Source organism: Muricoccus nepalensis, from assembly GCF_006438825.1.
In the GTDB taxonomy this organism is placed as follows: domain Bacteria; phylum Pseudomonadota; class Alphaproteobacteria; order Acetobacterales; family Acetobacteraceae; genus Roseomonas; species Roseomonas nepalensis.
The window spans coordinates 1-52,214 of the sequence record NZ_RCZP01000037.1; the positions used below are offsets into that span (position 1 = coordinate 1).

Genomic DNA, 52,214 nt, shown 5'->3' on the forward strand with positions numbered 1-52,214 from the left:
CGTCGGCGTCGCCGGGCGGATCGCGTCCGGCGCCGGCGCGGGCGGCAGGGGCAAGGGAAGCGCGGGCGCGGCCGCCGCCGGCGGCGGGGTCGGCGCCACCGGGCGGGCCGGCGCGGGCGTCGGGGTTGGCGCGGGCGCAGGCGTCGGCGCGGGCGTCGTCGCCGGCGTCGGCGGGGGCGGCGCCGCGGCCTGCGGCGGCGGTGTCGGCAGCGGCGGGCTCGGCGCCGGCGCGGCCGCTTGCTGGGGCGGCGTGGGCGCGGGGGTCGGCGCGGGGCTCGCCACCGGCGGGGGCGGCGGGGGCGCGAAGGGGATCGGCAGCGGCACCGGCACCGGCGGCGGCGCCGCGGCCGGCGCGGCGGCGGCCGGGTTGGGCGGGGGCGGCGGCGGCAGGGGCGTCGCCTCGGCCCGCGGCGGCGCGGGCGGCGTCGGCGCGGCGTCGGGGGTGGGCGCCGGCGGCGCGGGCGGCGCCGGCAGCGGGATCGGCTCCGGCGCCTCGGCGAGCTGCGGCACCTCGGGCACGACCACCTCGACGGGGATCGCCTCCTCCAGCGGCTCCGGGATCTTCCGGCCGGGCATCTCCGTCATCAGCAGCGCCGCCACCAGCGCGTGCAGCAGCACCGAGGCCGCCACCCAGTTCCGCAGGCGGCTCTCGGCGGTGCCGCCCTCCGCCCAGCCCGTCATGACCGTCGCCATGGGAGGTCCTATCGCGGCGCGGTGCCGGAGGGCGTGGCCGGGCGGCTCGTCGGGGCCGCGCCGGGGGCGGGCGCCGCGCCGCGCGCGGGCTGACCCGCCGGCTGCTCGGCCAGCAGCGCCACGCGCGAGAAGCCGGCCGAGGAGACGATGCCCATCACCTCCATGATCCGCCCGTAGGCGATGCTGCGGTCGCCGCGCACGAAGATGCGCCGCTCGGGCTGCCCCTGGGGCTGGTTCGCCATGATCGCCTGGAGCTGCGGCACGAGGTTCGCGGCCTCCACCTCCGTCTCCTGGAGGAAGATCTTGCCCTCCGGGTTCACCGTGACCGTCAGCGGCTCCTGCTCCTGGTTGAGGGCGGCCGCGTTCGTCTTGGGCAGGTCCACCGGCACGCCGACCGTCATCAGCGGCGCCGCCACCATGAAGATGATGAGCAGCACGAGCATCACGTCCACCATCGGCGTGACGTTGATCTCGGCCATCGGCCGGTGGCGGCGGCGCCCGCCGCGGCCCCCGCCCGTGTTCCCCCCGCCCGTGTTCATGGAGACGGCCATGGGATCAGACCTGTGCCGGCTGGCGGGGGCCGGAGGCCGGCGCCGCGGCCGGCGCCTCGTCCGCCTGGCGCGACAGGATCGCCCCGAACTCCGAGGAGAAGGCCTCGAGCCGCCCCGAGAAGCGCGAGAGGTCCACGTTGATCTTGTTGTAGGCGAGCACGGCCGGGATCGCGGCCACGAGGCCGATCGCCGTCGCGAAGAGCGCCTCCGCGATGCCCGGCGCCACGACCGCGAGGTTCGTGTTGTTCATGCCCGCGATGGCCGAGAAGGAGTTCATGATGCCCCAGACCGTCCCGAACAGCCCGATGAAGGGCCCGACCGACCCCACGGAGGCAAGGAAGGTCATCCACTTCTCGAGCCCGTCCATCTCGCGCCCGACGGCGACGTTCATGGCGCGCTCGGACCGCTCCTTCATGCCCGTCAGCGCCAGCACCCCGGTCGCGCCCGTCTCGGCGGAGCGCTGCCACTCCCGCATGCCCGCGCCGAAGACGGCGGCCATGGGGTGCGTCGGCCGCTCGCCGTCCGTGCGGTAGAGGTCCTCGAGGCTGCCGCCCGACCAGAACTTGTCCTCGAAGACGTCGGCCGCGCGGTTCACGCGGCGCATCGTGTTCCATTTCTCAAAGACGATCGCCCAGACCCAGACGCTGGCGATCAGCAGCCCGATCATGACGGACTTCACCACCCAGTCCGCCTGGAGGAACAGCCCCCAGAGCGAAAGGTCGTGCCCGGCCGCGGCCAGGTTCTGCGCAGTCACACCACCCACGGGCGGTCTCCTCATCCCCTCGCCCCAGACCGGGGCGCCAAACCTCAAACGCCCCCGGGGCGCCGACGGCCGCCTCCCCCCCGGGCACGGCCATCCCGCCCCCAGAAGGGCGGCAACCCCGCCCCCTCGGGGGCACCTCCCGGCGCCCCGAGGGGCGCCGCGCCGTCAAGCCCGCGGCGCGGGCCGCATCGCGGAGCGCCAGGGCTCCGGCAGGGCCACCGGCTTCAGCGCCTCCTGCGAGACGCAGACCAGCCCGACCTTCATCCGCGCCAGCACGCCCCCGTCCGCCCCCACCACGTCCTGCCCGACATCGACCGAGGCCGAGCCGGCCCGGAGGACCCGCGTCTCGACCACGATTTCGTCATCGAGGCGTGCGGGCCGCAAATACGCTACTTCGATGCGCCGCACCACAAGCAACGAACGGTGACGCTCCATCATAAGCTGATGCGGCAACCCAATGTCGCGCAACGATTCCGTCCGCGCCCGCTCGGCCCAGCGAAGGTAGTTGGCATGATAGGCCACGCCGCCCGCGTCGGTGTCCTCGAAATAGACGCGGAGGCGGTAGCGGTGGACGTCCATGGCCCGCGCCCTAGCGCCCTTCGCCCGCAACGACCAGGGGTTCCGGCCCCGCCGCCACGGCGCCCCCGGATTGCGGCCGGGGCGTGTCCCCGGCGCATCGCCCCGCCCCTCCGCAGGACGTGAACGCCCGCCGTCATTCCGCCTCAAAGAACAGCCGTGCGGGCCGTTATCCCCAAGAGGCCGGACGGGCCGGCCGCACGCGCTACGGGAGACGACGCATGTCCGCCATCAAGCAGGCCACCCTCGCTTTGGCCCTCCTCGCCGGCACCGCGCTGGGCGCCCAGGCCCAGACCAGCGGGGGGATGGGCAGCGGGACCGCCCCTTCCGGCACCCGGGCCGCCCCCGGCGCCACCGCCGCCCGCCCTGCCGCCCGGCCCGCGGCGCCCGCGGCCCCGCCCGCCCGCGCCGGCCACGACCCCGACAGCCTCGGCATGGGCGGCCGGACCGCCAACCCCGGCCTGGGCGGCGCCACGGGCATGAGCGGCACCACCGGCCGCGGCAACGCCATGCCGAGCAACTCGGACATTGGCACCGGCGCCGCCGGCCCCTCGGTCGCCGGCCGCTCCACCGCCCCCGGCAACTCCGCGCCCCAGACGCGCTGAGCCCCAGACGCGCTGAGCCCCACCGGCGCGCCGGCCCGGCCGGCCCCCCGGCCGGGCCGCGTCGCGCCTGGGATGGCGCGTCCTAAATGTCGGACTCGTCCAGCAGGTCGCCCTGCGCGGCCAGCGCGTTGCGGGGCGGCGTCATGCCGAGGTGCTTCCACCCCGGCAGCCCCAGCACCCGCCCGCGCTGCGTCCGCAGGATCAGCCCCTCCTGGATGAGGTAGGGCTCGATCACCTCCTCCAGCGTGTCCCGGCTCTCGGCCAGGGCCGCGGCCAGGGTCTCCACCCCCACCGGCCCGCCCCCGTGATGGTCGGCGAGGCGCCGCAGGTAGCGCCGGTCCATCGCGTCCAGCCCCAGCCGGTCCACCTCCAGCCGGTCGAGCGCCGAATCGGCCAGCGCCTTGTCCGCCGGCCGCCCCGCCACCGCCGCGAAGTCCCGGATGCGCCGCAGCAGCCGCCCCGCGATGCGCGGCGTGCCCCGCGCCCGCCGCGCGATCTCCCGCGCCCCGTCCGGCGTCAGCACGAAGCCGAGCTTCTGCGCCCCGCGCGCCACGATCAGCTCCAGCTCCTCCGGCGAGTAGAACTGCAGCCGCAGCGGGATGCCGAAGCGGTCGCGCAGCGGCGTCGCCAGCAGCCCCGCCCGCGTCGTCGCCCCCACCAGCGTGAAGGGCGGCAGATCGATCCGCACCGTCCGCGCCGCCGGCCCTTCGCCGATGATGAGGTCGAGCTGGAAGTCCTCCATCGCAGGGTAGAGCGTCTCCTCGATCGCCGGCTGCAGCCGGTGGATCTCGTCCACGAACAGCACGTCCCGCGGCTGCAGGTTCGTCAGGATCGCGGCCAGGTCACCCGCCCGCTGCAGCACGGGGCCGGAGGTCGCCCGGAACCCCACCCCCAGCTCCCGCGAGACGATCTGCGCGAGCGTCGTCTTGCCCAGCCCCGGCGGGCCGAACAGCAGCACGTGGTCCAGCGCGTCGCCCCGCGCGCGCGCCGCCTGCACGAAGACCGAGAGGTTCTCCCGCAGCGCCGGCTGCCCCGTGAAGTCGGACAGGGTCTGCGGCCGCAGCGTGGCCTCGGCCGCGTCCTCGTCCTGGCGGTTCCCCGCGGTGATGCGGTCCTGGTTCGAAGAGGCGCTCATCCCCGGAACATAGCGTGACCGCCCGCCGCTGTCGCCCCGCCGGATACGCCGCCAGGCGCACCGCCGGCGAGGCCTCGCCCCGCCGCCCGGCGCGCCCCGGCGGGACGCCGCTAGGCCGGGAGCTGGCGCGCGCTCCTCTCGCGCCCGCCGGTGGCGAACCAGCCGGCCCGGACCGGCATGCCGTCCAGGACCTGCCGGATCACGACGCCCGCCGCCACCGCCGCGAAGGGCGCGAGCAGCTCGAAGGTCACGGCCGGCAGCCCGAGCGGCCGCCACAGGGCGAGCAGCAGCTTCAGCACCATCCAGTGCGAGAGGAAGATCGTGAAGGCGTAGTCCCGCCCCCGGCGCGCGGCCCGCCGGTCGGCGGGCCAGAGATGAACGAGGGCGATCACCAGCCGCGCGAGAACGAGGTAGGTGGCCAGCGCTGCCCAGCTTCCCTCCCCGGCCTCCTCCGGGAACAGGGTGCAGAGGCCCACCAGGAGCACGGCCGCGCCCCCGAGCAGCGCCGCCTCCCGCCGGGAGCCCGGCCCGAAGCGGAAGAGGCTGTGCCACCCCATGCCGACGAGGAAGAAGAGCGGGATCGTGTTGCGGACGATCAGCGCCCCGCTCAGGTCGGTCCGGTAGTTCAGCACCGCGACCCCGATCGCGGCCGCGAGGGCGACGGGATGGGCGAGCCAGCGGCGCAGCGGCCCGAAGAGGACGAAGCAGATGAAGAGGTCGCGCAGGAAGTAGAGCGGCCCGTTCACCGGCGTCCCGTCCGCCGCGATCGTCATCTCGAGGAAGCGGTGCGCGTCGATGTTCCGCAGCAGCAGCCCAGGCACCGGCTGGGCGATCTCGTTGAGGGCGATGAAGGCAAGGCAGGGCAGCGTGTTCCAGAGCAGGAAGGGCACCACGAGGGAGCGCAGCTTCTTCTCGAGCACCGCCCGGTACGCGCCGCCGCCCTGCACGAAAAAGTAGCCGGAGAAGACGCTCAGCGTGGGCACGGCCATGCGCGTGACCGCGTTCACCGCGTGGGCGAGCAGGCCCGCCGCCTCCGCCTCGGGCAGGTTGTTGTAGAGCGAGAAGGAGTGATTGAAGACGACGCAGGTGATGAGCAGCAGGCGCCAGGCATCGATGCTGGCCGAAAGTCTCGTCGCAAGGGGCATCGCCGAAATCCGCCGGAGTTCGCTCCCTTCCCCCCGGCCGGACCGCCGGCGCCCCGCCGGCACGGGCCGCGCGGGCAAGTTCGAGCCGCCCTCATTCTCGTTGCAAAAACCTAACTAAAACTGTGCGGCCAGCGGTCCCGCCCCGCCTCAGCGCGGCGCCATCTCCTTCAGGCTCTCCCGGATCAGCGTGTTGAGGTCCGCCCCCTCTCCCAGCCGGTCGAGCACCCGCGTCACCACGCTCGCCGCCTCCGGCCGCCGCCAGCCGAGGTTCAGCAGCGCCGAGACCGCGTCCGCGGCCGGGCCCCGCTCGGGCACCGGCGCCGCGGGCACGGCGAAGGCGAGGTCGCCGGTCGGCATCCCCCCCACCTTCTCCCGCAGCTCGCTCAGCAGCCGGATCGCGAGCTTCGGCCCGACGCCCGGCGCCCGCGTCAGGCTCCCGCGGTCGCCGGCCAGGATCGCCCCCGCGAGGTCGCGCGGCGAGAGCGCCGAGAGCAGCCCGAGCGCCACCTTCGGCCCCACGCCCTGGATGCCCGTCAGCAGCCGGAACCAGTCGCGCTCCGCGGCATCGGCGAAGCCGTAGAGGGTGATCGCGTCCTCGCGCACCACCGTCTCGATCCAGAGCGTCCCCTTCGCGTCGGACGGCAGCGCCGCCACCGCGCGGGACGACGCCGCGACGAGATAGCCCACCCCGTTCACGTCGAGGATGCAGCCCCCCTCGTGCACGGAGTCGAGCCGCCCGGTCAGCTTGCCGATCATCGAAGCCCGCCGATCATGCCGGCGCATACCCCCGCGCGAGGGCGATCCGCGTCGACCGGTGGTTGGCGTGGCAGATCGCGATGGCCAGCGCGTCCGCCGCGTCCGCCCGCTTGATTACCGCCCCCGGCAGCAGCCGCCGCACCATGTCCTGCACCTGCACCTTGTCGGCGTGCCCCGTGCCCACAACGGCACGCTTGATCTCCATCGCCTGGTACTCGGCGACGATCACCCCCAGCAGCGCCGGCGCCAGCAGCACCACGCCCCGCGCCTGGCCGAGCTTCAGCGCAGCGCCCGGGTTCTTGTTGACATAGGTGTGCTCCACCGCCGCCTCGTCCGGCCGGTGCTCCTCGATGAGGAGCGAGAGCGCCCGGTGGATGATGCAGAGCCGCTCGGCCAGCGGCAGCTCCGCCTTCGTGCTCACCACCCCGTCGGCCAGGTGGCGCAGCCGCGACCCCGTGCTCTCCACCAGCCCCCAGCCCGTGTGCTGCAGGCCGGGATCGAGCCCGAGGATGCGGACCGAGCGGTTCAAGCCGTCAGCCGATCGAGCACGTCGTCCGGCACGTCGAAGTTCGCGTAGACCGACTGCACGTCGTCGTGGTCGTCGAGCGAATCCACCAGCTTCAGCACGCCGCGCGCGCTGTCCTCGTCGAGCGGCACGGTGGCGTTCGGCCGCCACTCCAGCTTCGCGCTCTCGGCCGGGCCCAGCGTCGCCTCCAGCGCGTCGCGCACGGCGAAGAGGTCCTCGACCGCGGTCCGGATCGCGTGCCCGTCCTCGTCGCTCTCCACATCCTGCGCGCCCGCCTCGATCGCGGCCTCGAGCACCGTGTCGGCGTCCCCCGCCGCGGGCGCGTAGCGCACCACCCCCTCGCGCTCGAACTGGAAGGCCACCGAGTTCGATTCGCCGAGCGCGCCGCCGTTCTTCGAGAACATCGAGCGCAGGTCGGACGCCGTGCGGTTGCGGTTGTCCGTCAGCGCCTCGACGATGATGGCGACGCCGTTCGGGCCGTACCCCTCGTAGCGCACCTCGTCGTAGTTCTCGGTGTCGGTGCCCTGGGCCACGCGCTTGATCGCGCGCTCCACCGTGTCGCGCGGCATGTTGGCCACCAGCGCCGCCTTCACCGCCGCGCGCAGGCGCGGGTTGTGCGCGGGGTCGGGCAGGCCCGACTTCGCGGAGACGGTGACCTCGCGGATCAGCTTGCCCCAGGCCTGGGCGCGCTTGGCGCTCTGCGCGGCCTTGCGGTGGGCGATGTTCTTGGCGTGGCTGTGGCCGGCCATCTCGGCGATCCTGTTCTCTCGCGGGCCCCTGGAAGGCGGCCCGGCACGGGGGTTGCAATCAATGGGAACCGTCTGGAAACCGCCCCGCCGGGACCCGGCCCGGGATCGCCCGGGAAGGCCCGCGCGGCGGGTCGGAAAGCCCCGATCATAGGGGCCGCCCGGCCCCGGCGCCACCCGCGCGCGGCGACTTCCGCGCGCCGCCCTTGCCCTTCCCGCGCCAGGCCTCACCATGGCGCCGCACCGGAGCCCCGCCATGGACGCCAACCCCGCCGCCAGCCCCTTCGACGTCGCCTCGCCCGAGGCGCTCGCCGCCCTCTACCCACCCCCGACCGAGCGCGCCGTGGCCAAGGTCGGCGACCGGCTGGAGGGGCGCAGCACCGCCTTCATCGCGAGCTCCCCCTTCTTCATCCTCTCCACCACCGGCCGGCACGGCCCCCACGCGACCCCGCGCGGCGACGCCCCGGGCTTCGCCACCCTCCTCGACGAGCGGACGCTGGCCCTGCCCGACCGCCGCGGCAACAACCGCCTCGACGCGCTGCGCGACGTGCTGGACGACCCCCGCGTCGCCCTCCTCTTCTTCGTGCCCGGCATCAACGAGACGCTCCGCGTCCACGGCACCGCCCGCATCACCACCGACCCGGCGCTGCGCGCGCGCCTGGCCATGGGCCGCGCCCTGCCGGCCACCGTCCTCCTCGTCGCCGTCACGGAGGTCTACATCCAGTGCCCCCGCGCGCTCCTGCGCGGCGGCCTCTGGTCCGGCACCCAGCGCCCGGACGCCGCGCCGACCGGCGGCGAGATGATCGCCGAGCACAGCCAGGGCCGCGTGGATCGTCGGGACTACGACGAGGTCGTGGCCCCCCGCTGCGCGGCCGAACTCTACTAGCTTGGACCCGCTCCGGATCAGCCACCGCCTGACCATCCCGGCCGAGGCCCTGGAGGAGAGCTTCATCGCCGCCTCCGGCCCGGGCGGGCAGAACGTCAACAAGGTCGCGACCGCCGTCCAGCTCCGCCTCGACACCGCCCGCGTGCCGGGGCTGACCGAGCCCGTCCTCGCCCGCCTCCGCGCGCTCGCCGGCCGCCGCATGACCGAGGAGGGCAGCCTCCTCCTCACCTCGCGGGAACACCGCACCCAGGACCGCAACCGCGAGGCCGCCCGCGCCCGCCTCGCCGCCCTCATCCGCGACGCCCTCGTCGTCCCCACCATCCGCCGCCCGACGCGCCCGACGAAGGGCAGCAAGGAAAGGCGCCTCGCGGCCAAGGGCGTGCGCGCGGGCATCAAGCAGAACCGCGGCCGCGTGCGGGAGGACTGACCCCCTTCACCCCCGCGTGAGGCGATGGCATGGAGAGATCTTCATGAAGAGAGGATCCCCATGACCGGCCACGGCCATGTCGACCACAGCGGCGAGAACAAGCGCGTCGCGCTGCTCATCGCCGTCCTCGCCCTCTGCCTCGCCCTCGCCGAGACCGGCGCCAAGAGCGCCCAGACCGAGGCGCTGTCCCGCAACGTCGAGGCCTCGAACCTCTGGGCCTTCTTCCAGGCCCGCACCATCCGCCAGACCACGCTCCGCACCGCCGCCGAGGCCGCCGCCATCGCGCCCCAGCCCGCCGAGGAGGACCGCCGGGCGGCGGCCGCCCGCCAGGTCGCCGCCTGGCAGGCCACCGCCCAGCGCTACGAGAGCGAGCCCTCCACCGGCGAGGGACGGCGCGAGCTGGCCGAGCGCGCCAAGGCCGCCGAGCGCACCCGCGACCGCTCCATGGCCGCCTACCACATGTACGAGTACGGCTCCGCCGCCTTCCAGGTCGCCATCGTCATCGCCTCCGCCAGCATCGTCACCGGCGTGCCGCTGCTGGCGCTGGGCGGCGCGATCCTCGGCGCCGTCGGCATCGCGCTCGCCGGCCTCGGCTTCCTCGCGCCCGAGCTGATCCACCTCTGACGCGACGGGCGGGGGAGGCGCACCCCCGCCCTCAGAACCCCGGCAGGACCGGCGAGAGCCGCCCGCCGACCCGCAGCGCCCCGATCCGCCGCGCCAGCCCCGTCGCGTCGTCGGTCTCGACCAGCACGCCGCAGAGCGTCGCCGGCCCCTCGGCGGGCGCGAGGCGCTCCGCCGGCACCTTCCGCCAGAAGCGGATCGAGGCCCCCGCCTTGGACATGCCGATCACGCTGTCGTAGTCGCCGCACATCCCGGCGTCCGAGATATAGGCCGTGCCGCCCTCCAGAACCTGGTGGTCGGCCGTCGGCACGTGGGTGTGCGTGCCCGCAATCAGGCTTGCCCGCCCGTCGAAGGAGTGCCCGAAGCCGAGCTTCTCGCTCGTCGCCTCCGCGTGGATGTCGACCACCACCGCCTGGACCGATCCCCCCGCCCCCATCGAGTGCCGCGCCAGCTCCGCCTGCGCCGCCCGGAAGGGGTCGTCCAGCGGCTCCATGAACAGCCGCCCCATCACCTGCACCACCAGCGCCCGGCGCCCGCCCGGCACCTCCACCACGGTCGCGCCCCGGCCCGGCGTGCCCGGCGGGTAGTTCATCGGCCGGATCAGCCGCGGCTCCCCCTCGATGTAGGGGATGATCTCCTTGCGGTCCCAGGCGTGGTTGCCCAGCGTCAGCACGTCCGCCCCCGCCGCCAGGAAGGCCCGGGCCATGTCGGGCGCGAGGCCGAAGCCGTGCGAGGCGTTCTCCGCGTTCAGCACCACGAGGTCCGCCGCCAGCTCCGCCCGCAGCCCCGGCAGCCGCTCCACCACGGCGTCCCGCCCGGACCGGCCCACCACGTCGCCCAGAAACAAGATCCTCAACCCACCATCCCCTCGCTCGCCCCTACCGGAAGCCCCTCACCGAAAGCGGAGAACGCCCGACTCGGTGGCCACGGCGTCCAGCGGGGCATCAAGTGGGCCCGCCGGCACCTCCTGCATCTCCTGGCAGGCGAAGGCCACCCCGAGCGTGCGGAGCCCCGGCAGCGCGGCCAGCGTGCGGTCGTAGTAGCCACCGCCATAGCCCAGCCGCCGCCCGGCGCGGTCGAAGGCCAGCAGCGGCACGATCACGAAGCCCGGCCGCGCCGCCGGCGCCGCCTCGGCGGGCTGGAGGGTGCCGAAGGGCCCCTTGTCCATCGCGTCCCCGAAGGCGAAGGCCCGGAAGTCGAGCGGCAGCCCGCGCTTGGGCGTACGGGGCAGGCAGAGGGGATGCCCCCGCCCGGCCAGGGCCCGCAGCAGCGGCCGCACGTCGATCTCGTGCCCCATCGGCCAGAACCCGGCCACCACCGCCCCCGCGGGCGGCGCCGCCTCGCGCAGCGCGTGGGCCGCCAGCGCCGGCCCCGCGCCCTCGGCGAGAGCCGAGGCGCGCCGCGCCTGCGCCTCCTCGCGCGCCACGATCTTGGCCGCGCGCAGCCGCGGGTCCTCGGCACTCATGCCGCCGGATGCCGTCTAAGGGGGGAGAGGTGCGGAGCCACCAGAACCGCTGGCGATTCGTCCTCCCAAGGCCTGCTAATGCAGGTGGGCACCAGGTACCCGGACCAGGGTCCGGACAGAGCCAGCTCCCGGAGGATGCTTATTGGCCCTGGGGATGATTTGCCTGGCGCGAAAGGCAGCCCCGCCCTCCCCATGTAGGACGGACCGCGCCCCCGCACCAGGGCAAGAGGGGGAATGCCGGCGCCTTCCGCGCGATTCACGCCGCGCTCCCCCGCCGCGCCTCAGCCCTTGCCGAGATCGGCCGCGATCCCCTCGATCCGCTCCGCCACCCGGGCCAGCCGCTCGGCCAGCTGCGGGTCCATCGCCGGGGCGGGCGCCGGCTCGGCCACATCGGCCGAAGAAGCACCGCCCGCGGAAGCCGCCGGCAAGGGCGCGACCGCGGTCACGGTGGGCGGCGAGGGCGGCGCCGGCGGCAGCCCGGCGCGGGCCTGGGCCACCTCCACCTTCAGGTCGTGCACCTCGTCGGCCAGCAGCAGGGCGGCCAGCAGCAGCAGACGCGGCTCGCCGTAGCTCCCGCCCATCGTCTTCACCGAGGCGACGCGGCGGTCCACCTCCGCCGCCAGCGCGATGAGATGCGCCTCCTGCCCGTCCTCGCAGGAGACCGGGTGGCTGTAGCCGCCGACGCGAACCGTGACCTGTCCCAAGACCTCAACCCTCCCCGGCGCCGCGCGGCGCGCCGGCAAGCGCGCCATGGCCCGCATCCCCGCCCTCGGCGCCGCGCCCGCCCGGCGCCGCCTCCTCGGGCTCCTCCTCGGCCAGGCCGAGATCGTCCAGCTCCACCACCTCGGCCCCGTCCGGCAGCGCGGCGCGGAGGCGTGCGATCGTCGCCTCCAGCCGGGCCGAGAGCGCGGCCACCTCCGCGGGCGGCACCCCCGCGGGCTCGGCCTCGGCCCGCAGGCGCGCGTCCCGCTCGCGCGCGACCTCCTGCGCCGCCGCCGCCAGCCGCTCCACCGCCGCCTCGAGCTTCCCGATCGCCCCTGCCAGGCCGTCAGACATGCCGCGCCACTCCTGCGTGCCCCTTCGCCCCCAGGGATCGTTCCGGGGACCCGTTCCGGGGATCGTTACGGCCCCATCCACCCCGCGGCGTACCAAGGGGAGCCCGGCCGTGCCAACCTTCCGCTGCAAACCCCGGCCGCCGCGCGGCTTCACACCCTGCAACCGTGATGGCTTTACGCATCGGTCCGCAAGAGGGTCAACCGTGACGCCCCCCGCGATTCGCTTCCGCTCGGCCGAGGACGCCGCCGCCGCCCTCGCCGCGGCGGAGGGTCTGGGGGCCGGCCTCCTCCTCCTCTCCGCCCCGGCCGCCGCCGCCTGGCCGGGGGCTGCCGTCGTCGCCGCCATGCTCGCCCGCGCCGCCGCCCGCCACCCCGGCACCCCCTTCCGCGCCGCGCTCGACTGCGGCAGCGCGCCCGGCCTCGCGCTCGACGCGCTCCGGCAGGGATGGCGACTGCTCGTGCTCGACGGCGCCCACCCCGCCTTCCCCGCCGTCCGGGCGGCGGCCGCCGAGGCGGGCGCGGACATCCTGCCCGCGGCCCCGCCCGCGCTCGACCTCGCCCGCCTCGACCTCCGGCGCGAGGCCGGCCGCGCCCTCCTCGCCCGCCACCTCCGGGGCGCCGCCGGCGAGGCCGGTCGCGTGACAGACACCGCGCCCTCGGTTAACTCCGGCGAGGACAAGAACCCACAACCCTGAAAAGGGAACCCTGAACCGGGGAAAGCGGAGGGAGCGACGCCGATGCAGCTGACGCCGAAGGTCCGGGACATCCTCTCCTGGTACGAGAGCGACAACCCCGGCACGAAGGGCAACCTCGCCCGCATCCTCATGCAGGGCCGCCTCGGCGGCACCGGGCGCATGGTCATCCTGCCCGTCGACCAGGGCTTCGAGCACGGCCCCGCCCGCTCCTTCGCCCCCAACCCCGCTGCCTACGACCCGCGCTACCACTTCGAGCTCGCGATCGAGGCCGGGCTGAACGCCTACGCCGCCCCGCTCGGCATGATCGAGGCCGGCGCCGCGAGTTTCGCGGGCGCCATCCCGACCATCCTGAAGGTGAACTCCTCCAACTCCCTCTCCGTCACCAAGGACCAGGCGGTGACGGGCTCGGTGTCGGACGCGCTCCGCCTTGGCTGCTCGGCCATCGGCTTCACCATCTACCCCGGCTCCGAGTACCAGTTCGAGATGATGGAGGAGCTGCGGGAGCTGGCGGAGGAGGCGAAGTCCGTCGGCCTCGCCGTCGTCGTCTGGAGCTACCCGCGCGGCCCGATGCTCGACAAGACCGGCGAGACCGCGCTCGACATCTGCGCCTACGCCGCGCACATGGCGGCCCTGATGGGCGCCCACATCATCAAGGTGAAGCCGCCGACCGAGGCCATCTTCCTCGACGCCGCCCGGAAGACCTACGAGAAGTCGCCCGTCCCCGACATCGCCGACCTCGCCGGCCGCATCCGCCACGTCGTCCAGGCCTGCTTCAACGGCCGCCGCCTCGTCGTCTTCTCGGGCGGCGAGGCTGGCACGGCGGAATCCATGACCGCCATGGCCCGTGGCATCCACCAGGGCGGCGGCAACGGCTCCATCATCGGCCGCAACACCTTCCAGCGCCCGAAGGCCGAGGCGCTGGCGCTGCTGTCCGACATCATCGAGACCTACAAGGCCGAGGCCTCGCAACACCCGGCCTGAGGGCGGCGGGCCCCGCGCCCGCCCCTTCCCGGCCCGAGCAGGAGACACCGGTTTGGCCGGAACGCCCCCACGGAACGCGCCGGCCGACGGTTGCCGCCTCTACCTCGTCACCCCGCCCCGCCTCGACCTCGCGGCCTTCCCCGACCTCCTCGCCCGCGCGCTCGACGCCGGGGACTGCGCCTGCCTGCAGCTCCGCCTGAAGGACGCGGGACGGGACGAGGTCTGCCGCGCGATCGACGCGCTCCGCCCCGTCGCCCAGTCCCGCGGCGTCGCCTTCCTCCTCAACGACGACGCGACGCTCGCCGCCGAGACCGGCTGTGACGGCGCCCATCTCGGCCAGGAGGACGGCGACCACGCCGCCGCCCGCGCCTTGCTCGGCGACGCGACGCTCGGCATCACCTGCCACGACAGCCGCCACCTCGCGATGCGCGCCGGCGAGATGGGCGCCGACTACGTCGCCTTCGGCGCCTTCTTCCCGACCTCCACGAAGGACGCGCAGCACCACGCCGGGACCGACCTGCTGGAGTGGTGGTCCTCGATCTTCGAGATCCCCTGCGTCGCCATTGGCGGCATCACCGCGGCGAACTGCGCCCCCCTCGTCGAGGCGGGCGCGGACTTCCTCGCCGTGGTCGGCGCTGTCTGGAACCACCCGGATGGCCCCGCGGAGGGCGTCCGCGCCATGAACGCGGCCATCGCCGCCGCGCCGCGGCCCGAGCGCTAGGGCGCCCGGCTCAGCGGGCCGGCATGCTCTGCGGGCGGGTGGACCCGGCCGGCGCGGTCGGCAGCGGCGCGGGAGCGGGCGCGCCGGGCGCTCCCTCCAGCACCGCGCCCCCGCCGGAATAGGCGCGGTCCGAGGAGGGCGTCGCCGGCCCCTGGTCGAGCGGCGGCCCGGGCGAGCGCCCGGTCGTGCTCACCCCGTCCGTCAGGTTCGCCCTCGCCGGCCTCTCTAAAGCGGGCAGGGCAACGAGCGCGAGCGCCGCCGCGAGGGGGAGGATCCGCATGGCTTGGCTCCGTATCGTTGCTGGTCCAGAAACGCGGGCCGCCCCGGCCCGGTTGCCGCACGGCCCCCACAGGCGAAACCTCCAGGGGCGAAACCCCCAAGGGCGAGCCCCCCGGAGAGACCCATGGACGAGCTGGCCTTCCTGACCGCCCTGCACCGCCCGGGCACGATCGTCGACGCCGGCGCGCACGAGGGGCTGCTAACCCTGCCGCTCGCCGCCCTGCCCGGCGCCCGGGTCATCGCCTTCGAGCCGCTGGCCGAGGCCCGCGCCGCCCTCGCCCGCGCCGCGGCCGGCCATCCCGGGATCACCCTCCGCCGCGAGGCAGTGGGCGACGCGCCCGGCACGCTGGAACTCTCCCTGCCCCTCCTCGACGGGGAGCCGCAGTGGCAATGGGCCAGCACCGCGAAGACCTACGCCGCCCACCGCTCCGACCGCGTCGCCGTCCGGCGCGAGAGCGTGCCCGTCGTCACCCTCGACAGCCTGGCGCTCGCGGACTGCACGGCCATCAAGATCGACGCCGAGGGCGCGGAGCTCGCCATCCTCCGCGGCGCCCGCGCGACCCTCGCCCGCTGCCGCCCGGTGCTCACCCTCGAGCTCGAGGAGCGCCACGCCGAGGGCTGCACCTGGTCCGTGCCCGCCTTCCTCGACGCGCTCGGCTACGAGACCGCCTTCGAGCACGGCGGCCGCTGGCAGCCCATGGCCGCGCTCGACCGCCCGACCATGCAGCGCGCCAGCCCCGACCCCTCCGTCTTCGAGGCGTCGGACCCCTACATCTTCAACTTCTACGCCTGGCCGGCGGAGCGCGCGGGGGAAGCCCGCGCGCTCCTGCCGAGGTAGCGAGCCCTAGCTCAGCCCTAGTTCAGCCCTGGGGCGCCGCCCCGGCCTCGCGCCCCGCCGCCTGGCCGCCGTCCAGCGCGCCGGAGGCGACCAGTTCGTGCGCCTCCGCCGCCTGGGCGTCGAGCGACTGCCGCAGCCCGGCCGCCAGCCCCAGCCGGTGCGCCAGCGCGTCGAGATAGGCGCGCTCCGCCGCCGTGTCCGGCTCCGCGACCAGGCGCGACGCCATGTAGATCTCGGCCTTCTGCGCGTCCGTCCGGGCCAGCGCCGCGATGGCCGCGGGGTCGGTCGGGGCGTCCATCGCCTGGAAGACGAAGCCCTTCGCCTCGGCGTCGAGGCCGAGCTTCTCCACCTCGCCGAAGATCCGGTCCCGCTCGTCGTTGTCCATGTGGCCGTCGGCCTTGGCCGCCGAGATCATCGCCTTGACGATGGAGAGCCCGAAGGGCTGGCCGTCGGCCGCCTCGACCTCCTCCTGCGCGAACTCCTTCGGGTCGGGCACGCGGCCCTGGGCGCCCACGGGCGCGCCCATCGGCGCCTTCCCCGCGCCGGCCCAGGGGCCGGAGGCCGGCGGCGCCGAGGGTGCCGTCGCGCCGCCCCGCGCCGCTTCCGGCACGCCCTGCGACTCCTGGAACTTCTGCCAGGCGCGGTAGGCCAGCGTGCCGAGCACGGCCATGCCGCCCATCTGCATCAGGCTGCCGCCGCCGCTCGGGCGCCGCCGCCCACCGAGCAGGGAGCCGAGCAGCCCGCCGGCCGCCGCCGTCCCCAGCCCGCCGCCGAGCATCCCGCCCAGCCCGCCGCCGAAGCCGCCACCGCCCATGCCGCCCGTGCCGGGGCTGCCGATGCCGCCGCCGAACAGCCCGCCGCCGCCCCGGTCGTCGTCCTGCGAGGGCGGCTGGACCGTGCCCGCGCGCCCGAGGCTGCCGATGCCGCCGCCGCCGAACAACCCGCCGCCGCCGCGGTCCTGGTCGCCCAAGCTGCCGATCGGCCCGCCGAAGATGCCGCCGCCGCCGCTGCTCCCGCCGCCGAGGCTGCCGATCCCGCCGCCCTTGCCGCCGAAGAGGCCGCCCAGCACGTCGCCCAGCGAGCCGCCGCCGCCGAGGCTGCCGATGCCGCCCCCGCCGCCGCTCCCGCTGCTTCCGCCGCCGAGGCTCCCGATCCCGCCCCCGCGCGAGCCGCCGCCGAGGAACCCTTCGAGCAACGAGCGTGTATCAACCATGTCAGCGTCCTCCGTTGGAACGCTCACAACGCAGCCCACCCGGAGTCGATGCGCCCGGCGGTCCGCCGGGGACCCTTCACGCGCCCGGATAGGGCCAGGCGCCGAGCCAGCGCACGCCGTCGAGCGAGGGCACCCCGGCCGCGAGCATCGCCAGCCGGTCGAAGCCCATCGCGATGCCCGAGACCGCCGGCATCCCCGCGTCCAGTGCCGCCAGGAAGTCCTCGTCCACGCCCCAGCCCTCGCCGTGCAGCGCCTCCCGCTCGGCGACGTCGCGGGCGAAGCGCGCGCGCTGCTCGGCGGCGTCGCGCAGCTCGTCGAAGGCGTTGCCCAGCTCCAGCCCGGCCGCGAAGACCTCGAAGCGGAGCGCGGCGCGCGGGTCGGCGGGGTCGCGCCGCGCGAGCGCCGCCTGGGGCGCCGGCCAATGGGTGAGGAAGCTCCCCCGCCCCCGGCCGAGGCAGGGCTCCACGTGCTCGAGCATGAGGTGGAAGAAGAGATCCTCCCAGCCCAGCCCCGCCGGCACCGCGAGCCCCGCCGCCCGCGCCGCCGCCGCCAGCGCCGCCCCGTCCCCCTCCGCCGTCGCGGGATCGACCGAGGCGAGCACGTCCACCCCCGCCCGCGCGAAGGCCTCGGCCACGCTCACCCGCTCGAAGGGCAGGGAGAGGTCGGTCTCCACCCCCGCATGCGCGACCCGCGGCGGCAGCACGGCGCGGAGGTAATCCTCCACCGCGTCCATCAGCCCCTCCATCCCCGCGCCCTCGAGATAGACCTCCAGCATCGTGAACTCCGGCGCGTGGCGCGGGGAGACCTCGCCGTTCCGCCAGACCCGCGCGATCTCGAAGACGCTCCCGGCGCCGCCCACCAGCAGCCGCTTGATCGCGAGCTCCGGCGAGGTGCGGAGCCAGAGGTCCCTCCCCTCCCCGCGCCCGAGATGCGGCTCGAAGCGGGAGCGGAAGGCGTGCAGGTGCACCTCCATCCCCGGCACGGGCACGAGGGCGGGGGTCTCCACCTCCATGCAGCCCCGCGCCTCCCAGAAGGCCCGCGTGTCGCGCATCAGCGCCGCGCGGCGCCGCAGCGCCGGCAGGCGCGCCCGCAGCGCCTCGGGATGCCAGGTTGGAAGCGGCTGGTGCGGCACCGCGGGGCCTCCGGAAGGGGGTGGGCTCGCCCGCTCCGTGACACATCGCCCCGGATGGGGCTACCAGCCCCGCCATGCCCGACGGCTCCCTCCCCCCCTCCCCCCCGGCCGGCGCCCCCGCCCGCCCGCTCCGCGACGCCGACGCCCTCGCCGCGGCCGGCCTCCTGCCCGCGGCCGGCCTGCCGGCGCTGCGCGCGGTCGCGGCCCGCTACGCCGTCTCCGTCACCCCCGCCATGGCCGCGCTGATCGACCCGGCCGACCCCGCGGACCCCATCGCCGCCCAGTACCTTCCCCACCCCGCCGAGCTGGAGGCGACCGCGCAGGAGCGGGAGGACCCCATCGCCGACGCCCCCCACACCCCCGTGAAGGGCGTCACCCACCGCTACCCCGACCGCGCGCTGCTCAAGCCCCTCCTGGCCTGCCCCGTCTACTGCCGCTTCTGCTTCCGGCGCGAACAGGTCGGCCCCGGCGGGGGCGTGCTGGACGAGGCGGAGCTGGAGGCGGCGCTCGACTGGTTCGCGGCCCACCCCGGCGTGCGCGAGGCCATCCTGACCGGCGGCGACCCCCTCATGCTCTCGCCCCGGCGCCTGCGGCACATCGTGGCCCGCCTCTCGGCCATGCCGCACATCGAGATCATCCGCCTCCACACCCGCGTCCCCGTCGCCGACCCCGCCCGCGTGACGGCGGCCATGGCGGAGGCGCTCGACACCGAGACCGCCCTCTTCCTCCTCCTCCACGCCAACCACGCCCGCGAGTTCACGCAGGACGCCCGCGCGGCCCTCCGCCGCCTCTCCCGCGCCGGCGTCGCGCTCCTCGGCCAGTCCGTGCTGCTGCGCGGCGTGAACGACAGCCCGGCCGCGATGGAGGCGCTCCTGCGCGCCATGCTCGCGAACCGCGTGAAGCCCTACTACCTCCACCAGCTCGACCGCGCCCCCGGCACCGCCCGCTTCGAGGTGCCGATCGCCGAGGGCCGCGCCCTCCTCGAGGGGCTCCGCGGCCGGGTCACGGGCCTCGCCTGGCCGACCTACGCGCTCGACCTGCCGGAGGGCCAGGGCAAGGCCCCGATCGGCCCCGACTTCGCCGAGCGGCGCGACGGCGGCTGGCAGGTCCGCGGCCCCCTCGGCGGCGACCACTTCCAGCCGGACGCCCCGCCCCCCGCCTGACCCCATCTTCCCCGGGCTGCCGCTTCCCTGGCGCCACGGCCGCGTGCAGACTTCCCCGAAACGAGCCGCCCCGCCAGGGGCCGCCCCCGGGAGGAACGCCCTTGCCCCTGATCACCCGCCGCGCCCTGGCGGCCCCCGCTCTCGCCACGCTCGCCGCCGGGGGCAGCGCCCGCGCCCAGGGCGCCTTCCCCTCCCGCCCCATCACCATGATCATCCCCTTCGCCCCCGGCGGCCCCACCGACATCGTCGGCCGCCTCCTGGCCGAGAGCATGTCGCGCGAGATCGGGCAGCCCGTCGTGGTGGAGAACACCACCGGCGCCGGCGGCACCCTCGGCGCCCAGCGCGTGGCCACCGCCCGGCCGGACGGCCACACCGTCCTGCTGCACCACATCGGCATGGGGGTGATCCCCACCATGTACCGCCGCCTGGCCTACGACCCCGTCGGCGGCTTCGAGCCGCTCGGCCTCGTGACGGAGGTGCCGATGACCCTCGTCGGCCGGAAGGACCTGCCGGCCGCGAACCTCGCCGACCTCGTGGCCCTCATGCGGTCGAGCGGGGACCGCTTCAACCTCGCCGACGCCGGCATCGGCTCCTCCTCCGCCCTCTGCGGCGCGCTGCTGGCCAACGCGATCGGCGCGAAGCCGACCGTCATCCCCTTCCGCGGCACGGGCCCGGCCATGCAGGAGATCCTCGGCGGCCGGGTGGACCTCCTCTGCGACCAGACGACGCAGACGACCGAGTACATCCGAGGCGGCGCCGTGAAGGTCTTCGCCACGCCGTCGCGCGCCCGCATCGCGACCCTGCCCGAGATCCCCACCACCGCCGAGGCCGGGCTGCCGGGCTTCGAGGTGACGGTCTGGCACGGCCTCTACGCCCCCCGCGGCACCCCGGCCCCGGTCCTCGCCCGCCTCACCGCCTCCCTCCAGGCCGCGCTCCGCGACCCGCGGGTGGTCCAGCGCTTCACCGAGATCGGCACCGCCCCCGTCCCGCAGGAGGACGCGACGCCCGAGGCCCACCGCCGCTTCTGGATGGCCGACATCGCCAAGTGGAAGCCGATCATCGAGGCGACGAACGGCTACGCGGACTGACGCGACAGGGCGCGCGGCGGCCCCCGTTCCCCCGCCGCCGCGCCCGGAGTCGTCCCCAGCGCCTCCCCCGTCCCGCACCGGTTCCTCACAGGGTTTTCCACAGGCTTGACACCGGAAAAACCCTTTACAAACAGGCCTCAACTACGCGGAGCAGAGGCCTACCCGCAGCTTTTTCCCGTAAATACGATCGCGTAACCGTGAGCCTCCTCCCGGCCCCTTCCGTCCCGCCGGGAGGACCCTGCCGCAACCCCCCGCCGGACCCCCGCCGGCGCCGGCACGGTTGCCAGGACCCCCGCCGCGCGTGTATGGCCCGCGCCCAATCCCGACTTCCCGCGCGCCCCCGGCGCGCTCCACCCAGCGCGCCGCCCGGCGCGCCCCACCGGCGCGCCCCGGCGCGCTCCACGCGACGCGCCCGACGGCGCGCCGGACGAACGAACAGGACGCCCCCCATGGCGAAGATGCAGGCCAACCAGATGCGCGCCGGCATGGTCATCGAGTTCGAGGGCCAGCGCTACACGATCCTGCGCCAGAACATCATGATCCCCGGCAAGGGGAACGCGATCATCCAGGTCGACATGCGCAACATCAAGACCGGCGCGAAGAAGGACCAGCGCTGGCGCACGGCCGACACGGTGGAGCGCCTGAACACCGAGGACAAGGAGTTCAACTACTCCTACGCCGACGGCGACAACATCGTGCTCATGGACCCTGAGACCTTCGAGCAGACGACCGTCCCCGCCGTCATCCTCGGCGACCGCCTGCCCTTCCTCGTCGAGAACATGACCGTCAACGTCCGCCTGATAGAGGGCGAGCCGGTGGCCATCGGCCTGCCCGATACCGTCGTGCTCGAGGTCGTCGAGGCCGATCCCGTCGTGAAGGGGCAGACCGCCTCCTCCTCCTACAAGCCCGCCGTGCTCTCGAACGGCGTGAAGGTCATGGTCCCTCCCTTCATCACCGCCGGCGAGAAGATCGTCGTCCGCACCGAGGACGCGACCTACCTGGAGCGGGCGAAGGGCTGAGCCACATGTCCGGCGCCCAGCCCTCCTCGCGACTCTCCCCCGCGATGACCGTGGTCATCAACGCCGCCCGCAAGGCCGGGCGGCGCCTGCTGCGCGACTTCGCGGAGGTGGAGAACCTGCAGGTCAGCGCGAAGGGGCCGGGCGACTTCGTCTCCCAGGCGGACCTCCGCGCCGAGGAGACGCTGCGGGACGAACTCCGCCGCGCCCGCCCCTCCTTCGCCTTCCTCATGGAGGAGAGCGGCGAGAGCGGCACGGAGGAGTGGGAGTGGCGCTGGGTGGTGGACCCGCTCGACGGCACCACCAACTTCCTCCACGGCATTCCCCAGTGGTGCATCTCGATCGGCATCGAGCACCGCCTCTCGCCCACCAGCACCGAGGTGGTCGCCGGCGTCATCTACAACCCCGCGACCGACGAGCTCTTCTGGGCCGAGAAGGGCCGCGGCGCCTTCCTCAACGACAAGCGCCTCCGCGTCTCCGGCCGGCGCGACCTGAACGCCGCCCTCTTCGCGACCGGCATCCCCTTCGCGAAGGTGCCGCACCGCGCGGAGTTCACCACGACGCTCGCCAGGCTCATGCCCCAGGTTGCCGGCATCCGCCGCTTCGGCTCGGCCGCGCTCGACCTCGCCTGGGTCGCCGCCGGCCGCTACGAGGGCTACTGGGAGCTCGGCCTCAACCGCTGGGACTGCGCGGCGGGGATCGTCATGGTCAAGGAGGCCGGCGGCTACGTCACCGGCCCCGGCGACGAGGACCCCTACGCCACCGGCAACGTCGTCGCCGGCAACCCCTTCCTGCACGGCAAGCTGCGGGAGGCCGTGGTCGAGGGCCTCTCCTACGTGGCCGGCCGCCGCGCGGGCGCTGAGCCGGGCCCGGCCTGAGCCGCCCCCGGCGTTCCGGAAATCCCGATTCCGCCGCTCTCGCCCCGCTTCCTTGCGCCGCGTATCTTTAATAAAGCATCCCCGCTGACCCGGATGTGACAGGGTGGCAATCCAGGACACACCACACCCCGGGCGGGCGTGGCGAGAAGGGGAGTACCGGATGAACACCTCCCCGCCGCCCCGCGCCGGCGAGTGGCCGCCCGAGCGGCCCGGCGAGGGCGCGCCGGCCGAGGGGCGCGAGGGCGACCCCCTGGCGCCCCCCGCCCCGCTCTCCATCGCCGCCGAGCCCGCCCCGCGCCCCCTCGCGGACAGCCTGCCGCCCGCGCTCGCGGCGGACGTGCAGGCCATCGGCCGCATCGAGGCGGTGCCCACCATCCTCGACGTCATCTGCCGGATGACGGGCATGCGCTTCGCCGCCGTCGCCCGCGTGACCGAGGAGCGCTGGGTCGCCTGCGAGACGCTCGACAAGGCCGGCCTCGGCCTCAAGCCCGGCGACGAGCTCGCGATCGCGACCACCTTCTGCCAGGGCATCGTCGAGACCGGCACGCCCGTGGTCTTCGGCAACGCCCCCGAGGACCCCGCCTACCGCGACCACCCCGTCCCCGCGCTGTATGGCTTCCAGAGCTACGTCTCGGTGCCCATCACGCTGCGCGACGGCCGCCGCTTCGGCACCCTCTGCGCCCTCGACCCGAGCCCGCGCCGCGTGGACGGCCCCGAGACGCTCGGCATGTTCCGCCTCTTCGCGGAGCTGATCGCGGCCCAGCTCGCCGCCGACGACGAGCTCCGCCGCGCGCGCGCCGAGCTGACGGAGCAGCGCGAGCTGGCCGTGCTGCGCGAGCAGTTCATCGCCGTCCTCGGCCACGACCTGCGCAACCCCGTCGCCTCCATCGCCTCCGGCGCGCGCCTCCTCGGCCGCTCCGTCACCGACGAGACCGGGCGCAAGGTCCTCGCCCTCATGCAGTCGAGCATCCTTCGCGTCGGCGGCCTCATCAACAACCTCATGGACTTCGCCCGCGCCCGCCTCGGCGAGGGGCTGGAGCTGGACCGGCGCGGCGCCGATCCCCTGGCGCCGGTCCTCGAGAGCACGATCGACGAGCTGCGCTCCATCCACCCCGGCCGCCAAATCGAGGCTCGCCTGGCCATCGACGAGCCCGTCCCGGCCGACGGCCCGCGCATCGCCCAGCTCCTCTCGAACCTCCTCGGCAACGCGCTGACCCACGGCGACGCCGCCTCCCCCGTCCGCATCGAGGCGACGACGGAGGGCGGCGTCTTCGAGCTCCGCGTCGCCAACGCCGGCCGGCCCATCCCGGCGGACGCCCTGCCCGGCCTCTTCCAGCCCTTCTTCCGCGGCAGCGTCCGCCCGAACCAGCAGGGCCTGGGCCTCGGCCTCTTCATCGCCTCCGAGATCGCCCGCGTGCACGGCGGCACGCTCGAGGCCGAATCGGGACCCTCGGAGACCCGCTTCACCTTCCGCATGCCGCTGCCCCCGCGGGACTGACCGGCCGCTGCCCCGATCCCGGTTCCCCGCCCCGGCCCTCCTTCAACGATTCATCCCTTCTGGGCTACCCTCGCCCCCGTGACCTTTCCCGACGCACGCCGCGCGGCCGCCACGGCCCTGGCCCTCCTCCTCGCCGCCCTGCCGGCCACGCGGCCGGCCGCCCTCCGCGCCCAGCCCGCCACGGCGGCGGGAACCGGGGCGACGGGAACCGCGGTGGCGGCCCCGGAGGCCGAGCCCGGCGAGCCCGCCGAGGCCCCGCCCGCGCCGGCCAGCCTCGCGACCGGCCCGCTGCGCGCGAACATCCCGGTCCTCCCCGACCTCCCCCTCGGCCCGGGCTTCGAGCGCCTGCCGATCGGCGGCTGGCGCCTCACCGGCCGGGCCGGCGGCGGCGAGGCCGACCACGCCTCGCGCCTGTCCATCGAGACCATCGGCCGCTACCTGGCCGAGGGCACCACGGGCCGCGTCACGGTGATCGCCCAGGTCGCGGGCCCGGCGGAGGACCCCTCCGTCGCCCGCCGCACGAGCCTCGCCCGCGCCGTGCTGGTGAAGTCCGCGCTCGTCGGCGGCGGCCTGCCGGGCACGCGCATCGACCTCCGCCCCATGGGCCGCACCGCCGAGGCGCGCGACGCCCTCGACATCATCGCGCCGCCCGCGCGCCCGGCCCGCGACGAGCCGCCCCCGCCCGCGCCCGAGCCCCCGCCCATCCCGCCCCCGCCCGCCGAGCCCGCGCCCCGCGCCGCCGCGCCCGCGCGCGGAAGCGCAGCCCGCCCGGGCGGCACCGGGGCGCCCGCGCGCGCCACCCCGGGGAACGCCACCCCGGGCGGCGCGGGCAGCGCCCGGCCCGGCGCGCCAGGAGGCCAGACCCCATGACCAACCCGACGCGCTACCTCCTGCGGATGGTGCTCTTCCTCGTCCTGGTGGCGCTCGTCGCCGGGATCCTCTTCGGGGAGCTCCAGCACGCCTTCGCGGTCAACCCCGTGCTGAACAGCCTCATCCTCGCGGTGCTGCTCCTCGGCATCGCCTGGTGCATCCGCCAGGTCCTGCTCCTGAAGCGCGAGGCAGACTGGCTGAACGCCTTCCGCTCGCCCCGCCCCGCCGGCGCCGCCGCCCCGCCGCCCCGCCTCCTCGCCCCCATGGCGTCGATGCTGGCCAGCCGCCGCTCGGACCACCTCTCCCTCTCGACCGGCGCCATGCGCGGCGTGCTCGACGGCATCGGCTCGCGCCTCGACGAGGACCGGGAGCTGTCCCGCTACATGACGGGCCTGCTCATCTTCCTCGGCCTGCTCGGCACCTTCTGGGGGCTGATCCTGACCATCGGCTCGGTCTCCGACGTCATCCAGAACATGTCGGTCGGCACGGGCGACGTGACGAACCTCTTCAACCAGCTCAAGTCCGGCCTCGCCCAGCCGCTCCAGGGCATGGGCGTCGCCTTCTCCTCCTCCATGCTCGGCCTCGCCGGCTCCATCGTGCTCGGCTTCCTCGACCTGACCGCGGGCCAGGCCCAGGCACGCTTCTACAACGAGCTCGAGGAATGGCTCGCCGGCATCACCCGCCTCTCCTCCGGCGTCCTCGGCAACGACGGCGCGGAGGGCGGCTCGGTGCCCGCCTACGTCCAGGCGCTGCTCGAGCAGACCGCCGAGAACCTCGAGGGCCTGCAGCGCATCCTCGCCCGCGGCGAGGAGCGCAGCGCCCATTCCGGCCGCGCGCTCGAGACGCTGACGGAGCGCCTCTCGGTGCTCACCGACCAGATGCGCGCCAACCAGGTCCTCATGCAGCGGGTCGCGGAGGCCCAGGCGAGCCTCGGCCCCATCCTCGCCCGCATGGCCGAGCCCGACGAGCACGACGCCGCCACCCGCGGCCACATGCGCAACGTGGAGCTCTACCTCGCCCGCCTGCTCGAGGAATCGGCCCAGGGCCGCGCCCAGTCGACCCAGGAGATCCGCTCCGAGATCAAGGTCCTCGCCCGCACCATCGCCGCCCTCGCCGAGGCCCCGCCGCAGTCATGAGCGCCCCGGCATGAGGCCCGCATGACCCCGCCGCAGGGCACGGCCAGCGCGCGCAGGCCCACCCCATGGCGCTAGGCAACGGCCGCCGCGGGCACCGCGAATCCGCCAACGCCTGGCCGGGCTACGTCGACGCGCTGGCCACGCTGCTCATCATCATCATCTTCGTCCTCCTCGTCTTCGTCCTCGCCCAGGGCTTCCTCTCCGTCGCCCTCTCGTCGCGCGACCGCGCGCTCGACCGGCTGAACCGGCAGGTGACGGAACTCGCCGAGCTCCTCTCGCTCGAGCGCGCGGGGAACGAGGAGCTGCGCGCCGGCCTCGGCCGCACGCGCGAGGAAGCCCGCGCCGCCGCCGCCGACCGCGACGCCGCCCGCCGCGACCTCCAGGGCCTGCGCGCCGAGGCCGCCCGCGCGGCCACCGCCCGCGACGCGCTGCGCGAGGAGCGCGACCGCCTCGCCGCCCGCCTCTCCGACGCCGACCTCGCCGCCCGCGGCAACGCGCAGCGCCTCGCAGGCCTCGAGACCCGCCTCGCCGAGGCGCTGGGCGGCCTCGACGCCGCCGGCAGCGACGCGGCCCGCACCGTCCGCGGCCTGACCGAGACCCGCCGCGCGCTCGCCGGCGAGGAGACCGCGCGCCAGGCCGCCGAGCGGGGCCTCGCCGAGACCCGCACCGCCCTCGAGGCCGCCCGGCGCGAGCTCGCGGCGCTGCGCGAGCAGGCGGCAAGCCTCGACCGCCAGGTCGCGGCCGACCGCGGCACCATCGAGGCCCGCCTCTCCGACATCACGCGGCTGAACGAGCAGGTCCGCGCCCTCGCCGCCCTCCGCGACCAGGCCGAGCAGCAGGCGCGGGACGCCCTCGCCCGCGCCGAGGCGCTGGACCGCCGCCGGGAGGGCGCCGAGGCCGGCGCCGCCGAGGCCAACCGCGCCCGCCAGGCCGCCGAGGCCACCGCGCTCCAGGCCAACCGCGCCCGCGAGGCCGCCGAGGCCGCGACGGTCGAGGCCAACCGCGCCCGCGGCGCCGCCGAGGCCCTCGCCGCCGAAGCCACCCGCGCCGCCCGCGCCGAGGCCGAGGCGCGCCGCGCGGCCGAGGCCCAGGTCGAAGCCGGCACCGGCGCCTACGCGCGCCTGTCGGACAGCGCCCGCGCCCAGGCCGCCCTCCTCACCCAGCAGCTCGACGCGCTGCGCGCGGAACTGCGCCGCGTCGCCGCCGCCCTCGACGCGCGCGAGGCGACGGACCGCGAGAAGGACACGCAGATCGCGGCCCTCGGCACGCGGCTGAACGCGGCGCTCGCCGCCCGGGTCGAGGAGCTCCAGCGCTACCGCTCGGACTTCTTCGGGCGGCTGCGCGAGGTGCTGGGCGACCGGCCGGAGCTCCGCATCGCCGGCGACCGCTTCGTCTTCCAGTCCGAGGTCCTCTTCCCCGCCGGCAGCGCCGACCTGTCGGACGCCGGGCGCGAGGAGATCGCGAAGGTCACCTCCCTCCTCCTCGACATCGCCCGCCGCATCCCCGAGGGCACGAACTGGGTGCTGCGCGTGGACGGCCACGCCGACAGCACGCCGATCCGCGGCAACCCGCGCTTCGCGAGCAACTGGGAGCTCTCCTCCGCCCGCGCGATCGCGGTGGCGCAGCTCATGATCCAGAACGGCCTGCCGCCCAACCGCGTCGCCGCGACGGCCTTCGGCGAGTTCCAGCCGATCGACACCGCCGACACCCCCGCCGCCCGCGCCCGCAACCGCCGGATCGAGCTGCGCCTGACGGACCGCTGAGCGCGGCGCGGCCCGCCGATCGTCTTAACCCTCGAACAACATGCGCGCCCCTATCCTGGCTCTCGGCGAGCCCGCCGGCGGCGACGTGCCGGAGCCCGCTCCCGCGCCGCGCCGGGGGAGCGCGCGGCCGCCCTGCCCGTCGTTCGCGCGCCGGGAGGTCGCGGGACCGGCAGCGGGGGATGGATCATGGGCGCGTTCTTCTGGGTCGATGACCGCAAGGCGGACCGGCTGGCCGATCCGGTCGGCACCATGAAGCGCTACTTCGCCGAGGCCGGCTTCCCGCGCGGCATCGAGGCGGCCACGAGCGGCGGGCTCTTCGTCTACTACCAGAAGATCGGCACGGACATCAGCAGCTTCCTGGACCTGGGCGGGGGCGACTTCGCCGCGGCGCTCGGGACGCTGATCTACCAGGGCGCGGTCGGCGCGCCCGCCGTCCGGTCGCTCCTCGAGCGAAGCCGCTCCACGAGCCTCGACCACGAGCTCCGCGCCTGCATGGGGCACTTCACCCTGATCACGAACCAGGGCGGGCAGCTCTGCATCCGGCGCGACCAGAACTCCTCCCACGAGGTCTACCACGACGCGGACGTCGCGGCGGTCAGCTCCTCCTTCCTCGCCATCGCGCGCTCGCTGAAGCGGCCGGCGGTCAGCGGGCACGAGGTCCTGGAATACGTCTTCAACGGCGTCACCTTCGGGACGGGAACGCCCGTCCGCGGCGTCCGCCGCCTGGACCTCGGCGAGACGCTGAGGCTCCCCGGGGCGACGGTGGAGAAGGCCGTGCAGGCCCTCTGCCCGCCGCCGATCCAGGGCAGCGCGGCCGACGTCGCGGAAGGCGTCTTCGCCGCCCTGGTCGAGCGCACGCGAACCGTCGCCGGCGTCTTCGGGACGAACGTCAACCAGGCCCTCTCCGGCGGCTACGACACCCGGCTCCTGCTCGCGCTGTTCCGGCACGTGGGGGTGGTGCCCCGGCTCTTCGTCTACGGCGGCAAGGACAGCACCGACGTCCGGATCGCGACGGCGATCGCGAAGGGCGAGGGCATTCCCCTCGAGCACCTCGACAAGTCGCTGCCGGACCTCGCCGACAAGGACCAGCTCGCGGAGGTCGTGAAGCGGAACTTCATCCTCTACGACGGGTTCAACCACCTCGGCCTGTTCGAGCACAACGCCGAGCACGAGATGCGCCTCGACCGGCACCGGAACGGCTCGTTGAACCTCCACGGCGGCGGCGGCGAGATCTTCCGGAACTTCTTCGGCCTTCCGGACCGCCGGGTATCGCCCGCCCAGGTGGTCTCGGCCTTCTTCAGCCAGTTCGACCCCTCGGTGTGCCGGGAGCCGCGGGACGTGCAGCGGTACCGGGAGGCCATGGAGGGAAAGATTGCGGACCTGCTGGGCACCAAGGAGCGGTTCCTCTCCCGCTACCAGGTGGAAGCCCTCTACCCCCACTTCCGCTGCCGGTCCTGGTTCGGGCGGGAGAACAGCATCAACGGGCGCTACGGCTACTCGCTCCTGCCCTTCTACGAGAGCCTGACGACGGACCTCGCGCTGCGCATCCCCGTCCGCCACAAGGACTTCGGCAACTTCCAGGGCCGGCTCATCCGCATGGCCGACGCGCGGCTGGCGGGCTATCCCTCGCAGTACGGGCACAGCTTCGAGGCGGACGCGCCGCTCCGGTACCGCGCGGCCAACCTGATCGGCCGCGCGAGGCCGGCCTTCGTCCGCCGGCGGATGTACCAGCTCAAGCGGAGCCTCCGCGCCCGCCCGCGGGGCGCCCGGCCGCCGGTGGCCGGCATGAGCACCCTCCTTCTCGCCGACTACCCCTACATGTCCCGCTACTTCCGGCTGGACCGGGTCGACGACCCCGTGCAGCACAACCGCATCGCCACGCTCGAGTACCTGTTCGGCCAGCTCGCGGCGGTGCCCTAGCGCGGCCCGTCGCCGGGCCACGCCCCAATCGGCCGCCTTCGGCGCGTCCCGGCCGATCGGCACCCCGCGCCGGCAAACGCCGGGCCGAGCCCGGCCGGACCGACCGCTGTGGGCGAGCCGTCCCGATCGCCCCGCCCCGGTCAGGCCGCCGGCGCGACGGTCGCCTCCCCCTGGCCGCTGCGGGCGAGCGCCGCCGCCACGAAGCCGTCCGCCTTCATCGCCTCGACGAAGCCGTGCAGCGCGGCCGCGCCCGCGGGATTGCCCCGCCGCAGCGCCATGGCCTGGCGGATCTCGAGGAAGCGGTCCGGCAGCACGCGGAGGTCGTCCCGCCCCGCCGCCGCCGCGGCCAGGGGCTGTCGGATGCCGGCCGCCACCTCCGCCCCGCCCGCGAGGAAGAGCGCGATCGCCTCGGCCGAGCTCGGGGCATGGACGAGGCGCGCCGCGCGCAGGCTGCGGCCGAGATGCAGGTCGTAGGCGCTGTTCTTCCCCGCCGCGATCCGCACGCCCTCCCGGTCCACCTCCGCCGCCGCGCGGAAGTCGCTCGACGCGGGGACGAGGTAGGTGCCCTCGATGACGACATAGGGCGCGGTGAAGTCGAGCTCGGCCGCGCGCGCCGGGTCGATGGCCAGGAAGCCGACGTCGCAGGCCCCGTCGCGGAGCGCGGCGAAGGCGGCCCCGGCCGTGTCGAAGGGCTCCAGCGCCGCCTCCACCCCGAGCCCCGCCGCGAGCGCCCGCGCGAGCTCCACCGACACGCCGCCGAGCGCCCCGTCCGCCGCGCGCTGCGCCAGCACGGGGTTGCCGAGGTTGATGGCCGCCCGCAGCCGCCCGGTGGGCGCCAGCACCGGGCGGAGTTCCGGGGTCACGTTGCTCATCCTGCCGTCCTGCCTCCTGCGCCCGGCCTTCGTCGGCGCGGGGCCGGAAGCCAGTGCACCAGACTCCCCGCCCGCACAATTCCGGCCCCGCCCCGCGGCAACCCGCCCCAGGAACAGCCCGACAGCGCACCTGCCGCCCCGGTTGCTGTTTTCTATCGCCATAGACTACACGCCCCCGGGCGGGGCCGGGACCCCGCGGGAGTGAGACGATGCCCGAGCGGACCATCGACGGCGCCTTCGGCCGCCGGCGCGTCACCGACCTTCACGCCGCGGCCGGGAGCGACCTGCCCCGGCTCCCCTGGGTCCACCGCGTGCTGCTGGAGAACGTCCTCCGCCAGGACGACCCCGCCGTGCGCGAGGCCGGGCGCGCCGCGATCCTCGGCTGGCTGGCGACGGGCACGAGCGAGGCGGAGATCCCCTTCTCGCCCGCCCGCATCCTCATGCACGACACCACCTGCGGCCCGGCGCTCGTCGACATCGCGGCCATGCGCGACGCCCTCGCGGAGGCCGGCGGCGACCCGCGGCGCCTCAACCCCGCCGTCCCCGTCGCGACCTCGACCGACCACTCCCTCGCGGTCGACGTCGCGGGCACCCCCGGCGCGCTCGGCGCCAACATGGCGCGCGAGATGGAGCGCAACGCCGAGCGCTACCGCTTCATGAAATGGGCCGCCAACACCGTCGACGGCTTCCGCGTCTTCCCGCCCGGCACGGGCATCATGCACACGATCAACCTCGAGCGCCTGGCCACCGTCGTGACCACGGAGGTGCGGGACGGCGTGGCCTGGGCGGTGCCGGACACGCTGGTGGGCACGGACAGCCACACGCCGATGGTCAACGGCATCGGCGTGCTCGGCTGGGGGGTCGGCGGCATCGAGGCGGAGGGCGTCATGTTCGGCGTGCCCGTCTCGCTCCGCGTGCCGGAGGTCCTCGGCGTGCGGCTGGCCGGCGCCCTGCCGGAGGGCACCTTCGCCACCGACCTCGCGCTCGCGGTCACCGAGCGCCTCCGCCAGGCCGGCGTCTCCGGCGAGTTCGTGGAGTTCTTCGGCCCCGGCATCGGCCACCTCACGGCCGGGCAGCGCGCCGTCGTCGCCAACATGGCGCCCGAGTACGGCGCCAGCACGGGCATGTTCCCGATCGACGCCCGCACCCTCGACTACCTCCGCCAGACCGGCCGCGCCGAGGCCGGCATCGCCCTCGTCGAGGCCTATGCCCGCGCCCAGGGCCTCTGGCACGACCCCGCGAACGCACCGCGCTACACGCGGGTGATCGAGCTGGACCTCGCCGCCCTCCGCCCGTCGCTGGCCGGGCCGCGCCGCCCGCAGGACCGGCTGGACACTGCGGCCGTGCCGGCCGCCCTCGCCACCCCGGCGCCCGGCGACGGCCCCCCGCCCGGCGCCAGCGGCATCCCCGCCGACGCCGTGGCCATCGCCGCCATCACCTCCTGCACCAACACCTCCGACTTCCCCCTCCTTGTGGCCGCCGGCCTCGTCGCCCGCCGCGCCCGCGCCCTCGGCCTCGCCGTGCCCGCCTGGGTGAAGACCTCCCTCACCCCCGGCTCGCCCTCGGCCGAGCGGCGCCTCCGCCGCGCCGGGCTGCTGGAGGACCTGGAGGCGATGGGCTTCGGCGTCGCCGGCTACGGCTGCGCCACCTGCATCGGCAATTCCGGCCCCCTCCTGCCCGCGGTGGCGGAGGCGATGGAGCGGGAGGGGCTGCGGCCCGTCGCGGTGCTCTCGGGCAACCGCAACTTCCCGGGCCGCGTGCACGCCGCCATCGAATCCGCGCTGCTCGCCTCGCCGCCCCTCGTCGTCGCCTACGCCGTCGCGGGCCGCGCCGGGATCGACGTCGCGCGGGACCCGCTGGCCACCGGCGCCGACGGCCGGCTGGTGCACCTCCGCGACCTCTGGCCCCGCGCCGCCGAGATCGATGCCGTCGCGTCGGGCGCGCTCGACCCCGCGGACATCGCCGCCGCCGGCGCCGAGGCCGACGCCTCCGCCGCCTGGGCCGAACTCGACGCGCCCGCCACCCCGCGCTTCCCCTGGGACCCCGCCTCCACCTACCTCCGCCGCCCGCCCTTCGTGACCTTCGGCCCCGCCGGGACGCCGGCCGGCACGCTCGACGCCCATCCCCTGATGGTGCTCGGCGACGACATCACCACCGACCACATCTCCCCCGCCGGCGCGATCGCGCCCGCCAGCGACGCGGCCGCCTGGCTGGTCGAGCGCGGCGAGGACGCCAGCGACCTCAACGTCTACGCCGCCCGCCGCGGCAACTGGGAGGTGATGCTGCGCGGCCTCTTCGTGAACCGCAGCGTGGTGAACCACCTCCGGCCGGGCCTGAAGGCCGGCCTCACCGTCTTCGCGCCGACCGGCGAGGTCCTGCCGGCCTGGCAGGCCGCCGCGCGCTACGCCGAGGCGGGGCTGCCCGTCGTCCTCCTTGCCGGGGAGCGCTACGGCACCGGCTCCTCGCGCGACTGGGCGGCCAAGGGCGCCCAGCTCCTCGGCGCCCGCGCCGTGCTGGCGAACTCCTTCGAGCGCATCCACCGCTCCAACCTCGTCGGCATGGGCGTGCTGCCGCTCCGCCTGCCGGAGGGATGGCGGCCGAAGGCGCTCGGCCTCCGCCCCGGCGACCGCCTCGCGATCGAGTGGAACCCCGCCGCCCTGGCCCCCCGGAGCGCGGTCGGCGTGACCCTGCACCGCGCGGCGACCGGCGAGCGGCTGTCCGGCACCGCCATCGCCCTGCTCGACACGGCGCGGGAGGTCGCGCTCATCCAGGCCGGCGGCATCATCCCGATGATCCTCCGCCGCGCCCTCGCGGCCGGCCGCGCTCCGGAGGCCGCCGCCGGCTGAGGCCCGCCATGCCCCGCCCGCCCGCCGCCCTCCTGCACCGCGCCCTCGCCCGCGCCATCGTCGAGCGGCTGCGCGCCGAACCCGACGCGGCGGCGGAGGCGCTGAGCGAGAACGGCCTCGCCCGGCGCCTCGGCACCTCCCGCTCCCCGGTCCGCGGCGCCCTGCGGCTCCTGCTGGAGGCCGGCGTCCTCGCCCGGCGGGAGGACGGGCGCCTCGCGCTGCGCCGCCTCCCGCCCGCCGGCGAGAACCTGCCCGGCGATCCCCTACCCGGGGAGAACCCGGCCACCCCCGCCCCCGCCGCGGCCGAGCGCCTCTACTGGCGCCTCGCCGCCGACCGCCTGGCCGGCGCCCTGCCGGACGTGGTGGGGGAGGCCGACCTCGCGCGCCGCTACGGCGCCTCCCGCGGGCCGGTCCACCGCGCGCTGCTGCAGGCCGCGGGGGAGGGCTGGGTCGAGCGCGCGCCCTCGGGCACCTGGCGCTTCCTCTCCCTCATCGACGGCGCCGCGAGCTACGACGAATCCTACCGCTTCCGCCGCGCCATCGAGCCCGCCGCCCTGCGGGACCCCGCCTTCCGCCTCCCCGCGCCCACCCTCGAGCGGCTGCGGCGGGAGCAGCGGGACCTGCTCGGCCGCGCCGGGGAGGCCGGCCCGCGCGAGGTCTTCGAGCTGAACTCGGGCTTCCACCTCGCCCTCGTCCAGGCCTCCAACAACCGCTTCCTCGCCGACGCCGCGCTCCGCCTCACGCGGCTCCGGCGGGTCGTCGGCTACGTCATCGCGCTCGACCAGGGCCGGCTGGCCGCGCAGTCCGCCGAGCACCTGGCCATCCTCGACCGGCTGGAGGCGGGCGACCGCGAGAGCGCCGCCCGGCTGCTCCTGCGCCACCTCGACGCCGGGCGCGCCTCCAAGGCGCGCCTCCTCGCCGACGCGCGGCTGAAGCTCGACGGCCTGGCCGCCGCGCCGGGCGACGGATGAGGGCGCGAAGCCCGGCTCAGATCAGCACGGCCTCGAAGGGCGGCAGCAGGTCCGGCGCCTCGAACTCCAGCACCCAGAGGTCGGGGTCCCGCTTCACCTGGCGCGCAACATAGGCGTCGGCCGCGGCGTCGTCGACCGGCGTGGCCCCGCTGCCCCGCATCCAGGCCGGCCGCCCCTCGGCGTCCCGCGTCTGCGAGAGCACCACGAGCCCCTCCCGCCCGCGCAGCACGCAGAGGATGCCCCCGCTGTCCGGGTCCCCCTTGCGCAGCACCGCCCCGGGCCGCCCCGCCAGGTCCCCCATCCGGATCGCCATGGAGGCCCAGAGCCCCGCCTTGATCCGCGCTTCCATCCCGCCGTCTCCTCCGCCGCCCCCGCTCCTGCCCCGCGGCGTCCCCTGCCGCAAGCCCGCCGCCGGAAGGCGGCCCAGGGCACGCGCCGGGGGGCGGCCCAGGGCACACGCCGGAAGGCGACCCAGGGCACGCGCCGGAAGGCGCGCCGCGGCCGCCGCGCCGGGGGCTTGCTGCCCGCGCCCCGTCGCGCCATTGAGGGCGCCTCACTCCATCCCCGGGAAGTCTCCCATGGCCACCACCCCCAAGCCGGACGCCGCGCCGCGGATGACCGAGGCCCAGCGCGCCTACGAGGCGAAGCGCGCCGCCAAGAACGGCATGAGCCTCGAGAAGTGGCTCGCCGCGAAGGAGAAGGAGCGCGAGGACGAGCGCCGCGCGGCCAGCGCCGACGCCGCCCGCCGCACCGCCGAGGTCGCCCCGCCGAAGAAGCCGACCCTCTTCCGCCGCCTCCTCGACCGCGCGCAGCAGCCTCTCAAGCCCTCCCGCTGACCGCCCCGCCGGCGCGCCCCGGCGCGCTCGTCGCCGCCCATGCCGACTGGTCGGCGCACCCGGCCAAGCGCTGGGTGAGCATCGCCCGGCGGGAGGGCGGCGCCTGGCGGGCGGAGGCGCCCCGCCCCGTCGGCGACCCCGCCGGCCTCGCCGCCGGCCTGCTCGCGGAGGGCGCCCCGGTCGCGATCGGCCTCGACCTCCCCCTCGGCCTGCCCCGCGCCTGGGCCGCCGCCCGGCCGGAGCCGGGCTTCCCCGCCTTCCTCCGCGCCCTGCCCGCCGATCCCGGCTTCCTGGAGGTGAACGAGGACCTCGCCACCGTCTCCGCGGCGCGCCCCTTCTACCCCCGGCTCGGCCGGCGCGGCATGACGCGCGCGGCGCACGCGGCGGCGCTCGGCCTCGCCGGCCCCGCCGACCTCTCCCGCCTCTGCGACCGCGCGACCGCCGAGCGCCCGGCCGGCGCCCCCCTCTTCTGGACGCTGGGCGCCAACCAGACCGGCAAGGCCGCCATCGCCGCCTGGCGGGACTGGATCGCGCCCGCGCTCGCCGCCGGCGCCCCGCTCCGCCTCTGGCCCTTCGAGGGGACGCTTGCCGCCCTCCTCGCCCCCGGCCGGGCCGTCCTCGCCGAGACCTACCCCGCCGAGGCCATGCGCCAGCTCGGCGTCCGCTTCCCCGGCAGCAAGCGCGACCGCGCCGCCCGCCGCGACGCCGCCCCCGCCCTCCGCCTCGCCATGGACCGCCTCGGCGTCGCGCCCGCCCCCGCGCTGCAAGCCGCGGTCGAGGACGGCTTCGGCGCCGACGTCGCCGGCGAGGACCGGGTGGACAGCCTGCTGGGCCTCCTCTGCGTCGTCTCGGTGCTCGACGGCGCCCGCCCCGACTTCATCCCCGTCGACCCCTGGGTCCGCCGCTGGGAGGGCTGGGTCCTCGGCCAGACCGCCCTTCCCCGGGCCCCTTGAAAACGGCGGGGCCGGGAACCATTTGTTACGTATCGGACGGCGCTTTCCGGTGGACCGGCGGCGCCCGCACGGGCCACGATGCGGCCCCGTCCCCGCCACAATCCGGCGCGAATCGGCGGCCAGCATGGCCATCCTCATGAGCTCCCGGAGGGCAAGTCGATGAAGTTCCGCAACCTCGTGCTGGGCGGCCTTGCCGCCGCCACCCTCATGGCCGCCGTCCCCGCCGAGGCCGGCTGGCACCGCCGTGGGCCGAGCGGCGGCGCGATCGCCGGCGGCATCATCGGCGGCCTGGCGCTCGGCGCCATCGCCGGCGCGGCCATCGCGGCGCCGCCGGCCTACTACCCGCCGCCGCCGCCCGTCTACTACGCCCCGCCCGCCTACTACGCGCCCCCGCCGCCGGCCTATTACGCGCCGCCGCCGCGCGTGTACTACGCGCCCCCGCCGCCGGCCTACTACGCCCCGGCGCCGACCTACTACCGCTACTGAGGATCAGGCGGCGGGGCGGTACTGCCCCGTCGCCTCCGCGGCCGAGCGCGCGAGCCCGACGAGAAGGTCCAGTACGGGCGTCGGCACCCCCGCCATCCGGGCCAGCGCCAGCGGCTGCACCAGCATCGCCTCCATCTCGATCGGCTTGCCCGCCTCCATGTCCTGCAGGATCGAGGGCTTGTGGGCCGTCGAGCGCGAGGCCGCGACCCGCGCCGCCGGGTCGACGTCGAGCGCAATCCCCAGCCCCCGCGCGATCGCCACCCCCTCCTCCAGCCCCGCCCGCGCCGCCTCCAGCGCCGCCGGGTCGCGCAGCGTCGCCGCCAGCCCCTGGCGCGAGAGAAGGCAGAGCGGCCCGTTCGACAGGTTCGAGACGAGCTTCGCCCAGACCTCGCGGCGGATGTCGGGCACGATGGGCGCCCCCATCCCCCCCGCCTCCAGCGCGGCGGCCAGCGCCCGCACCGGCTCGCCCACCGTGCCGTCCAGCCCCCCGAAGACGACGCGGCTCCGCTCGTTCTCCACCTCGATCCGCCCGGGCGCCGTGATGGTGCAGGCGGAATAGACCACGCCCCCCACCGTCCGCTCCACGCCGACCGCCGCCCGCACCGCGCCGCCGGGGTCGATCGCCGGCAGCGCCGTGCCGTCGAGCGGCCCGCCGTGCCGGTCGAAGTACCACCAGGGGATGCCGTTCATCACGAAGGCAACCGGCGTGCCCGCCCGACGCAGCGGCGCGATGCCCGCCGCCACCCCGGCCAGCTGGTGCCCCTTCACCGTCACCACCACCGCGTCCTGCGGGCCGAGCGCGGCAGGGTCGTCGCTCGCCGCCGGCCGCGCCTCGAAGGTCGCGTCCCGCGCCACGACCGTGATGCCCCGCTCGCGGATGGCCGCCAGCGTCGCGCCCCGCGCCACCACGCTCACCTCTGCGCCCCCGCGTGCCAGCCGCGCGGCCAGGTGCCCGCCGATGGCCCCCGCGCCGAAGACGCAGACCCTCACGCCAGCAACTCCAGCGCCGCCCGGCTCAGCGCCTGCACGCCGACGGGGATGCAGCCCTCGTCCGGCTGGTAGCCGGCGTTGTGCAGCTTGTCCGCCCGCCCCGGCGTGCCGGAGCCGATCCGGAGCTGCATGGCCGGGGCGAGCGCCGCAAACTCCGCGAAGTCCTCGCTCCCCATGCTCGCCACGCCCTCGCTCGGCGCGCGGCCGAACTGGGCGGAAACGGCCGCCACCACCCGCTCCAGCACGCCGTCGTCATTGACCAGCGGCGGCACCATGCGGCGGTAGTCGAGCGCCCCCTCCACCCGGAAGCCGAGCTCCAGCCCCCCCACGAGGCGCCGGATCGCGCCCTCCGCGACGTCGCGCGTCCCGGGGTCGAGCGTGCGCACCGTGCCCTTGAGTTGCACGCGCTCGGGAATGATGTTGTAGGTCGCGCCCCCCGTGAACATCCCGATCGTGACGACCGCGGGCTTCAGCGGGTCCACCTCGCGGCTCACCACCGTCTGCGCCTGGGCGACGAAATGGGCGGCGGCCACGATCGGGTCCACCGCGGATTCCGGGTGCGCCGCGTGGCCCGACTTCCCGCGCACCACGAGGTCGAAGCGGTCCGAGGCCGCGAGGCAGGCGCCGCGCGCGAAGCCCGTCTCCCCCACCGGCATGTCCGGGTGGTTGTGGAAGCCGAGCGCCATGTCGAAGCCCTCCGCTGCCCCGTCGGCGATCATCGCCGCCGCCCCCTGCAAGGTCTCCTCCGCCGGCTGGAACACGAGGGCAACCCGCCCGGCGAGCATCGGCGCGAGGTCGCGCAGCACCTCGGCCACGCCGAGCAGCGTCACGGTGTGGATGTCGTGCCCGCAGGCGTGCATCTTGCCGTCCACCGTGCTGGCGAAGGACAGCCCCGTCTCCTCGTGGATCGGCAGCGCGTCCATGTCGGCGCGGATCGCCAGCGTCGGCCCCGGCCGCCCGCCCTCGATCATCCCGAGCACGCCCGTCCGCCCCACCCCGGTGCGGTGCGGGATGCCGAGGCGCGCGAGCTCGCGCGCCACGATTCCGGCCGTCCGCACCTCCTCGAAGGCGAGCTCCGGGTGCGCGTGGATGTCGCGCCGGATGGCCGAGAGGCCGGGGGCGAGCGCCTCGGCGGCGTCCTGGATGCGGCGGGCGGGATCGTTGATTCTCATGCCCTTAGCGTCCGCCAGGGCGCGGCGTCCCGCAAGTATGTTGCGCCGCACCCTTAGGTGAAGAAGCATCCATGACAAGGCGTCAGCGAATCTGCCGCTTGTGGAGCCGCGCCGTGCCTCATAGTTTGCCCGGACTCTGAGTACGGGAGGCACGTCCGGGAAAAAGGGACGAGAGCACGCCAAGAATGGCGGCCGGCACCTTGGGTGGCGGCCGGCATCGGCATGACCCTCGCCCGAACCATCCCCGCGTCGCCCCCCGGCAGAAAGTAACCGACGAGGGCCAGCAAAGGGTGGAGCGTTCATGAAAGTCAGTCAAAAGGATCTCTGGGCCGGCGGCCTTCTCATGTTCCTGGCCTTCATCGGCCTGTGGATCAACGGCGGCATGCTCGGCCTCGGCCTCGAGCAGCACACCCTCGGCTCGGCCCGCCGCATGGGCCCCGGCTACATGCCGATGCTCGTCCTGTGGCTCCAGATGGCCCTCGGCGCCATCATCTTCGTCGCCGCCCTCCGCAACGGCCCGGATGACCTCGAGAGCTGGAAGAAGCTCGACTTCGTGACGCTCGCCGTCGGCGTCGCCGTCGCCCTGCTCATCTGGCGGGTGATGGAGGCCACCGGCTATAACACGAACTACATCCAGGTCGGCCTCGCCTGCCTCGTCGGCCTGCTCCTGCTGGCGATCTCGCCGGCCTGGCGCCCGCTCGGCATGGTGCTCGGCTCCTTCGCCATCTTCGGCCTCCTGCTCGAGCCGGCCGGGCTGATGATCTCGATCGTGGCGCTCTGCGTGATCTCCTCCGTCGCCGACCGCGAGCACACGCCGCTCGGCGTCGCTGGCATGAGCCTCTTTCTCTGCGTCCTCTGCTGGTTCGTCTTCATCTACGAGCTCGATATCCGGGTGCCGGTCTGGCCGGGTAGCTTCTGAACCGCCGGGCATAGGAAGGGCCAAGACACCATGGAATTGCTTCTCTCCAACCTCGCGCACGGCTTCGGCGTCGCTCTCACGCTGAACAACGTGCTCTTCGCGCTCCTCGGCGCGCTGATCGGCACGGCCATCGGCGTGCTGCCGGGCATCGGGCCGGTCGCCACCATCTCGCTGCTGCTGCCGATCACCTTCGGCCAGCCCGCCACCACCGCCATCATCATGCTCGCCGGCATCTACTACGGCGCGCAGTACGGCGGCTCGACCACCTCGATCCTGCTGAACCTGCCGGGCGAGGTCTCCTCGGTCGTCACCACGCTCGAGGGCTACAAGATGGCCCGCAACGGGCGGGCGGGCGCCGCGCTCACCATCGCGGCCGTCGGCTCCTTCATCGCGGGCAGCTTCTCCACCCTCCTCGTCGCGGCCTCCGGCCCGGCGCTGACCCAGGTGGCGCTCTCCTTCGGCCCGGCCGACTACTTCTCCCTCATGCTGCTCGGCCTCGTCATCTCGGCTGTGCTCGCGCAGGGCTCGGTGCTGAAGTCCATCGCCATGGTGGTGCTCGGCGTCACCCTCGGCCTCGTCGGCACCGACGTGCAGACCGGCCAGCAGCGCTTCACCTTCGGCGTGCCGGAGCTCTCCGACGGCCTCGGCTTCGTCTCGATCGCCATGGGCATCTTCGGCATCGGCGAGATCATTCTCAACCTCGAGCGCCCCGAGGCCCGCTCGGTCCTCTCGGGCAAGGTCGGCTCGCTGATGCTGACGCGGGCCGAAGCCAAGCGCTGCGTCGCCCCGGTGATCCGCGGCACCCTCCTCGGCTCGGTGCTCGGCATCCTCCCCGGCGGCGGCGCCTCCCTCGCCGCCTTCGGCTCCTACATGCTCGAGAGCAAGGTCTCCTCGCACCGCCACGAGTTCGGCACGGGCGCCATCGAGGGCGTGGCCGGTCCGGAATCGGCCAACAACGCGGCCGCCCAGACCTCCTTCATCCCGCTGCTCACCCTCGGCATCCCGGCCAACGCCGTCATGGCGCTCATGGTCGGCGCCCTCATCATCCAGGGCATCCAGCCGGGCCCGCGCATGGTCGAGGCCCAGCCCGACCTCTTCTGGGGCCTCATCTGCTCCATGTGGGTCGGCAACCTCATGCTGCTCGTCATCAACCTGCCGCTCATCGGCATGTGGGTGAAGCTGCTCCAGGTGCCCTACAAGTACCTCTACCCGGCGATCCTCGTCTTCTGCGCGATCGGCGTGTACTCGCTCAACAACTCGGTCTTCGACGTCTACCAGACCCTCTTCTTCGGCATCCTCGGCTACATCTTCTCGAAGCTGAAGATGGAGGCGGCGCCGCTCCTCATCGGCTTCGTGCTCGGCCCGATGATGGAGGAGCACCTCCGCCGCGCCATGCTGCTGTCCCGCGGCGACATCACCGTCTTCGTCGAGCGCCCGATCAGCGCGACGCTCCTCGGCATCGCCTTCATCGCGCTCGCCGCCATGCTCCTGCCGGGCCTCCGCTCGGGCAAGGACAAGGCCCTGGCCGAATAGGCCCGGTCCCGGCCGAGTAATCGATCGGCCACACTTATTGGTTGAAAGCCGCCCCGCTCCGCCGGGGCGGCTTTTCTTTCGTTCGCGCTTCCGTTACCGGTCGCGCGTTCTGAGCGAGGGCCCATGTCCGATCATCGCGTTGTTCCCGTCATCCTCTCCGGTGGCGTCGGCACCCGTTTGTGGCCCCTCTCGCGCGAGGGGTTCCCGAAGCAGTTCTGGCCGCTCGTCGGCAGCGCGACCATGCTGCAGGAGACCGTGGGCCGGGCCACCGGCCCGGGCTTCGAGCCCCCCATGATCATCTGCGCCGAGGCCCACCGCTTCCTCGTCGCCGAGCAGCTCCGCGAGGCCGGGATCGCCGGCGGCCGCATCGTGCTCGAGCCGGTGGCCCGCAACTCCGCCCCCGCCATCGCCGCCGCCGCAATCCTCGCCGCCGAGGAGAACCCGCACGCCCTCCTCTGGATCATGGCCGCCGACGCCGCGATCAAGGACCTGCCCGCGCTGCACGCGGCGCTGGCCCGCGCCGCCGCGGCCGCCGAGGCCGGCCACATCGTCGCCTTCGGCATGCGCCCCACCAGCCCCGAGACCGGCTTCGGCTACATGGAGGCCGGCGCGCCCCTGCCGGGCCTCGAGGGCGCCTCCGCCATCGCCTCCTTCGTCGAGAAGCCCGACGCGGCGCGGGCCGCCGAGTACCTGGCCGGCGGGCGCCACCTCTGGAACGCCGGCATGTTCGTCGCCCGCGCCAGCACCCTGCTCGCCGAGCTCGAGCGCCTGACGCCCGAGCTCGTCTCGGCCGTCCGCGCCTCGATCGAGGAATCCAAGCGCGACCTCGACTTCGTCCGCCTCGGCGCCTCCTTCGCGGAGGCCCCCTCCATCTCCATCGACTACGCGGTCATGGAGCGCACCGCCCACGCCGCGGTCGTCCCGGCCGACATGGGCTGGTCCGACGTCGGCTCCTGGGACGCGCTCTGGCAGGTCTCGCCCAAGGACGCCGCCGGCAACGCGACCCATGGCCCGACCTCGCTGGTGGACGCGAAGAACTGCTACGTCCGCTCGGAGGGCATCCTCACCACCGTCGTCGGCCTCGAGGACGTGGTCGTGGTGGCCACCGAGGACGCCGTGCTCGCGCTGCACCGCGACCGCGCGCAGGACGTGAAGAAGCTCGTCGACCAGCTTCGCGCCCAGAAGCGCCCGGAAGCCGGCGCCCACCGCCGCATGTACCGCCCCTGGGGCCACTACGAGGGCCTCATCCAGGGCGACCGCTTCCAGGTGAAGAAGATCCTCGTCCGCCCCGGCGAGAAGCTCTCCCTCCAGAAGCACTACCACCGCGCCGAGCACTGGGTGGTGGTGAACGGCACCGCCATCGTCGAGCGCGACGCCGAGCGCATCCTCCTGCGCGAGAACGAGTCCGTCTACCTGCCGCTGGGCTGCGTCCACCGGCTGGAGAACCCGGGCATGATCCCGCTCACCCTCATCGAGGTGCAGGCCGGCGCCTATCTCGGCGAGGACGACATCGTCCGCTTCGAGGACACCTACGGCCGGGCCTGAGGGCCCGCCTCCCCCCCGGCCCCGCTCTCCCGGCGCGCCCGTTGCGCGCCGGGGCGGCTACCCGAGGCCCCCTCCGGCGCCCAGACTGGCGCCATGCACACCCTCGAGATCACCCTCGCGCTGATGGCCGCCTGCGTGGTCTTCGCCGTCGTCGCCCGCCTCACCCGCGTGCCCTACGCCGCCGTCCTCGTCCTCGGCGGCATGGGGCTCGCCTTCGTGCCCGGCCTGCCCCAGGTGCGGCTCGACCCCGAGCTGGCCCTGGCCGCCTTCCTGCCGCCGCTCCTCCAGGCCAGCGCCTGGCGGACGGACTGGCGGCAGTTCCGGGCCTCCATCCGGCCGATCCTGCTGCTCGCCTTCGGCGCGGTCCTCTTCACCGCGGCCTGCGTCGCCGTCGTCGCCCGCCTCCTCCTGCCCGAGTTGCCCTGGGCGGCCGCGATCGCCCTCGGCGCCGTCGTCGCGCCGCCCGACGCCGTCGCCGCCGCCTCCGTCCTCAAGCGCCTCCCCCTCCCCCAGCGCGTGGTGACGGTGCTGGAGGGCGAGAGCCTGATGAACGACGCCTCCTCCCTCGTGCTCTTCCGCCTCGCGGTCTCCGCGCTCGCGGCCGGGAGCGTCTCGCCGGGCGTCGTCGCGCTCACCTTCCTCGGCGTCGGGCTCGGCGGCATGGCGGTCGGCTGGGCCGTCGCCTGGGGGGCCAGCCGCCTCGTCCCCCTCCTGAACGACACCTTGCTCGAGGTCGCCCTCACCTTCCTCACGGCCTACGCCGCCTATCTTGGGGCCGAGGCGCTCGGCGTCTCCGGCGTCATGGCCGTGGTGACCGGCGGCATCCTCCTCGTCCGCCGGCAGCGGAACCTCCTCAGCGCCCGCACCCGGACCGAGGCGCGGGCGACCTGGAGCTTCGTCGAGTTCGCCCTCACCAGCCTCGTCTTCATCCTCGTGGGCCTCCAGCTCAACGGCATCCTCGCCCGCCTCGGCGACTACCCGCTCGGCTTCCTCGCCCTCGCCGCGGGGGCGCTCTCGGTCACGCTCATCCTCTCCCGCCTCGCCTGGGTGATGCCGATCGCCCTCCTGCCGATCCTCCTCCCCTGGACCACCCCCGGCGACGGCCTCCCCCGCCCGCGCGAGGCCGCGGTGATCGGCTGGGCGGGGATGCGCGGCGTGGTCTCGCTCGCCACCGCCATCGCCCTCCCGCTCGAGACCCCCCACCGGGAGCTCCTCGTCTTCCTCGCCTTCACCGCCATCCTCTCCACCCTCGTCGTCCAGGGCACGACGCTCGGCTGGGTCATCGGGCGGCTGAAGGTCGCGCTGCCGAGCCGCGCCGGCATGGACCCGGAGGAGGCCGCCGCGCGCCGCCTCATGGCGCGGGCCGCGCTGGAGGAGGTGCAGCACCGGCTCGACAGCCCGCTCGACGGCGCCATCGCCCGCGACCTCGTGGGCGAGTTCCGGGACATCGACCGCGTCTATTCCGGCATCGCCGCCGGCGGCACCCAGGCGGAGATGCTTGCCCGCCTGCAGATCCGCCTCGCCGCCACCCGCAGCGCCCGCCGCGCCCTCATCGGGCACGAGGAGGAGAGCACCCTCTCCGAGGACATGCTGGCCGGCCTCCTCGCGGAAACCGACCACGAGGAGCTGCGCCTCATGCGCCAGATCGCCCAGGCCCGGTGAGGGGCGCCGCTAGCCCTTCAGCGCCGCCATCTCCGCCTTCGCGCCGAGCACCATGTTCGTCATGTCGCTGCCCATGGTGCCGAAGGTGAAGCCCATCCCGTGCATCCGCTTCACATAGGCCCCGGTCGTGCAGTGGATGCCGATGGCGAGCCCCTTGTCGGTCGCGGCCCGCACCAGCCGCTCGTACATGCGCAGCATCTCCGGCTCCTCGCGGTCCATGATCGGCGGCAGGATGCCGAAGGAGATGCCGAGGTCGCTCGGCCCGATGTAGATGCCGTCCACGCCCGGCACGTCGAGGATGGCGTCGAGGTTGTCCATCGCCTCCTTCGTCTCGATCATCGGCAGGCAGAGCACCTCGTCGTTCGCCTCGTAGAAGTAGCGCCCGGCCTCGGCGTACATCGCCGCCCGGATCGGCCCGTTGGAGCGCGTGCCCAGCGGCGGGTAGCGGCAGGCCGCGACGAAGGCCTCGGCCTGGGCGCGCGTGTTCACCATCGGGCAGATCAGCCCCTGCGCGCCGGCGTCGAGCAGCTTGCCGATGATCCCCGGCTCGTTCCACGGCACCCGCGCCATGGCGGTCGGCGAGGCCGCCGGACCCTTGCCCTGCATGCCCTGGAAGCACGCGACCGCCGACTGGTAGTCCTGCACCCCGTGCTGGAGGTCCACCGTCAGGCTGTCGAAGCCGAGGCCGGCCATCACCTCAGCCGAGAAGGCCGAGGGAAAGGCCAGCCACCCGTTCACCGTCTTCCGGCCAGCTTTCCAGGCATCCTTGAGCTTGTTCGCCACCCTCGTTCCTCCGCTGATCCCGGCCGCGCCCGGTCCCGGCGGGACTCCTCGGCGGCCTGCGGGCGCATCCTTCCCCCGTCCCCCCGCCGGCGCAATCCGGCCGGCCGCCGAAGGGCCCGGTCGCCCGCCGCCCTCAGCCGCCGCGGGCGGCGCCGGAGAGGAACTCGTAGCGCAGGCCGAGCAGCACCGAGTGGTCGCTGCCCGGCCCGGCCCAGCCCTCCCCCCGCCACGCGGAGGAGGCCGCGCGGCCGCCCCGCACGGCGGTGTCGGTCTCCTCCACCGCCACGCGCCGCGCGCCGGGCACGCCGAGGAAGCGGTACTCGAGGGTGAGGGAGAGCCCGGGCGCCGCCGCGACGGGAAAGGCCGCCCCGGCCACGGCCTGGTAGGCGAAGCGCGCCCCCGTGCCCTCCGCCCGCTGCCGGAAGGTCTGGTAGGCCCCGGACGCGACGCGGTCCGCGAGCCTCGTGTCGGACCGGTCGCTCAGCGGGTCGCTGCGGAGGAGGCCGATCCCCTCGACGGTGCCGCGGTCCCGGACCCACTGGACGCCCAGCCCGCCGCCGAGATAGGGCCGGACCCAGGGGAGGCCGGCATCGAGGTCGAGGAAGGCATTCGCCATGGCGCCGTGCCGTTGCCGGCTCGCCCGGCTGGACAGGCCGGACTGCCCATCCGCCAGGTCACGGTCCCGCGCGTCGTTTCGGCGATAGGCCCCCTCCAGCTCGAGGCGAAGCCCGTGGCCGACTGCGTGACCGAGGCTCCCGACGACCGCCGGCCCGGGGCGCCCGCCGGCCGACGGAGCGGCCCAGTCATCGGAGGCGAGGTTCACGCCCGCGCCGGCGCCGAGATAGAGGCCCTGCAGCGGCTGGGCCAGGGCGGAGCAGGACCACGCCGCGAAGGGGAGCGAGAGAAGAGGGCGGAGGCGCATCGGAGTCCCGGATCGTCGAAGGCCCCGATGATACCGCGCGCCGGCCGTTTAGAAACGAACTCGACACAATCCGCGGGCCCGCCCCGCAACCGAGAGGCCTCGCGTGGCCGTCCGGCACCGGGGTGTCCGTCCCGCGGGGATGGCTCTAACCTCCCCCCATGCCCCATCCCCCGCCGGACAGCCGGCCCGGCCCCGCCTGGCGCGTCGCCTCCGAGACCGCCCCCCTCCGCGAGGTCCTCGTCTGCGCGCCCGACCACTACCGCTGGATCCCCACCAACAGCATCGTCCGCCGCACCCTCGCCCGCGACGGCCAGCGCCCGGCCACCGCCCACCTCCAGGCCCAGCACGCCGAGCTCGTCCAGGCCATGGAGGAGGCGGGCGTCACCGTCCGCCGCGTCGCCCCGGAACCCCACCTCCCCTACATGGCCTACACGCGGGACAGCGTGGCGCTCACCCATCGCGGCCCCGTCCTCGGCCAGCTCGAGCGCCCGCAGCGCCGCGGGGAGTACGCCCCCCTGCTCGACTTCCACGCCGCCCACGGCTCGGACTTCTGGCGGAAGTCGAGCGCCGGCACGCTCGAGGGCGGCGACATCCACGTCATCCGCCCCGGCCTCGCCGCCATCGGCGCCTCCGGCGGCCGCACCGACCTCGCCGGCGCCGAGCAGCTCGCGGGCTGGCTGCGCGAGGACGGCTGGGAGGTCCGCGTCGAGGAGTTCGACGAGCACTTCCTCCACCTCGACGTCCTCTTCTGCATGGCGGCGGACGGCCTGGCCGTCGCCTGCGAAGACGTGCTCGACCCCGCCTTCCTCGCCTGGCTGCGCGGCCACGGCATCCGCACCCTCCCCGTGCCCTACCGCGACGCCATGAACCTCGGCTGCAACATCCTGGCCCTGGGCGAGGGGCGCGTGGTATCGGCCCAGGAAAGCACCGGCCTCAACGCGGCGCTCCGCGCCGAGGGGCTGACGGTCCTCGACCCCGCCCTCTCCCTCTTCACCGCCGGCGGCGGCGGCCCCCATTGCCTGACCTGCCCCCTGCTGCGCGACGACTGAACCGGAATCCCCCCATGACCGCCGAAACCCGCCCCGTCGACCACGTCATCGCCCAGGCCCGCGCCTTCCTGGGCGACCGCATCACCACCAACGCCGCCATCCGCGACCAGCACAGCCGCGGCGAGGACACGACCACCCCCGTCCAGCCCGACGCCGTCGCCTTCGCCGAGAGCACCGAGGAGGTCTCCCAGCTCCTCGCCCTCTGCCACCGCCACGGCGTGCCCGTCACCGCCTTCGGCGCCGGCACCAGCCTCGAGGGCCACGTCACCCCCGTCCGCGCCGGCATCACCCTCGACCTCTCCCGCATGACCACGATCCTCGAGGTCAGCCAGGAGGACATGGACTGCCTCGTCGAGCCCGGCGTGACCCGCCACCAGCTCAACGACCACCTGCGCGACCAGGGCATGTTCTTCCCCGTCGACCCCGGCAGCCACTGCACCCTCGGCGGCATGGTCGCGACCCGCGCCTCCGGCACCAACGCGGTCCGCTACGGCACCATCCGCGAGAACGTGATGGGCCTCGAGGTCGTCCTCGCCGACGGCCGCGTCATCAACACGGGTAGCCGCACCCGCAAGGCCGCGAACGGCTACGACCTGACCCGCCTCATCATCGGCAGCGAGGGCACGCTCGGCATCGTCACCAAGATCCGCCTCCGCCTCCAGGGCATCCCCGAGGCGACCTCGGCCGCCGTCGTCCAGTTCAACGACCTCAAGGGCTGCGTCGAGAGCGTCATCGCCGTCATGCAGCTCGGCGTCCCCGTCGCCCGGATCGAGCTGCTGGACCAGGCCCAGATGCGCGCCTGCATCGCCTACTCCAAGCTCGAGAACCTCGAGCCCCTGCCCACCCTCTTCCTCGAGTTCCACGGCACCGAGGCCGGCGTGCGCGAGCAGGCGGAATCGGTGCAGGCCATCACCACCGAGATGGGCGGCCTCGGCTTCGCCTGGGCGGCCGACCTCGAGACGCGGAACAAGCTCTGGACCGCCCGCCACAACGCCTATTGGGCGGCGCTGGCCAGCCAGGCGAACTCGCGGGCCATCACCACCGACATCTGCGTGCCCATCTCCCGCCTCGCCGAGGCCCTCCTCGGCGCGCAGGAGGACGTGGACGCCTCCGGCCTCTCCTGCCTGACCGTCGGCCATGTCGGCGACGGCAACTTCCACACCCTCATCCTCGTGGACCAGGACGACCCGACCGCGCTCGACCGCGCCTGGGCGCTCGACCGCAAGATCGTCGCCCGCGGCCTCTCCCTCGGCGGCACCTGCTCCGGGGAGCACGGGGTCGGCATCGGCAAGGCCGAGTTCCTCGAGACCGAGCACGGGCCGGAGGCGCTCGCCGTCATGCGCAGCATCAAGACGGCCCTCGACCCCAAGGGCATCCTCAACCCCGGCAAGATCTTCCGGAACTAGCCCCTTCCCAAGGAACCGACCCCCGCGCCCGCGAAGGCCGGGGGCGCGAGGACGTCCCGCATGGCCATCCCCGGCGCCGCCCCGGCGCCCGCGCACGACCCCGCCGCCCCGGCGGCGCCCGGCACCGCCCCGGCGCCGCAGCACGCGAGCGAGACCTCCCTCGCCTTCACCGCGCCGATCGTGGGCCTGGCCCTCGGCCACGTCCTGTCGAACATGGTCCGCACCCTGCCCGCCCTCACCGCGGACATGCTCGGCCACGACCTCGACGTCAGCCGCCAGGGCCTTGCCTCCCTCACGGGCGCCTACAACCTCGCCTTCGCCCTTGCCCAGGTGCCGATCGGCGTCGCGCTCGACCGCTTCGGGGTGCGCCGCGTCTCCCTCACCCTGCTCGCGATCATCGCGGCCGGGGCGGTGCTCGCGGCGCTCGCGGGCGGCGCCGCGGGCTTCCTCGTCGCCCAGGTGGTGCTCGGCCTCGGCTGCGCGGGGATGCTCATCTGCCCCGTCACCTACGCCGCCAAGAACCTCTCCCCCGCCCGCTTCGGCCTCTGGTCCGGCCTCATCCAGGCGCTCGGCAACTGCGGGATGCTGCTCTCCTCCAGCCCGCTGGCCCTCCTCGTGGACAGCGCGGGCTGGCGCGCGGGCTACCTCGTCTCGGCCGGCTTCGGCCTCGTGGTCATCGGCCTCGTCGCCCTGCTGGTGCACGACCGCCCCTCGGCCGACCGCAGCCGGAGCCTCGGGCGGGAGGCGCGGGAGGTCCTGCGCCTGGCCGCCGCCCGCCCGCTCCGGGGCGCGGCGCTGCTGGCCTTCTCCTCCTTCGCGGCGGTCATCGGCGTGCGCGGCCTCTGGGGCGGACCCTGGCTGATGGAGGCGAAGGCCCTCACGCGGGTCGAGGCCGGCAACGTCCTCCTCCTGGCGACCACGGCGCTGGTCATCGGCCCCGCCCTCTGGGGCATCGCCGACCGGCGCCTCGGCCACCGGCGCGCCCTCCTCATCATCGGGCATCTCGGCGCGGCCGCCTGCCTCGCCCTCGTGGCGCTGGGCGGTCCGGGCGGCCCCTTCGGCGCGCTGCCGACCTCCTGGGACGCGGCGATGCTGCTCGGCTTCGGGCTGACGATCTCCGCCCAGCCCCTCGTCTTCGCCCTCGCGCGCTCGGTCGTGCCGCCGGAGCAGACGGGCAAGGCGATGTCGGCGGTAAACCTCGCCTTCTTCGCCGGCGCGGCGATCCTTCAGGCGGCCTCGGGCCCGGTCGTCGCCGCGGGCGGCATCGGCTCGGGTCTGGTCTTCTTCGCGCTGGCCACCGCCATCAGCACGGGGCTCTTCGTCCTGCTCACCCGCCGTCCGGAATGACCGCGGCGGGCCCGGCGCCCCCTCGCGACGCCCGCCCGGCCAGGACCGCCCCTGGCCGAGGCCCGGCCGGAGACGCCCCCCGTCGAGACGCCCTAGTTGAGAATGAAGGACGCGGCCTCGTAGATGCCGTACCAGAGGGCGCCGCAGAGAACCGCGATCACGGCGATGCTCGTCCGCGGGTCGAAGCGGTCGCCCGAGGCGCGGTCGAGGTCCGCCGTCCGGGTCTTCAGGCCTGCGATCGAAGAAGACATCGTTTACTCCCTCACGGCATTGAGAGGACCATCTTCCCCCGAAAGCAATAAGGAATCGTGAAAGCCCGCGACTCTTTCGGGAAGCTTACGGCCGAGGCCTCCAAACCGGGCCCTCGGCCGCACCTCTTCAGCCGCCCAGCGCCCGGGTCAGCCCCGCCGCCGCCTCGGCCACCAGCGGCTTCACCCGCTCCACCTCGGGCCAGAGCCGCTCGTTCGACCCTGACAGGGTCAGCGCCCCGCAGAGGATCCGGCCGGGCTGGAAGACCGGCGCGGAGATGGCCGCGGCGTCGAGGTCGCGGCTGCCCTGGGTCGCGATGACGGGGTGCGCGCCCGGCGCCACCTCCGGCTCCGCCTCCACCGCCTCGGCCGAAGAGGGGTCCCAGATCGCGAAGACCCGCCCGGTCGCGGCGGCACCGAGCGGCATCATGTCGCCCGCCTGCACCGCCACCCGCAGCGTGCGCGGCGGCGCGGCGCGGTAGAGGCAGATCCGCCGCTGGTCGTCGAGCTTCACCCAGAAGGTCGCCCCCTGCCCCGTCGCCTCCGTCAGCGAGTCGAGCACCGGCGGCACCAGCGACTCGAGGCCCAGCCCGCGGGCGTAGAGGGAGCCCCAGTGGAGCAGCATCGGCCCCGGCGACCAGGAGCCGTCCGTGTTCCGCCGCACGCAGCAATGGCGCTCGAGCGAGGCCAGCAGCCGGAGGATGGTGCTCTTGTAGAGCCCCGTCCGCGCTGCCAGCACCCGCAGCGGCAGCGCGGTGTCGCCGGGGCGGAAGGCCCCGAGCACCGTCATCGCCCGCCCCACGGCCGCGACCCCCGAGGCCGTGGAGGGCGGCGACAGCAGCCTCCCGCGCGGCGGGGGCGCCTGGCGCGCCCGCGTCACCGCCGCTGCCGGCTGCGCGGGCACATCCGTCCGGATTATCGCCGCCGCACCGGTCAGCCCATTCGGATCCAAGGCATCGCTCCCGTTCAAGGCGCTCCTGCGCCGCTGTGTTGGCAGGTCCTCGCGCCCGCCGGAATGACGTGCCGGGCGCCTGCCCGCACAGGACCCGGCTCTGCCTTCTATAGCAGCCGCCCGATCGTTCACCCCACTATCGCCCATCGTTTAACATATGCAAAAGCAAATTCGTACCACGGGACGAAATCAAACACAGGTTTCGACTCATTCCGCAATAATAACGTCTCGCAAGCCCCATCCACGGAACACGAAACTGAACGGATCGGTTCAGCCGGCTTGCAGGGATCGCCGCCCTCCGCCACATGCGACGCATGACGCGTCGCACAAACCGCCCCGCCCGTCCCGGCGCCTCTCCCCTCCCGCTCGCGGCCGCGCTCGGCCTCCTCCTCGCCGCGTCGCTCGCCGCGCCCGGCCCGGCCCAGGCCCAGTTCGGCCCCCAGGGCCCGCCCGCGGTCGGCACCCAGGAGGCCGCCCGCCGCCCGGTGACCGAGAGCACCGAGTTCGTCGGCCGGGTCGAGGCAGTGCAGCGCGTCGACATCGCCGCCCGCATCACCGGCTTCCTCCAGGAGGTGGTGTTCCGCGAGGGCCAGGAGGTCAAGCGCGGCGACGTGCTCTACCGGATCGAGCGACAGACCTTCGAGGCCGAGGTCGCCCGCACGAACGCCAACATCGCCTCCGCCGAGGCCGAGCTGACCAACGCCCGCGTCGCCCTCTCCCGCGCGCAGGAGCTCCAGCGGAGCGGCGCCGGCACCCGCGTGACGCTCGACAACGCGACCGCCCAGGAGCGCACGGCCAACGCCCAGCTCCTCGCCGCCCGCGCCGCCGCCCGGTCCGCGGAGATCAACCTCAACTACACCGAGATCACCTCGCCCATCGACGGCAAGATCGGCCGGACGAACGTGACGATCGGCAACGTCGTCGGCCCCACCAGTGGCACGCTCGCCACCATCGTCAGCCAGGACCCGATGCGCGTCGCCTTCCCCGTCTCCCAGCGCCAGGCGCTGGAACTGCGGGACCGCTACGCCTCCCGGGGCGGCGCGGACGCGGTGCGCATCCGCTTCCGCACCACCGACGGCCGCCTCTCCCCCCAGATCGGCCGCGTCGACTTCATCGACAACCAGATCAACCGCGCAACCGACAGCATCCTCATCCGCGCCCGCGTCCCCAACCCGCCGACCGGGCCGGAGGGCGACCGCGACCTCATCGACGGCCAGTTCGTCAACGTCTACGTCGAGGGCGTGGAGCCGGTGCTCGCCATCACCATCCCCCGCGCCGCCGTCCTCCAGGACCAGCAGGGCAGCTACGTCTTCATCGTGGACAACGAGGGCAAGGCCCAGCGCCGCAACCTCCGCCTCGGCAAGAACACGCCGGAGGTCGCGGTGGTCGAGAGCGGCCTGAACCTCGGCGACAAGGTCATCGTGGAGGGCATCCAGCGCGTCCGCCCGGGCCAGCAGGTCAACGCCGCCCCCGTCGCCGCCAGCCCGGGCCAGCCCGGCGCGCCCGGCTCCTCCCCCGGCGGCGGCGCCCCCGCGGCCGGCGGCGCCACCTCGGGCAGCGCGGCCGGCGGCAGCCCGGCGG

General features: G+C 75.0%; 54 protein-coding genes and 1 other RNA gene. 30 read left to right on the forward strand and 25 right to left on the reverse strand.

The genetic code is table 11. The annotated features are described in order from the left end of the window. The 4 genes from EAH89_RS24070 to EAH89_RS24085 form a co-directional block, all read right to left on the reverse strand. The coding region (locus EAH89_RS24070; RefSeq protein ID WP_206667661.1) for a hypothetical protein at positions 1-693 on the reverse strand (693 nt) is incomplete at its 3' end. An 8-nt stretch (positions 694-701) separates the two neighbouring features. After that, positions 702-1,232, reverse strand: a complete 531-nt coding sequence (tolR, locus tag EAH89_RS24075) for a protein TolR (RefSeq protein ID WP_206667662.1) — start codon at positions 1,230-1,232, stop codon at positions 702-704. Between the two features lie 16 nt (positions 1,233-1,248). Then, positions 1,249-2,022 carry a protein TolQ gene (gene tolQ, locus EAH89_RS24080; protein WP_140886259.1) on the reverse strand — a complete coding sequence of 258 codons (774 nt, stop codon included), beginning with the start codon at positions 2,020-2,022 and terminating at the stop codon, positions 1,249-1,251. 150 nt (positions 2,023-2,172) lie between these two features. Then, positions 2,173-2,586, reverse strand: coding sequence for a YbgC/FadM family acyl-CoA thioesterase (locus EAH89_RS24085; protein WP_140886260.1), 414 nt, complete (start codon positions 2,584-2,586; stop codon positions 2,173-2,175). Between the two features lie 218 nt (positions 2,587-2,804). Between EAH89_RS24085 and EAH89_RS24090 the strand changes: the two genes are divergently transcribed. Further along, positions 2,805-3,188, forward strand: a complete 384-nt coding sequence (locus EAH89_RS24090; RefSeq protein WP_140886261.1) for a hypothetical protein — start codon at positions 2,805-2,807, stop codon at positions 3,186-3,188. An 82-nt stretch (positions 3,189-3,270) separates the two neighbouring features. Here EAH89_RS24090 and ruvB read toward each other — a convergent pair whose 3' ends face one another. The 5 genes from ruvB to EAH89_RS24115 form a co-directional block, all read right to left on the reverse strand. After that, positions 3,271-4,323 carry a Holliday junction branch migration DNA helicase RuvB gene (ruvB, locus tag EAH89_RS24095; RefSeq protein ID WP_140886262.1) on the reverse strand — a complete coding sequence of 351 codons (1,053 nt, stop codon included), beginning with the start codon at positions 4,321-4,323 and terminating at the stop codon, positions 3,271-3,273. A gap of 110 nt (positions 4,324-4,433) precedes the next feature. Further along, positions 4,434-5,468: an acyltransferase family protein gene (locus tag EAH89_RS24100; protein WP_140886263.1), complete on the reverse strand. Its 1,035-nt coding sequence runs from the start codon at positions 5,466-5,468 to the stop codon at positions 4,434-4,436. A gap of 147 nt (positions 5,469-5,615) precedes the next feature. Then, the gene (gene ruvA / locus EAH89_RS24105) at positions 5,616-6,224 is read right to left on the reverse strand and encodes a Holliday junction branch migration protein RuvA (protein WP_140886264.1); all 609 of its coding nucleotides are present in this window, start codon (positions 6,222-6,224) and stop codon (positions 5,616-5,618) included. Between the two features lie 13 nt (positions 6,225-6,237). Continuing rightward, entirely contained in the window at positions 6,238-6,753 is a 516-nt protein-coding gene (gene ruvC, locus EAH89_RS24110) for a crossover junction endodeoxyribonuclease RuvC (protein ID WP_140886265.1), read from the reverse strand. Continuing rightward, positions 6,750-7,499 (reverse strand): YebC/PmpR family DNA-binding transcriptional regulator, encoded by a 750-nt coding sequence (locus tag EAH89_RS24115; RefSeq protein WP_140886266.1) that lies wholly within the window; start codon positions 7,497-7,499, stop codon positions 6,750-6,752. The genes ruvC and EAH89_RS24115 overlap by 4 nt, the downstream gene beginning before the upstream one ends. Before the next feature lie 253 nt (positions 7,500-7,752). Here EAH89_RS24115 and EAH89_RS24120 point away from each other — a divergent pair, with 253 nt between their 5' ends. From EAH89_RS24120 to EAH89_RS24130, 3 genes are read left to right on the forward strand one after another with little or no spacing between them, the layout of a single operon-like run. After that, positions 7,753-8,382, forward strand: a complete 630-nt coding sequence (locus tag EAH89_RS24120) for an MSMEG_1061 family FMN-dependent PPOX-type flavoprotein (protein WP_140886267.1) — start codon at positions 7,753-7,755, stop codon at positions 8,380-8,382. A 1-nt stretch (position 8,383) separates the two neighbouring features. Next, a complete protein-coding gene (gene arfB / locus EAH89_RS24125) occupies positions 8,384-8,809 on the forward strand; it encodes an alternative ribosome rescue aminoacyl-tRNA hydrolase ArfB (RefSeq protein ID WP_140886268.1) in 426 nt (141 codons plus the stop codon). Positions 8,810-8,869: 60 nt separating this feature from the next. Further along, positions 8,870-9,433: a DUF4337 domain-containing protein gene (locus tag EAH89_RS24130; protein WP_140886269.1), complete on the forward strand. Its 564-nt coding sequence runs from the start codon at positions 8,870-8,872 to the stop codon at positions 9,431-9,433. Positions 9,434-9,464: 31 nt separating this feature from the next. Here the strand turns inward: EAH89_RS24130 and EAH89_RS24135 are convergent, their stop codons facing one another. The 5 genes from EAH89_RS24135 to EAH89_RS24155 all read right to left on the reverse strand — a co-directional run bounded on the left by EAH89_RS24135 (position 9,465) and on the right by EAH89_RS24155 (position 11,951). After that, positions 9,465-10,286 (reverse strand): TIGR00282 family metallophosphoesterase, encoded by an 822-nt coding sequence (locus EAH89_RS24135; RefSeq protein WP_140886270.1) that lies wholly within the window; start codon positions 10,284-10,286, stop codon positions 9,465-9,467. A 36-nt stretch (positions 10,287-10,322) separates the two neighbouring features. Next, the gene (locus tag EAH89_RS24140; protein ID WP_140886271.1) at positions 10,323-10,895 is read right to left on the reverse strand and encodes a 5-formyltetrahydrofolate cyclo-ligase; all 573 of its coding nucleotides are present in this window, start codon (positions 10,893-10,895) and stop codon (positions 10,323-10,325) included. A 30-nt stretch (positions 10,896-10,925) separates the two neighbouring features. Beyond that, a non-coding RNA gene (gene ssrS, locus EAH89_RS24145) (6S RNA) lies at positions 10,926-11,080 on the reverse strand. Positions 11,081-11,176: 96 nt separating this feature from the next. Beyond that, positions 11,177-11,647 carry a cell division protein ZapA gene (locus EAH89_RS24150; RefSeq protein WP_241667187.1) on the reverse strand — a complete coding sequence of 157 codons (471 nt, stop codon included), beginning with the start codon at positions 11,645-11,647 and terminating at the stop codon, positions 11,177-11,179. Next, entirely contained in the window at positions 11,604-11,951 is a 348-nt protein-coding gene (locus EAH89_RS24155; protein WP_140886272.1) for a hypothetical protein, read from the reverse strand. The genes EAH89_RS24150 and EAH89_RS24155 overlap by 44 nt, the downstream gene beginning before the upstream one ends. A 202-nt stretch (positions 11,952-12,153) precedes the next feature. Between EAH89_RS24155 and EAH89_RS33180 the strand changes: the two genes are divergently transcribed. From EAH89_RS33180 to thiE, 3 genes are read left to right on the forward strand one after another with little or no spacing between them, the layout of a single operon-like run. Further along, positions 12,154-12,645, forward strand: coding sequence for a hypothetical protein (locus EAH89_RS33180; RefSeq protein WP_140886273.1), 492 nt, complete (start codon positions 12,154-12,156; stop codon positions 12,643-12,645). A gap of 42 nt (positions 12,646-12,687) precedes the next feature. Then, on the forward strand, positions 12,688-13,626 hold the full coding sequence (locus EAH89_RS24165) for a class I fructose-bisphosphate aldolase (protein WP_140886274.1): 939 nt from the start codon (positions 12,688-12,690) through the stop codon (positions 13,624-13,626). Positions 13,627-13,678: 52 nt separating this feature from the next. After that, positions 13,679-14,347, forward strand: coding sequence for a thiamine phosphate synthase (thiE, locus tag EAH89_RS24170; RefSeq protein ID WP_140886275.1), 669 nt, complete (start codon positions 13,679-13,681; stop codon positions 14,345-14,347). 10 nt (positions 14,348-14,357) lie between these two features. Here thiE and EAH89_RS24175 read toward each other — a convergent pair whose 3' ends face one another. Next, positions 14,358-14,627: a hypothetical protein gene (locus EAH89_RS24175; protein ID WP_140886276.1), complete on the reverse strand. Its 270-nt coding sequence runs from the start codon at positions 14,625-14,627 to the stop codon at positions 14,358-14,360. 123 nt (positions 14,628-14,750) lie between these two features. Here EAH89_RS24175 and EAH89_RS24180 point away from each other — a divergent pair, with 123 nt between their 5' ends. Further along, positions 14,751-15,464, forward strand: coding sequence for an FkbM family methyltransferase (locus EAH89_RS24180; RefSeq protein ID WP_140886277.1), 714 nt, complete (start codon positions 14,751-14,753; stop codon positions 15,462-15,464). A 22-nt stretch (positions 15,465-15,486) separates the two neighbouring features. Here EAH89_RS24180 and EAH89_RS32770 read toward each other — a convergent pair whose 3' ends face one another. Together EAH89_RS32770 and epmA are read right to left on the reverse strand one after the other, a co-directional pair. Then, on the reverse strand, positions 15,487-16,677 hold the full coding sequence (locus EAH89_RS32770; RefSeq protein WP_241667188.1) for a tellurite resistance TerB family protein: 1,191 nt from the start codon (positions 16,675-16,677) through the stop codon (positions 15,487-15,489). Positions 16,678-16,753: 76 nt separating this feature from the next. Continuing rightward, positions 16,754-17,809: an EF-P lysine aminoacylase EpmA gene (gene epmA, locus EAH89_RS24190; protein WP_241667189.1), complete on the reverse strand. Its 1,056-nt coding sequence runs from the start codon at positions 17,807-17,809 to the stop codon at positions 16,754-16,756. A 74-nt stretch (positions 17,810-17,883) separates the two neighbouring features. Between epmA and EAH89_RS24195 the strand changes: the two genes are divergently transcribed. The 9 genes from EAH89_RS24195 (at position 17,884) to EAH89_RS24235 (ending at position 29,141) form a co-directional block, all read left to right on the forward strand. Then, the gene (locus tag EAH89_RS24195) at positions 17,884-18,972 is read left to right on the forward strand and encodes a lysine-2,3-aminomutase-like protein (RefSeq protein ID WP_140886278.1); all 1,089 of its coding nucleotides are present in this window, start codon (positions 17,884-17,886) and stop codon (positions 18,970-18,972) included. A 101-nt stretch (positions 18,973-19,073) separates the two neighbouring features. Next, on the forward strand, positions 19,074-20,060 hold the full coding sequence (locus tag EAH89_RS24200; protein ID WP_338325547.1) for a tripartite tricarboxylate transporter substrate-binding protein: 987 nt from the start codon (positions 19,074-19,076) through the stop codon (positions 20,058-20,060). Positions 20,061-20,509: 449 nt separating this feature from the next. Continuing rightward, the gene (efp, locus tag EAH89_RS24205; RefSeq protein ID WP_140886279.1) at positions 20,510-21,079 is read left to right on the forward strand and encodes an elongation factor P; all 570 of its coding nucleotides are present in this window, start codon (positions 20,510-20,512) and stop codon (positions 21,077-21,079) included. 44 nt (positions 21,080-21,123) lie between these two features. Continuing rightward, a complete protein-coding gene (locus EAH89_RS24210) occupies positions 21,124-21,954 on the forward strand; it encodes an inositol monophosphatase family protein (protein ID WP_140886307.1) in 831 nt (276 codons plus the stop codon). A gap of 160 nt (positions 21,955-22,114) precedes the next feature. Continuing rightward, positions 22,115-23,452 (forward strand): GAF domain-containing sensor histidine kinase, encoded by a 1,338-nt coding sequence (locus tag EAH89_RS24215; protein WP_140886280.1) that lies wholly within the window; start codon positions 22,115-22,117, stop codon positions 23,450-23,452. 78 nt (positions 23,453-23,530) lie between these two features. After that, positions 23,531-24,322 (forward strand): hypothetical protein, encoded by a 792-nt coding sequence (locus EAH89_RS24220; RefSeq protein ID WP_140886281.1) that lies wholly within the window; start codon positions 23,531-23,533, stop codon positions 24,320-24,322. Further along, on the forward strand, positions 24,319-25,458 hold the full coding sequence (locus EAH89_RS24225) for a flagellar motor protein MotA (protein ID WP_140886282.1): 1,140 nt from the start codon (positions 24,319-24,321) through the stop codon (positions 25,456-25,458). Before EAH89_RS24220 ends, EAH89_RS24225 begins: the two co-directional genes overlap by 4 nt. 65 nt (positions 25,459-25,523) lie before the next feature. Then, entirely contained in the window at positions 25,524-27,221 is a 1,698-nt protein-coding gene (locus EAH89_RS24230; protein WP_140886283.1) for a peptidoglycan -binding protein, read from the forward strand. Positions 27,222-27,407: 186 nt separating this feature from the next. After that, positions 27,408-29,141, forward strand: a complete 1,734-nt coding sequence (locus tag EAH89_RS24235) for a hypothetical protein (protein WP_140886284.1) — start codon at positions 27,408-27,410, stop codon at positions 29,139-29,141. A 140-nt stretch (positions 29,142-29,281) separates the two neighbouring features. Here EAH89_RS24235 and EAH89_RS24240 read toward each other — a convergent pair whose 3' ends face one another. Then, a complete protein-coding gene (locus EAH89_RS24240) occupies positions 29,282-30,013 on the reverse strand; it encodes a transporter substrate-binding domain-containing protein (RefSeq protein WP_140886285.1) in 732 nt (243 codons plus the stop codon). 209 nt (positions 30,014-30,222) lie between these two features. Between EAH89_RS24240 and acnA the strand changes: the two genes are divergently transcribed. Together acnA and EAH89_RS24250 are read left to right on the forward strand one after the other, a co-directional pair. Continuing rightward, entirely contained in the window at positions 30,223-32,859 is a 2,637-nt protein-coding gene (gene acnA / locus EAH89_RS24245; RefSeq protein ID WP_140886286.1) for an aconitate hydratase AcnA, read from the forward strand. Between the two features lie 8 nt (positions 32,860-32,867). After that, positions 32,868-33,830, forward strand: coding sequence for a GntR family transcriptional regulator (locus EAH89_RS24250; protein WP_140886287.1), 963 nt, complete (start codon positions 32,868-32,870; stop codon positions 33,828-33,830). Positions 33,831-33,846: 16 nt separating this feature from the next. On the opposite strand, the gene EAH89_RS24255 is transcribed toward EAH89_RS24250, so the two are convergent. After that, positions 33,847-34,179, reverse strand: coding sequence for a DUF1491 family protein (locus EAH89_RS24255; RefSeq protein ID WP_140886288.1), 333 nt, complete (start codon positions 34,177-34,179; stop codon positions 33,847-33,849). Between the two features lie 229 nt (positions 34,180-34,408). On the opposite strand from EAH89_RS24255, the gene EAH89_RS24260 reads away from it, so the two are divergent. The 3 genes from EAH89_RS24260 to EAH89_RS24270 all read left to right on the forward strand — a co-directional run bounded on the left by EAH89_RS24260 (position 34,409) and on the right by EAH89_RS24270 (position 36,105). Then, positions 34,409-34,666, forward strand: a complete 258-nt coding sequence (locus EAH89_RS24260; RefSeq protein WP_162861331.1) for a hypothetical protein — start codon at positions 34,409-34,411, stop codon at positions 34,664-34,666. 74 nt (positions 34,667-34,740) lie between these two features. Further along, positions 34,741-35,619 (forward strand): DUF429 domain-containing protein, encoded by an 879-nt coding sequence (locus tag EAH89_RS24265; protein WP_241667190.1) that lies wholly within the window; start codon positions 34,741-34,743, stop codon positions 35,617-35,619. A 159-nt stretch (positions 35,620-35,778) separates the two neighbouring features. Beyond that, positions 35,779-36,105 (forward strand): hypothetical protein, encoded by a 327-nt coding sequence (locus EAH89_RS24270; protein WP_140886289.1) that lies wholly within the window; start codon positions 35,779-35,781, stop codon positions 36,103-36,105. 3 nt (positions 36,106-36,108) lie between these two features. Here EAH89_RS24270 and EAH89_RS24275 read toward each other — a convergent pair whose 3' ends face one another. Continuing rightward, positions 36,109-37,095 carry a ketopantoate reductase family protein gene (locus EAH89_RS24275; RefSeq protein WP_140886290.1) on the reverse strand — a complete coding sequence of 329 codons (987 nt, stop codon included), beginning with the start codon at positions 37,093-37,095 and terminating at the stop codon, positions 36,109-36,111. Then, positions 37,092-38,267, reverse strand: coding sequence for a M20 metallopeptidase family protein (locus EAH89_RS24280; RefSeq protein ID WP_140886291.1), 1,176 nt, complete (start codon positions 38,265-38,267; stop codon positions 37,092-37,094). Before EAH89_RS24280 ends, EAH89_RS24275 begins: the two co-directional genes overlap by 4 nt. Positions 38,268-38,568: 301 nt before the next feature. Between EAH89_RS24280 and EAH89_RS24285 the strand changes: the two genes are divergently transcribed. The 4 genes from EAH89_RS24285 (at position 38,569) to EAH89_RS24300 (ending at position 43,926) form a co-directional block, all read left to right on the forward strand. Beyond that, a complete protein-coding gene (locus EAH89_RS24285; RefSeq protein ID WP_140886292.1) occupies positions 38,569-39,186 on the forward strand; it encodes a tripartite tricarboxylate transporter TctB family protein in 618 nt (205 codons plus the stop codon). A 30-nt stretch (positions 39,187-39,216) separates the two neighbouring features. Beyond that, positions 39,217-40,719 carry a tripartite tricarboxylate transporter permease gene (locus EAH89_RS24290; RefSeq protein WP_140886293.1) on the forward strand — a complete coding sequence of 501 codons (1,503 nt, stop codon included), beginning with the start codon at positions 39,217-39,219 and terminating at the stop codon, positions 40,717-40,719. Between the two features lie 123 nt (positions 40,720-40,842). Continuing rightward, positions 40,843-42,264 (forward strand): mannose-1-phosphate guanylyltransferase/mannose-6-phosphate isomerase, encoded by a 1,422-nt coding sequence (locus tag EAH89_RS24295; protein WP_140886294.1) that lies wholly within the window; start codon positions 40,843-40,845, stop codon positions 42,262-42,264. 93 nt (positions 42,265-42,357) lie between these two features. Further along, positions 42,358-43,926 carry a Na+/H+ antiporter gene (locus EAH89_RS24300; RefSeq protein WP_140886295.1) on the forward strand — a complete coding sequence of 523 codons (1,569 nt, stop codon included), beginning with the start codon at positions 42,358-42,360 and terminating at the stop codon, positions 43,924-43,926. A 9-nt stretch (positions 43,927-43,935) separates the two neighbouring features. Here the strand turns inward: EAH89_RS24300 and EAH89_RS24305 are convergent, their stop codons facing one another. Together EAH89_RS24305 and EAH89_RS24310 are read right to left on the reverse strand one after the other, a co-directional pair. Beyond that, a complete protein-coding gene (locus EAH89_RS24305) occupies positions 43,936-44,709 on the reverse strand; it encodes an HpcH/HpaI aldolase family protein (RefSeq protein WP_140886296.1) in 774 nt (257 codons plus the stop codon). A 133-nt stretch (positions 44,710-44,842) separates the two neighbouring features. Continuing rightward, positions 44,843-45,631, reverse strand: coding sequence for an outer membrane beta-barrel protein (locus EAH89_RS24310; protein WP_140886297.1), 789 nt, complete (start codon positions 45,629-45,631; stop codon positions 44,843-44,845). Between the two features lie 158 nt (positions 45,632-45,789). Here EAH89_RS24310 and EAH89_RS24315 point away from each other — a divergent pair, with 158 nt between their 5' ends. The 3 genes from EAH89_RS24315 to EAH89_RS24325 are packed head-to-tail and all read left to right on the forward strand — an operon-like array spanning position 45,790 to position 49,433. Next, positions 45,790-46,680 (forward strand): dimethylarginine dimethylaminohydrolase family protein, encoded by an 891-nt coding sequence (locus EAH89_RS24315; protein ID WP_140886298.1) that lies wholly within the window; start codon positions 45,790-45,792, stop codon positions 46,678-46,680. Between the two features lie 14 nt (positions 46,681-46,694). Beyond that, positions 46,695-48,086: an FAD-binding oxidoreductase gene (locus EAH89_RS24320; RefSeq protein ID WP_140886299.1), complete on the forward strand. Its 1,392-nt coding sequence runs from the start codon at positions 46,695-46,697 to the stop codon at positions 48,084-48,086. Positions 48,087-48,146: 60 nt separating this feature from the next. Beyond that, a complete protein-coding gene (locus EAH89_RS24325) occupies positions 48,147-49,433 on the forward strand; it encodes an MFS transporter (protein WP_140886300.1) in 1,287 nt (428 codons plus the stop codon). 92 nt (positions 49,434-49,525) lie between these two features. Here the strand turns inward: EAH89_RS24325 and EAH89_RS31495 are convergent, their stop codons facing one another. Together EAH89_RS31495 and EAH89_RS24330 are read right to left on the reverse strand one after the other, a co-directional pair. After that, complete coding sequence (locus EAH89_RS31495) at positions 49,526-49,684, reverse strand: hypothetical protein (protein WP_161993733.1); 159 nt, start codon at positions 49,682-49,684, stop codon at positions 49,526-49,528. A gap of 127 nt (positions 49,685-49,811) precedes the next feature. After that, positions 49,812-50,585, reverse strand: a complete 774-nt coding sequence (locus EAH89_RS24330) for an IclR family transcriptional regulator (protein WP_161993734.1) — start codon at positions 50,583-50,585, stop codon at positions 49,812-49,814. A gap of 362 nt (positions 50,586-50,947) precedes the next feature. Here EAH89_RS24330 and EAH89_RS24335 point away from each other — a divergent pair. Beyond that, positions 50,948-52,214 (forward strand): efflux RND transporter periplasmic adaptor subunit (locus EAH89_RS24335; RefSeq protein WP_241667191.1); only part of this gene is annotated, 1,267 nt, incomplete at its 3' end.

Bases quoted from the DNA above. Each gene is read 5' to 3' on its own strand.
- tolR (WP_206667662.1), bottom strand. From the start codon at position 1,232: ATGAACACGGGCGGGGGGAACACGGGCGGGGGCCGCGGCGGGCGCCGC.
- tolQ (WP_140886259.1), bottom strand. From the start codon at position 2,022: ATGAGGAGACCGCCCGTGGGTGGTGTGACTGCGCAGAACCTGGCCGCG.
- EAH89_RS24085 (WP_140886260.1), bottom strand. From the start codon at position 2,586: ATGGACGTCCACCGCTACCGCCTCCGCGTCTATTTCGAGGACACCGAC.
- EAH89_RS24090 (WP_140886261.1), top strand. From the start codon at position 2,805: ATGTCCGCCATCAAGCAGGCCACCCTCGCTTTGGCCCTCCTCGCCGGC.
- ruvB (WP_140886262.1), bottom strand. From the start codon at position 4,323: ATGAGCGCCTCTTCGAACCAGGACCGCATCACCGCGGGGAACCGCCAG.
- EAH89_RS24100 (WP_140886263.1), bottom strand. From the start codon at position 5,468: ATGCCCCTTGCGACGAGACTTTCGGCCAGCATCGATGCCTGGCGCCTG.
- ruvA (WP_140886264.1), bottom strand. From the start codon at position 6,224: ATGATCGGCAAGCTGACCGGGCGGCTCGACTCCGTGCACGAGGGGGGC.
- EAH89_RS24115 (WP_140886266.1), bottom strand. From the start codon at position 7,499: ATGGCCGGCCACAGCCACGCCAAGAACATCGCCCACCGCAAGGCCGCG.
- EAH89_RS24120 (WP_140886267.1), top strand. From the start codon at position 7,753: ATGGACGCCAACCCCGCCGCCAGCCCCTTCGACGTCGCCTCGCCCGAG.
- EAH89_RS24130 (WP_140886269.1), top strand. From the start codon at position 8,870: ATGACCGGCCACGGCCATGTCGACCACAGCGGCGAGAACAAGCGCGTC.
- EAH89_RS24140 (WP_140886271.1), bottom strand. From the start codon at position 10,895: ATGAGTGCCGAGGACCCGCGGCTGCGCGCGGCCAAGATCGTGGCGCGC.
- EAH89_RS24150 (WP_241667187.1), bottom strand. From the start codon at position 11,647: ATGGCGCGCTTGCCGGCGCGCCGCGCGGCGCCGGGGAGGGTTGAGGTC.
- EAH89_RS24155 (WP_140886272.1), bottom strand. From the start codon at position 11,951: ATGTCTGACGGCCTGGCAGGGGCGATCGGGAAGCTCGAGGCGGCGGTG.
- EAH89_RS24165 (WP_140886274.1), top strand. From the start codon at position 12,688: ATGCAGCTGACGCCGAAGGTCCGGGACATCCTCTCCTGGTACGAGAGC.
- EAH89_RS24175 (WP_140886276.1), bottom strand. From the start codon at position 14,627: ATGCGGATCCTCCCCCTCGCGGCGGCGCTCGCGCTCGTTGCCCTGCCC.
- EAH89_RS24180 (WP_140886277.1), top strand. From the start codon at position 14,751: ATGGACGAGCTGGCCTTCCTGACCGCCCTGCACCGCCCGGGCACGATC.
- EAH89_RS32770 (WP_241667188.1), bottom strand. From the start codon at position 16,677: ATGGTTGATACACGCTCGTTGCTCGAAGGGTTCCTCGGCGGCGGCTCG.
- EAH89_RS24195 (WP_140886278.1), top strand. From the start codon at position 17,884: ATGCCCGACGGCTCCCTCCCCCCCTCCCCCCCGGCCGGCGCCCCCGCC.
- efp (WP_140886279.1), top strand. From the start codon at position 20,510: ATGGCGAAGATGCAGGCCAACCAGATGCGCGCCGGCATGGTCATCGAG.
- EAH89_RS24210 (WP_140886307.1), top strand. From the start codon at position 21,124: ATGACCGTGGTCATCAACGCCGCCCGCAAGGCCGGGCGGCGCCTGCTG.
- EAH89_RS24215 (WP_140886280.1), top strand. From the start codon at position 22,115: ATGAACACCTCCCCGCCGCCCCGCGCCGGCGAGTGGCCGCCCGAGCGG.
- EAH89_RS24225 (WP_140886282.1), top strand. From the start codon at position 24,319: ATGACCAACCCGACGCGCTACCTCCTGCGGATGGTGCTCTTCCTCGTC.
- EAH89_RS24230 (WP_140886283.1), top strand. From the start codon at position 25,524: ATGGCGCTAGGCAACGGCCGCCGCGGGCACCGCGAATCCGCCAACGCC.
- EAH89_RS24235 (WP_140886284.1), top strand. From the start codon at position 27,408: ATGGGCGCGTTCTTCTGGGTCGATGACCGCAAGGCGGACCGGCTGGCC.
- EAH89_RS24240 (WP_140886285.1), bottom strand. From the start codon at position 30,013: ATGAGCAACGTGACCCCGGAACTCCGCCCGGTGCTGGCGCCCACCGGG.
- acnA (WP_140886286.1), top strand. From the start codon at position 30,223: ATGCCCGAGCGGACCATCGACGGCGCCTTCGGCCGCCGGCGCGTCACC.
- EAH89_RS24250 (WP_140886287.1), top strand. From the start codon at position 32,868: ATGCCCCGCCCGCCCGCCGCCCTCCTGCACCGCGCCCTCGCCCGCGCC.
- EAH89_RS24255 (WP_140886288.1), bottom strand. From the start codon at position 34,179: ATGGAAGCGCGGATCAAGGCGGGGCTCTGGGCCTCCATGGCGATCCGG.
- EAH89_RS24260 (WP_162861331.1), top strand. From the start codon at position 34,409: ATGGCCACCACCCCCAAGCCGGACGCCGCGCCGCGGATGACCGAGGCC.
- EAH89_RS24270 (WP_140886289.1), top strand. From the start codon at position 35,779: ATGAAGTTCCGCAACCTCGTGCTGGGCGGCCTTGCCGCCGCCACCCTC.
- EAH89_RS24280 (WP_140886291.1), bottom strand. From the start codon at position 38,267: ATGAGAATCAACGATCCCGCCCGCCGCATCCAGGACGCCGCCGAGGCG.
- EAH89_RS24285 (WP_140886292.1), top strand. From the start codon at position 38,569: ATGAAAGTCAGTCAAAAGGATCTCTGGGCCGGCGGCCTTCTCATGTTC.
- EAH89_RS24290 (WP_140886293.1), top strand. From the start codon at position 39,217: ATGGAATTGCTTCTCTCCAACCTCGCGCACGGCTTCGGCGTCGCTCTC.
- EAH89_RS24295 (WP_140886294.1), top strand. From the start codon at position 40,843: ATGTCCGATCATCGCGTTGTTCCCGTCATCCTCTCCGGTGGCGTCGGC.
- EAH89_RS24300 (WP_140886295.1), top strand. From the start codon at position 42,358: ATGCACACCCTCGAGATCACCCTCGCGCTGATGGCCGCCTGCGTGGTC.
- EAH89_RS24310 (WP_140886297.1), bottom strand. From the start codon at position 45,631: ATGCGCCTCCGCCCTCTTCTCTCGCTCCCCTTCGCGGCGTGGTCCTGC.
- EAH89_RS24315 (WP_140886298.1), top strand. From the start codon at position 45,790: ATGCCCCATCCCCCGCCGGACAGCCGGCCCGGCCCCGCCTGGCGCGTC.
- EAH89_RS24320 (WP_140886299.1), top strand. From the start codon at position 46,695: ATGACCGCCGAAACCCGCCCCGTCGACCACGTCATCGCCCAGGCCCGC.
- EAH89_RS24325 (WP_140886300.1), top strand. From the start codon at position 48,147: ATGGCCATCCCCGGCGCCGCCCCGGCGCCCGCGCACGACCCCGCCGCC.
- EAH89_RS31495 (WP_161993733.1), bottom strand. From the start codon at position 49,684: ATGTCTTCTTCGATCGCAGGCCTGAAGACCCGGACGGCGGACCTCGAC.